Source organism: Pseudomonas sp. GW821-FHT07G10 (assembly GCF_059418545.1).
The window spans coordinates 394,916-451,351 of the sequence record NZ_JBWKQB010000002.1; the positions used below are offsets into that span (position 1 = coordinate 394,916).

Consider the following 56,436-nt stretch of genomic DNA (forward strand, 5'->3'; position numbering starts at 1 on the left):
AGTTACGCGCATGGAGCCGCTTGAGGATGGCTATCGCCTGACCCTCAACGATGAAACTGCCCTTGAGTGCGACTTGGCGGTGCTGGCCGATGGCGGTCGCTCCGGTTTGCGTGAGCAGTTGGGCATCGGCGTCAAAAAACGTCCGTACAATCAGAGCGCGTTGATCGCCAATATCACCCCGAGCGAAGCCCATAACGGCATGGCGTTCGAGCGTTTTACCGATGATGGCCCGATGGCCTTGCTGCCGCTGCCGGAAAACCGTTGCGCGCTGGTCTGGACCCGCATCGGCATGGACGCCCAGCGTCTGGCGAACCTTGATGAGCGCAGCTTCCTGAGCGAGTTGCAGGGCGTGTTTGGTTATCGGCTGGGCGCCCTCAAACAAGTCGGTGTACGGCATCTCTATCCGCTGACGCTGGTGGAGGCCGAAGAACAGGTTCGTCCCCATCTGACCGTGCTGGGTAACGCGGCCCACAGCCTGCATCCGATTGCCGGTCAGGGTTTCAACCTGTCCCTGCGAGATGCACAGGCACTGGCCGATACGTTGCTGGCCAGCGAGAGCATGCCGGGCGACTTCGCCACCTTGCAGGCCTATCGCGAGCGGCAACGGCTGGATCAGCAACTGACCGTCGGCTTCTCCGATCAGGTCACCCGGTTGTTTGGCAGCACGCAGCCGTTGGTTTCGCTGGGTCGCAACATTGGCCTGCTTGGCCTCGACCTGCTGCCGCCGGCCAAGCGCTGGTTCGCCCGGCAGGCGATGGGCCTGGGCACGCGTCCCGATGCTTAATTGGCTGACCCGGCGTTTCAAGATTCATCACGGCGGCACGCTGGTGGCGCGGGTCGATAAAACCCTTTACGTGCGGCTCAAGCCGCAAGCGAGACAGGCTTAAAGCATGGAAATGCGCGCAGATCTGCTGATTGTCGGGGCCGGAATGGTCGGGAGCGCTTTGGCGCTGGCGTTGCAGGGCAGCGGGCTGGAGGTTCTGCTGCTCGACGGCAGCCCGTTGAGCGTCAAACCCTTCGATCCTCGGGCGCCGTTCGAGCCCCGGGTGAGCGCCTTGTCGGCAGCCAGCCAGCGGATCCTCGAACGTCTGGGGGTCTGGGAGGGTATCGTCAAACGCCGTACCAGCCCTTACGCCGAAATGCAGGTCTGGGACGGCAGTGGCACCGGGCAGATCCACTTCTCGGCGGCCAGTGTGCACGCCGAAGTGCTGGGGCATATCGTCGAGAACCGGGTGGTGCAGGATGCCTTGCTCGAACGTTTGCACGACTGTGATATGGGCCTTCTGGCCAATGCGCGGCTGGAGCAGATGCGCCGCTCAGGCGACGACTGGCTGCTGACCCTGGCCGACGGTCGCATGCTGCGTGCGCCCTTGGTGATCGCGGCGGACGGCGCCAACTCGGCGGTTCGCCGTTTGACCGGTTGCGCCACCCGTGAGTGGGATTATCTGCATCACGCCATCGTCACCAGCGTGCGCAGTGCCAAACCCCATCAGATGACCGCCCGGCAGTGTTTTACCGACAACGGTCCGCTGGCCTTTTTACCGCTGGAGCGCGACGGTCAGCACGACTGGTGCTCGATCGTCTGGTCGACCACTCCGAGCGAGGCCGAACGCCTGATGGCGCTGGACGATGAAAACTTCTGCCGCGAGCTGGAGCGAGCCTTTGAAGGTTGTCTGGGCACGGTATTGAGCGCTGACCCGCGCCTCTGTGTACCGCTGCGTCAGCGGCACGCCAAGCGCTATGTGGCTGAAGGCCTGGCGCTGATCGGTGACGCTGCCCATACCATTCACCCGCTGGCCGGGCAGGGTGTCAATCTCGGCTTCCTCGACGCCGCTGTGCTGGCTGAAGTGCTGCTGCAAGCGGCCAGCCGTGGTGAGCGCCTGGCAGATCTCAAAGTGCTCAGCCGTTACGAGCGCCGGCGCATGCCGCACAACCTGGGGCTGATGGCGGCAATGGAAGGCTTCGAACGATTGTTCCAGGCCGATCCCTTGCCGCTGCGCTGGTTGCGTAATACCGGGTTGAAGATGGTCGATCAAATGCCTGAAGCCAAGGCGCTGTTTGTGCGTCAGGCGTTGGGGTTGACCGGGGATTTGCCTGAGTTGGCCAAGGCCTGAGTTATTTGGCGTGGCTGCAGGCCGCTATCGCTTGCTCGCGATAGCGGCAGAACATTCACCTCCCATTTCTGCTCGTGCAACATCTCGTAACTCCTCGATGGAGTGTTCGGTTGAGATGCCAAATGTGAGTCCTTATCATTTGGCCTCTTTTCTGATTTCGAGAGACCGCTTCCATGTTGGCACCCAAGCGCCTACTGACTGCTCTGGCACTCACACTGATCGGCAGCACCGCCCACGCGGCTGATGAAGTAGTGGTCTACTCCTCACGAATCGACGAGCTGATCAAGCCGGTGTTCGATGCCTACACCAAAAAGACCGGCGTGCAGGTGAAGTTCATCACCGACAAGGAAGCGCCGCTGATGCAGCGGATCAAGGCCGAGGGCGAGAACGCCACCGCCGACCTGCTGCTCACCGTCGATGCCGGAAACCTCTGGCAGGCCGAGCAGATGGGTATTTTGCAGCCGTTTACTTCCAATGTAATCGACGCCAATATTCCGCTTCAATACCGTTCGTCCAGCCATCAATGGACCGGTTTGAGCCTGCGCGCGCGGACCCTGGCCTACTCCACTGAGCGGGTAAAACCGTCGGATTTGACCACTTACGAAGCCCTGGCCGGCAAACAGTGGGAAGGTCGTCTGTGCCTGCGTACGGCCAAGAAGGTTTATAACCAGTCGCTGACCGCTACGCTGATCGAAACCCACGGTGCAGAGAAGACCGAAGCAATCATCAAAGGCTGGGTCAACAACCTGTCCACCGACGTGTTCTCCGATGACATCGCAGTGCTTGAGGCGATCAATGCCGGGCAGTGCGACGTTGGCATCGTCAACACCTACTACTACGGACGTTTGCACAAGCAAAAGCCAAATCTGGCGGTGAAACTGTTCTGGCCGAATCAGGGCGACCGTGGTGTGCACGTCAACCTGTCGGGCATCGGCCTGACCAGGTACGCACCGCACCCTCAGGCGGCCAAGGCGCTGGTGGAGTGGATGACCACGCCTGAAGCGCAGAAGATCTTTGCCGATATCAATCAGGAATTCCCGGCCAACCCGAGCGTACTGCCGTCCGCTGAAGTGGCTAGCTGGGGCACGTTCGTACCCGATACGTTGCCAGTGGAAGTGGCCGGCAAGCGCCAGGCCGAAGCCATTCGCTTGATGGACCGTGCCGGCTGGAACTGAGCAGCCGGTTTGCAGAGCCCTGCATTTGCGGGGCGTTGATCGTTCCCACGCTCTGCGTGGGAATGCAGCCATGGACGCTCTGCGTCCGCTCTAAAGGTGACGCGGAGCGTCACAGGCCGTGTGCCCACGCAGAGCGTGGGCACAATCATTTGATAGAGAGCTTTTCGTGGCCCATCCCACCCAACGTCGTTGGTATCCGCTGGTCTTTGCCGTTGCAGCGCTGGTTCTGTTGCCGCTGAGCGTGTTGCTGTTGTCATGGCAGTCGATCGACCAGCAGATCTGGACGCACCTGTGGGAAACGCAGATGCCGCGCTTGCTCGGCAACACACTGACGCTGGTGCTGGGCGTCGGAGCCGGCGTAACGCTGCTGGGCGTCAGCCTGGCCTGGTTAACCAGCCTCTGTGAGTTCCCCGGGCGTCGATGGCTGGATTGGGCACTGATGCTGCCGTTTGCGATCCCGGCCTATGTACTGGCGTTCGTCTTCGTGGGTCTGCTGGATTTTGCCGGCCCGGTGCAAACCCTGTTGCGTGAATGGTTCGGCACGGGGCTGCGCCTGCCTCGGGTGCGCTCCACCGGTGGCGTGATTCTGGTTCTGGTGCTGGTGTTCTATCCCTACGTCTACCTGCTGGCGCGCACAGCCTTTCTCGCTCAGGGCAAAGGTCTGATGGAAGCTGCGCGGGTGCTCGGTCAATCGCCGTGGCAGGCCTTCTGGCGTGTGGCGCTGCCCATGGCACGACCGGCCATCGGTGCCGGCGTGGCTTTGGCATTGATGGAGACCCTGGCCGACTTTGGCGCGGTGGCGGTGTTCAACTTCGATACCTTCACCACGGCCATCTACAAGACCTGGTACGGTTTCTTCAGTCTTTCCAGCGCCGCGCAACTGGCAAGCCTGCTGCTGCTTGCTGTAACGCTGGTGTTGTACGGCGAACGCCGGGCTCGCGGTGCTAGTCGGGCGAGCAACGAGCGGCCCCGAGGCAAGGCGCTGTATCACCTGCACGGGTTCAAGGCTCTTGCCGCCAGTGGCTGGTGCGGCCTGGTGTTTGCCTGTGCCTTTGTCATTCCGATGCTGCAGTTGGTGGTCTGGTTCTGGCAACGTGGCCGTTTCGACCTCGATGAGCGTTATGCCGGGCTGATTGCGCACACATTGTATCTGGGCGCCATGGCGGCGTTGATCACGGTGAGCGTGGCTTTGCTGCTGGCATTTTCCCGACGACTGGCACCGACCCGGGCCATTCGCTCCGGAGTCAGTCTGGCCAATCTGGGTTACGCCTTGCCGGGCTCGGTGCTCGCGGTATCGATCATGTTGGCCTTCAGCTATCTGGACCGTGAACTGGTGATCCCGCTATCGTCCTGGCTCGGTGGCGCGGGCAAGCCGTTACTGTTGGGTAGCCTTTCGGCGTTATTGCTGGCGTATCTGGTGCGTTTCATTGCAGTGGCCTACGGGCCACTGGAAAACGGCCTGGCGCGGATCCGGCCTTCGTTGCCCGAAGCAGCACGAAGTTTGGGCGTCAGTGGGCCGCGACTGTTTTTCAACGTGTATCTGCCGCTTTTGCTTCCAGGCACCTTGAGTGCCGCGTTGCTGGTGTTCGTCGATGTGCTCAAGGAAATGCCCGCCACCTTGCTGATGCGCCCGTTCGGTTGGGACACGCTGGCCGTCCGCATCTTCGAAATGACCAGTGAAGGCGAGTGGTCGCGGGCATCCCTGCCGGCACTGACGCTGGTTTTGGTCGGGCTATTACCGGTCGTCGGATTGATCCGACGTTCCGCTCATCGCATAGGCTAGGTGCCAGTCCTACACCTTGCGGCTACAATGCGCGGCATTCGGTGCGGTCCGCCTTTCAGGTCGGGTCACTGAGAGCTGCTGCAAGCCGCATTTTTAAAGGCTTTCAGCCAGCGCAGTGCCTGTCCGCACCTTCGCCACGCCCGGAAGGAGAAACCCATGGGACAGCGTACGCCTCTGTATGACCTGCATCTCGCCCTAGGCGCGAAGATGGTCGATTTTGGCGGTTGGGATATGCCTCTGCATTACGGCTCGCAAGTCGAAGAGCACCATCAGGTGCGACGTGATTGCGGGGTTTTCGATGTATCCCACATGACCGTGATTGACGTCAGTGGCTCCCAGGCCAAGGCCTGGCTTCAGCATTTGCTGGCCAATGATGTCGAACGTCTGCACAGCCCCGGCCGTGCGTTGTACAGCGCCATGCTCAATGAGCGCGGCGGGGTGGTCGACGACATGATCGTCTATCGCACCGAGGCGGGTTACCGGTTGGTGGTCAACGCCGCTACCCGTGATCAGGACATGGTCTGGATGCAAGCGCAGCTCGGTGAGTTCCAGGTGCAGTTGCACGAGCGCCCCGAGTTGGCGATGCTGGCGATTCAAGGCCCACAGGCCCGGAACAAGATTGCAGAACTGGTCACTCAGGCCCGTGGCACGCTGATCCAGCACCTCAAACCCTTTGAAGCTCAGACCGACGGCGACTGGTTCATCGCGCGCACCGGTTATACCGGCGAAGATGGACTGGAAATCGTCCTGCCTGCCGATCAGGCGCCAGCGTTCTTCAATGATCTGGTCGGTGCGGGTATTTCCCCGATCGGTCTCGGTGCCCGCGATACCCTGCGCCTTGAAGCGGGTATGAATCTCTACGGTCAGGACATGCACCAGGATGTCTCACCGCTGGCCGCCAATATGGCCTGGAGCATTGCCTGGGCGCCTGCGACTCGCGATTTCATCGGTCGAGCCGCTTTAGAAACCGAGCGCGCAGGCGGAGTGAAGCAAAAACTGGTCGGTCTGGTGCTGGAAGAGCGTGGTGTTTTGCGCGCTCACCAGGTGGTTCGCATCGGCGATGTTGGCGAAGGGGAGATCACCAGTGGTAGTTTCTCTCCTACGCTTAGCAAGTCGATCGCGCTGGCGCGCGTGCCCATGGCTACCGCCGACCGTGCAGAAGTGGAAATCCGTGGCAAGTGGTACCCGGTTCGGGTGGTAAAACCGACCTTTGTGCGTCATGGCAAAGCCTTGATCTAACTTTTTCTGGCGGGCAATCAACCGCTGACATTTCTTCTTGAGGACACAGAATATGAGTGAAATCCCTGTCGACCTGCGTTTTGCCGAAAGTCACGAATGGGCCCGTCTGGATGAGGATGGTGGCGTGAAAGTGGGTATTTCAGACCATGCTCAGGAAGCCTTGGGTGATGTCGTGTTCGTCGAGTTGCCGGAAATCGGCACAGTGTTCGATGCCGGTGATGCGGCGGGTGTAGTCGAGTCGGTCAAGGCCGCTTCGGATATCTACTCGCCGGTTTCCGGTAAAGTCATCGCCATAAACGAAGAGTTGGCCAACAGCCCGGAGCTGGTTAACAGCGCGCCATACGACAGCTGGTTTTTCAAACTCGCGCCAAGCGATACCGCTGAACTGGACACGTTGCTCGACGCCACTGGCTACAAGAACGCCATCGGCGAGTAACGCTTCGGTATTTATCGCGAGCAAGCTCGCTCCTGCAGGGTTGGCGTGAACCTGTAGGAGCGAGCTTGCTCGCGATTGCGTTTAAGCCTTCAACACCGCCTTCACTGCTTCCACCGAACGCTCCACGTCGCTTTTGCTCATCGAGGTGAACATCGGCAACGAAACGATCAAACGGCCAACCCGTTCCGAAACCGGGAACATGCCTTCCTTGAAACCGCGCTCGCGGTACAGGCTCAGCAGGTGGATAGGCGGGTAGTGATAGCCGATGCCGACGCCGCGCTCCTGCATTTGTTCCATGAATGTGGCGCGAGCCGGTTTTCCGTCCTTGCGCTCCGGCAGCACCAGTTGGAACAAGTGCCAGTTGCTGTTCGTGAAATCGGCAGGCGGTAGTTGAGCGCCGTATTGCGCTTCGAAGTCGCTGCCAAAGCAGGCAAAGTAATGCTTGGCCAATTCACGGCGATGGGCGGTGATCGCGTCGATGTGAGCAAACTGGCCCAGGCCGATAGCGGCAGCCACGTCGGTCATGTTGAACTTACCGCCCAACACGTCGACATCCAGCCCATCGAAACCGCTGCGGGTAACGCCTTGCAGGCGGTACTTCTCGGCCAGACGAACCTCTTCGGCATTGTTCAGCACCAGACAGCCACCTTCGGAGGACGTGACGTTCTTGTTTGCCTGGAAGCTGAACGAGACGAAGTCGCCGGTCGAACCGATACGCTGGCCATTCCAGCTCGAGCCCAGCGCTTGCGCGGCATCTTCCAGCACTCGCAGGCCGTGTTTCCTGGCCAGCGCGTACAAGCGCTCCATGTCCACTGGCAGACCTGCCAGGTACACCGGGAGGATCGCCTTGGTGCGCGGCGTGATTGCGGCTTCGACCTGCGCCAGATCGATATTGCGGGTGATCGGGTCGATGTCGGCGAACACCGGTGTGGCGCCGACCTCGAGGATTACGTTGGCCGTGGCCACCCAGGAGATCGGGGTGGTGATGACTTCATCGCCGGCGCCAATCCCGGCGATGCGCAAGGCGATCTCCATGGTGCAGGTGCCGGAGTTGAACGTACGTACCGGCCGACCGCCAAAGTACTCCGAAAGCTGGGCTTCGAAGGCTTGCACCTTGGGGCCGCTGGTGATCCAGCCCGAGCGCAATACGTCGCCGACAGCGGCAATCGTGGCTTCATCGATGGTGGGTTTTGAAAACGGCAGAAACGGCAGTTGGCTCATGATGATTGAAGTATCCGATAGGCATACGGTTGAGGCGTTGATTGGAACTCGCCAAGGTTAGCGCGATAACGTCGGGCATGATGATCCGGATTGACCGAAGGCGCCATACCGTCAGCGCTCAGGATCGACTGCTATGCTGCTTTGACCGTGTTGCATAGACGCCGAGCGCCACTTAAGAGAGAGCCCGTCATGTCCCAGTTGCCGTCTTTGAGCCAGTTGCGAGACCCTAATACCTTTCTGCGGCGCCATCTGGGAGCTGATGCTGCCGAGCAGCAGGCCATGCTCGACAGCCTCGGGCTCGGCAGTCGAGTCGAGTTGATCGAGCAGACGGTGCCGCCAGGCATTCGTTTCAACCGCGTTCTGGACTTGCCGCCAGCACTCGATGAAGAGGCTGCACTGGCCAGACTCAAAGGTTATGCCGAGCAGAATCAGGTCTGGACCAGCCTGATCGGCATGGGCTATCACGGTACTCTGACGCCAACGGTGATCCTGCGTAACGTGCTGGAAAATCCCGGTTGGTACACCGCTTACACGCCGTATCAGCCCGAGATTGCCCAAGGTCGGCTCGAAGCGCTGCTGAATTTCCAGCAAATGACCATCGACCTCACGGGCCTGGAGCTGGCCAACGCTTCACTGCTGGATGAAGCCACAGCAGCAGCCGAAGCCATGGCCTTGGCTAAACGCGTGGCCAAATCCAGAAGCAATTTATTCTTCGTCGACAAAAACTGCCACCCGCAGACCATCTCGGTGGTGCAGACCCGGGCCGAAGGATTCGGCTTCGAGCTGGTGATCGATACGGTGGAAAACCTCACTCGCCATCAAGTTTTTGGCGCGCTGCTGCAGTACCCGGACACCCACGGTGAAATCCGCAATCTGCGCCCGCTGATCGACCATCTGCACGCGCAGCAGGCGCTGGCCTGCGTGTCTGCCGATCTGCTCAGCCTGTTGCTGTTGACCCCGCCAGGGGAGTTGGGTGCCGACGTGGTGTTCGGTTCGTCCCAGCGTTTCGGCGTGCCCATGGGGTATGGCGGTCCCCATGCAGCGTTTTTTGCCAGTCGCGATGAATACAAGCGAGCGATTCCCGGGCGCATCATCGGCGTTTCGAAAGATGCGCGCGGCAATGTTGCCCTGCGCATGGCCCTGCAAACCCGCGAGCAGCATATCCGCCGGGAGAAAGCCAACTCGAACATCTGTACTGCGCAGGTGCTGTTGGCCAACATCGCCAGCTTCTATGCGGTTTATCACGGCCCCGAGGGGCTCAAGCGCATCGCTCAGCGAGTCCACCGGTTGACCTGTATTCTGGCGGCGGGCCTGCAGAGAAATGGCATTAAACGACTCAACGAGCAATTCTTCGACACCCTGACGCTGGATGTCGGCGGCAGTCAGACGGCGATCATCGAAAGCGCCAGGGATGCGCAAATCAATCTGCGCATCCTCGGGCGTGGTCAGTTGGGTCTGAGTCTCGACGAAACCTGTGATGAAACCACCGTGGCGCGGCTGTTCGATGTCTTTCTCGGTGCCGGTCACGGTCTGGATGTCGCTGAGCTGGATGCCGAGGCATTGGCCTCGGGCATCCCCAATGAACTGCTGCGCAGCTCTCCTTATCTGAGCCATCCGGTATTCAGTGCCCATCACAGTGAAACCGAGATGCTGCGCTACCTCAAACAGCTGGAGAACAAGGACCTGGCGCTCAACCAGTCGATGATCCCGCTGGGCTCCTGCACGATGAAACTCAATGCCAGCAGCGAGATGATCCCGATCACCTGGCCAGGTTTCGCCAATCTGCACCCGTTCGCGCCGAAAGAGCAGGCGCTTGGCTATTCACTGATGATCAGTGAGTTGCAGAGCTGGCTCTGTGCGATCACCGGTTTCGATGCCATCTGCATGCAACCCAACTCCGGAGCTCAGGGTGAATACGCCGGGTTGCTGGCAATCCGCAAATACCACGAAAGCCGCCAACAGGACGCCCGCAACATCTGTCTGATTCCTGCTTCCGCCCACGGCACCAACCCGGCTTCGGCGCAGATGGCCGGGATGCAAGTGGTGATCGTCGAGTGCGACGATGCCGGTAACGTCGATCTGGATGACCTGAAAGCCAAGGCCCAGGATGCGGGCGACAATTTGTCGTGCCTGATGGCGACCTATCCGTCGACCCATGGCGTATATGAAGAAGGCATCAGCGAGATCTGTGAAGTTATCCACAGCCACGGCGGCCAGGTCTATATGGACGGCGCTAACCTCAATGCTCAGGTTGGGCTGGCGCGGCCGGCGGATATCGGCGCCGACGTTTCCCACATGAATCTGCACAAGACTTTCTGCATTCCCCATGGCGGTGGTGGTCCCGGTATGGGACCGATTGGCGTGCGTGCGCATCTGGCACCGTTCGTTGCCAATCACCCGGTGGTGCAGATCGAAGGTCCGCAGCCGCAGAACGGGGCGGTCAGCGCCGCGCCCTGGGGCAGCGCGAGCATCTTGCCGATCAGTTGGATGTACATCGCGCTGATGGGACCGCAATTGGCCGATGCCAGCGAAGTGGCGATTCTCGCTGCGAACTATCTGGCCGAGCACTTGAGCGGTGCCTTCCCGGTGCTCTACACCGGGCGAAATGGCCGGGTGGCCCACGAATGCATCCTCGACTTGCGGCCGCTCAAGGCGCAAACCGGGATCAGTGAAGAGGATGTCGCCAAGCGTTTGATGGACTATGGCTTCCATGCACCGACCATGTCGTTCCCGGTGCCGGGTACGCTGATGGTCGAGCCGACCGAAAGCGAGTCCAAGGCTGAACTGGATCGCTTCATCGAAGCGATGCTGAGCATTCGCGCAGAAATATCCGAAGTGCAGAACGGCAACTGGCCCGCCGAAGACAACCCGTTGAAACGTTCACCCCACACACTGGCGGATATCACAGGGGTCTGGGAGCGGCCTTACACCATAGAACAGGCGGTGACGCCCAGCGCGCACACCAAGGCCCATAAGTACTGGCCGACGGTGAATCGCGTCGACAATGTCTACGGTGACCGCAATCTGTTCTGTGCTTGCGTGCCGGTGGATGCCTATCGCTGAAAAAAACCGCGATCTTCCTCTGTAGTAGCAGCCGGTCGACGCTCGATTGGTCCGGGCGGCGTTCCGACGATGGCGATCTCAAGGACGCCATCGCCGGCAAGCTGTGCTCCTACAGGGTTTCGGGCAAAAAAATGCCGCTCCAGGGAGCGGCATTTTTTACTCAGCGCAGCAGTGGATCACTCTTGGGCAACCGCATTCTTCGCCAGAATCGCGTTGGCCAGTTCCATATCGGAGGCCTGCAAGCCTGGGTTGTCGGCGCGGACCTTGCGCATCGCGGCTTCCAGATACGGGCCGCGAATACCTCCGTCACTGGCGACGAAGCTGCCGGCGTCATCCTGGGCGGCGACGATCAGCTTGTGGTCCTTGAACGTCAGGTAGGTGGAAGCGGTGGTCGCACCTGAGGAAATGACATCCCGCCAGAAGTCGTCGGCCATTGCCGAACAGACAGGAAGGGACAGCAGGGCCAAGGTGGCGACGGCTAATTTGAAACGCATGGTGGGTGACTCCGACTGGGTTATCTGAGGCGTTTGATACTCGATAGCCCAACGGAGTTCCGTGACCCATCAATCGATGCGTTCCACCTCAATGATGACCCCTTCCTGCCCGATCACCCGAACACGGGTGCCGACTGGCGCGTCCGGTCCTTTGGCCATCCAGAAGCCGTCGGCGACCTTGATCTTGCCTCGCCCCCCGACAATCGCTTCATGCACCACGAAGGTTTTACCTATCAGCTCTTGAGCACGAAGATTGAGGGTTGGCTGATCACTGGCTCTGACGGCACTGCGCTGGCGTCTCCACCAATACAACACCGTCAGCACTGATAGCAGGCCGAACAACAGCAATTGCACTTCCCACGACAGGTCTGGAATCAAGAAGGTCAACACGCCGACTGCGGCAGCAGCCATGCCAACCCAGAGTAAATAACCGCCAGCGCCGAACACTTCGAAAATCAACAGAACGGTGCCCAACGCCAGCCAGTCCCAGAACGACACGTACTGCAGGAATGCCCACATAGGTCGCGCCTCAGGCTTTTTTACTGTCGAACGTGGCTTTGACGATTTCGCCGATGCCGCCGACCGCACCGATCACCTGGCTGGCTTCCAGCGGCATCAGAACGACTTTGCTGTTGTTGGCCGACGCCAGTTTGCCCAGCGCATCGATATACTTTTGCGCGACGAAGTAGTTGATCGCCTGCACGTTACCGGTAGCGATTGCTTCGGAAACCACCTGAGTGGCACGGGCTTCGGCTTCGGCTTGCCGCTCGCGGGCTTCGGATTCGAGGAACGCTGCCTGACGGGCACCTTCGGCTTCGAGGATCTGTGCCTGCTTTTTACCTTCCGCCGTCAGAATCGCCGACGCCCGCAGACCTTCGGCTTCGAGGATTTGGGCGCGCTTGATCCGCTCGGCTTTCATCTGCCCGGACATGGCCGCCATCAGGTCCGCGGGCGGGCTGATGTCCTTGATCTCGATCCGGGTGATCTTGATGCCCCACGGCGCCGTGGCTTCGTCGACGGTACGCAGCAGTTTCTCGTTGATGGCGTCTCGCTGGCTGAGCATCGCGTCCAGCTCCATCGAGCCGAGGACGGTACGGATGTTGGTCTGCAACAGGTTGCGGATGGCATGCTCGAGATTGTTCACCTCGTAGGCGGCCTGGGCCGTGTTGACCACCTGGAAGAAGCACACGGCATCGATTTGCACGGTAGCGTTGTCGGAGGTGATGACTTCCTGCGGCGGGATGTCCAGCACGCTTTCCATCACGTTCATCTTGCGGCCAATGCGGTCCATGATCGGAATGATGATGTTCAGTCCCGGTTTCAAGGTATTGGTGTAGCGGCCGAAGCGCTCGACCGTCCACTGATAGCCCTGCGGAACCACCTTGACGCCCATGAACACAATGGCGATGGCCAGGCCGACGAAGAGTAAAAGCACGTTACCAATCTGCATACCATCTCCCTGTTCACATTTTAATCAATGAGGTCGCAATGAGCAGAGTGTAGCGGCGTGGGGCGAGCATAAGAGTCGATCAGGGCTGCTTGCATCATCAGGAGACATAAAAGGGTTCATTTCGGTTTGGCGATGCGTCGGTTATTTCTGCTCACTCTGCGGTGTCACCCGCAAGACTTCCTCCATCGTGGTCAACCCGGCGGCAACTTTCTGCGCACCGGACAGGCGCAGGCTGCGCATCCCTTCCTTGAACGCTTGGTGACGCACGGCCAGCAGATCGGTGTCAGGGCTGATCAGTGCTTTGACGTTGTCGCTCAGTAACATGATTTCGTAGACCCCGGCGCGCCCCCGGTAACCGGTGTCGCGGCATTCCAGGCATCCGATGGCCTGTTGGGCATTGGTCGGCAATGGCGCTTGCCAGGGTTTGGTCAGGGTTTGCCAATCGTCCTCACCCAGGCTCAGCGGCGCTTTGCAGTGCGGGCAAAGGGTGCGAACCAGACGCTGGGCCATGACCCCGAGCACGGTGGCTTTGATCAGGTAATGCGGCACACCGAGCTCCAATAAGCGGCTGATGGCGCTGGGTGCGTCGTTGGTATGCAGCGTCGACAGAACCAAATGCCCGGTGAGTGCCGCCTGGATCGCCATTTCGGCGGTCTCCAGATCGCGGATTTCGCCGATCATGATGATGTCCGGGTCTTGCCGCATCAGTGCCCGCACGCCGCTGGCAAAGGTCAGGTCGATGTTGTGCTGAACCTGCATCTGGTTGAACGCCGGTTCGACCATCTCGATCGGGTCTTCGATGGTGCAGAGGTTGACCTCGGGCGTCGCCAGTTTTTTCAGCGTGGTGTAGAGCGTGGTGGTTTTACCCGAACCGGTCGGGCCGGTGACCAGGATGATGCCGTTGGGCTGGCGGGTCATGTCTTGCCAGCGGCGCAGGTCTTCGGTGGAGAATCCCAGCTGGTCGAAGTCCTTGAGCAGTACTTCGGGATCGAAAATCCGCATGACCATCTTTTCGCCAAAGGCCGTGGGAAGCGTCGACAGCCGCAACTCGACTTCACCGCCCTCAGGGGTCTTGGTCTTGACTCGACCGTCCTGGGGTTTACGTTTTTCTGCAACATTCATTCGGCCCAGGCTTTTCAGGCGGCTGACGATGGCCATGGTCACTTGCGGTGGGAATTGATAGACGTTGTGCAGCACGCCGTCGATGCGAAAGCGTACGGTGCCTTGCTCGCGACGGGGTTCGATGTGGATATCACTGGCGCGCTGCTGGAAGGCGTACTGGAACAGCCAGTCGACGATGTTGACGATGTGCGCGTCGTTGGCATCGGGCTCCTGATCACTGGCGCCGAGGTTGAGCAACTGTTCGAAGTTGCCCAGGGTGTTCATTTTTTGATCAGAATTGTTGGCGCCGCTGACTGACTTGGCCAACCGATAAAACTCCACGGTAAAGCGCTGGATGTCCGCCGGGTTGGCCACCACGCGTTTGATCGGCAGCTTCAAGACGTGGGTCAGATCGGCCTCCCAGGCGTTGACGTAGGGCTGCGCGCTGGCCACGGTTACTGCATCGCGATCGATCGAAACAGCAAGAATCCTGTGGCGTTGGGCGAAGGCATAGGACATCAGCGGGGTAATGCTCGCGACGTTGATCTTCAGCGGGTCGATGCGCAAATAAGGCTGATCGGCCTGCTGTGCAAGCCACAAGGTGAGGCTTTCCAGGTCAAGCCGTTTACCTGGTCGGCTGAAGTCGCCCAGGTGTTGGCTGGCGAGGAACTCCAGCGGGTGGAGCTGGTTGTGGGCGGTATTGCGTCGGGTGGTCAATGCGTGTTCGGCCGAGTCCTGGCTGATAAAGCCCTGAGCGACCAGATCACGCAGCAGATCGTTGAGATCCAGCCAGCGGTCCTGAGCTAGGAGGGGAACGGACATGCGGGCTCCTTTTGAACGATCTTGCAATTAGCGGTTTAGAGGTGTGCGCCTCTGATCACAGATCGCCAAGAATAGTCCCCGGATGAGCCGTCCGTTTGGCCGTTGCCTAACCAAGCATTGCGAGCTTTTGCTGACTGCTCCTAGCTGGCCGCCTGTGCGGGATGAACCCATGAAGAATCAGCGGGTTGCAGATCCACCGAGCAAACGCTGATCAAGTTACGCAATTTTTCTGCGATCACTTGGGCGCGGTGCCAGCTCAACCCGTCGAGCACCACATCAATCGATAGCAAGTCGTTCTGTTGCAATACGTTGACCTGCTGCGGAACCAGAAACTGCAAGGCGAAATGATTGAGCACCCGGCACAGCAGATCCGGTTCGGCTTCAGCGAGCAGCTGATAGTGCACGCGGCAATGGGCGTTACTGACGTTCCAGACATCGGCGCGGCTTGGGGCGGTGCTGACAGCTTCGAGAGGGGGCATGGTCGTTCTCCAAAATAACCGGAGAAATTTTTACATGCGGTTCGGGGTATTTCTTATCTATGATTGGGTTGATTGGTCATAAATTGAATTAAGTATTTCGCTTTTATTTACTTTGAGGGTTTTTTTATGCATAGCGAACTGGACGCTTATGACCGACGGATTTTGGCATTGCTCCAGGAGGACGCTTCGCTTTCAAGTGCACAGATTGCCGAACGGGTCGGGCTGTCGCAGTCGCCGTGCTGGCGACGGATTCAGCGACTCAAGGAGGAGGGCGTGATTCGAGGGCAAGTGACTTTGCTTGATCGCAAGAAGATCGGTCTCAACACGCAGATTTTTGCCGAGGTCAAGCTCAACGCCCACGGTCGTTCCAACTTCACCGAATTTACCGAGGCGATTCGTGGCTTTCCGGAAGTATTGGAGTGCTATGTGTTGATGGGGGCAGTGGACTTTTTGCTGCGCATCGTGACGGCGGATATCGAGGCGTACGAGCGCTTCTTTTTCGAGAAACTGTCGATGGTGCCGGGTATTCAGGAGGTCAACTCGATCGTGGCCTTGTCCGAAATCAAGTCCACGACGAGTTTGCCGGTATAGGGGGCGAGATCGTTCCCACGCTCCCGCGTGGGAATGCCGCACCGGACGCTCCGCGTCCGCTTTTTGATGTGACGCAGAGCGTCACGGGTGCATTCCTTTGCTGCGCGTGGGAACGATCATCACATACGCAGAAGAGTCTTCCAGGCACGGTTCTGGAACACGGCAATCGCCTGCTGCTTGCGGGCATCGAGCGCTTCATCGGTGATGGGCTCATTGGCCAGTTGCTGCAACTGTTTCAGCTCACCGTAGAGGCGATCCGTTTCCGGGATCTCCAGCACGCCACGAGCCAGGTGCAGCCAGGCCTGGATGCGTTCGATACGCGGCAATTGCTCGGCCAGGTCTTCCGGCTGTTGCTGATAACGCGGCAGCTGCAGGGCGACGGCTTCTTCGGCCAGCAGGCGCGGTAACCAGTTGCCCAGTTGCGCAGCACCCTGGCGATTGCCCCGGGTGTTGCGGTCGGCAGCCCAGGTGCGGGCCAGCAACCAGCGCGAGGCGTTCAGCGAGAACAGGCCCCAGCGAACGTCTTCCAGTTCTTCAGCGAATTGCTCCGGTGCGGCTTTGCGCACGTCTTCGTCCTCCTGACCGGCTTGCACCAGCGGGCGCCAGTCTTCCAGCAACGCATCGAGCGAGGCCCGCAGGTCGTGGGTCGATTGACGCGGTGCGGCCTGGCCGAGGCTACCTATCAGCGCGCGCAATTCGGCGAGGTTTTCTACCCAATCCTGCAGCAGACGCCAGTGGCCATTGAAACGGTATTGCTCGGCCAGGCGCTGGCTGCTGCTCAGCAAGTGCCAGCTCAATGCAGCGAACGCGTCGTCCAGCGGCAGTTCAGCGGACAGTTGCGCAGGGGGCAGGCTCAACGAATAGCTGTTGGCGTCGAACAGGCGATAGCCACGCTCGGCCTTGCTGATATCGCACGGCATCAGGGCCAGAGTGGCGGCCAGTTCGGCAGCCAGTTCCAGCAGGGCAGCCGGTTCGCCTTCGCGCAGTTCCAGTTCCAGTTCGCAGATTTCTTCTTTCTGCTTGCCAGCGATGACGTGGCCCAGGTCCAGCGCGGCTTCGATGACCACTTTGGTCTTGCCACGGCCCCAGGCGATTTCGGCGCGTTCGCGGACGAAATCGGTGGTGAAGATTGGCTTGAGGGTCTTTTTGTCCAGCTCGGCCAGTTGTTCCGGCCAGCATTCGCCGTCGAGTTTTTTCACGTCGAGCTTGGCTTTTGGCAGGTGCCAGTCGTACTCGTTACGCTCGGACAGGCCGGCGATGCTTTGACCACGGGTCTTGAGGGTCTGGATCACTTCTTCGCCATCACGACGCAGGCGCAGGGCAACCTTGGCACGGGCCAGGTCACGCTCCGGCGTGTCGAAGTACTGGTTCATCAGTTCACGGCGTTCCCAGCCACTTTTGTTGCGTTTTTTCAGTAACGGATGCTCGCGCAGGGCAGCGAGGGTTTCGCGGCTGACGCGGAGTTTGATTTCGGTTTCTTTCTGCATGGCCGGAAAATCCAGGATCGGGAGCGCAGCCGGGGAATGTGTGGCTGCCAAGGCCGAGCAGTGTACAGGACTCGTCGACTCGACGTGCCGCGGCGGTTTATTCCATGACGCGGATGGTTCTATGATGAGGTTCTTCTAGGGAGTCAGGAGTCAGCGCATGTCTTTGCCATCCATGAAAGATCAGTTTGCTGCGCTGATCGCCGCGCCGTCGGTCAGTTGTACCCAACCGAGTCTGGATCAATCCAATCGCGCGGTGATCGACCTGTTGGCGACCTGGCTCGGCGATCTGGGTTTTGCCTGCGACATTCAACAGGTCAGCCCCGGCAAGTTCAATCTGCTCGCCAGTTTTGGCAGCGGCCCCGGCGGCCTGGTGCTGGCCGGGCACAGCGACACGGTGCCGTTCGACGGCGCGTTTTGGCAGACCGATCCGCTGAAACTGACCGAAGTCGACGGTCGCTGGGTTGGCCTGGGCAGTTGCGACATGAAGGGCTTTTTTGCGCTGGCCATCGAAGCAGTGCTGCCGCTGCTGGACAAGCCGTTCAAGCAACCATTGCTGATCCTCGCCACCTGCGACGAAGAAAGCTCCATGGCTGGCGCCCGTGCGCTGGCTGCAGCCGGTCGACCGCTTGGGCGAGCAGCCGTGATCGGCGAGCCGACCGGGCTCAAACCGATTCGTCTGCACAAAGGCGTGATGATGGAGCGCATCGATATTCTCGGACAAAGTGGCCATTCATCAGACCCGAGCCTGGGCCACAGCGCCCTCGAAGCCATGCACGACGCCATCGGCGAATTGAGAGGGCTGCGACTGCTTTGGCAGCGCGAGTACCGCAATCCGCAGTTCAGCGTGCCGCAGCCGACCCTGAATTTTGGTTGCATCCACGGCGGTGACAACCCGAACCGGATTTGCGGCCAGTGCTCGCTGGAGTTCGACCTGCGGCCCTTGCCAGGCATGGACCCGAGTGTCTTGCGCGCAGCGATCCGGCAGAAGCTTGAGCCGATAGCCGAGTGGCATAAGGTGAAGATTGATTACGCGCCGTTATTCCCCGAAGTGCCGCCTTTCGAGCAGGCTGAAGATTGCGAATTGGTCCGGGTCGCGGAAAGACTCACGGGCCATCTCGCCGAAGCAGTAGCGTTTGGCACCGAAGCACCTTATCTTCAGCGCCTTGGCTGCGAGACGCTGGTGCTCGGCCCGGGCGACATTGCCTGCGCTCACCAACCTGGGGAATACCTCGAAATGTCACGCTTGCAGCCTACCGTGCATCTACTACGTCAATTGATCGAACATTATTGCCTGATCCCGGCTTAGTGGTCCGCACCGGCCACTCAGTAAATCGCCGATGATCAAGGCCGTATCTATAAGGAGAGCTCGCGTGTCGCCAAGCCTGTTCCGACGATAACCAACAGCCCGCTGTGCGTTTTCTGTTTCGTCCCTTTTTCGGCTGCTTTTTATTACAGGCGCTGGTTTTATGCCCGAATACGTCAATTGGCTTCGTCACGCTTCTCCGTACATCAACGCCCACCGCGATTGCACCTTTGTCGTCATGCTGCCCGGCGATGGGGTCGAGCATCCGAACTTCGGCAATATCGTCCACGACCTGGTGTTGTTACACAGCCTGGGGGTACGGCTGGTACTGGTTCATGGTTCGCGTCCGCAAATTGAAACCCGTCTCGCTGCCCGAGGCCTGACCCCGCATTACCACCATGGCCTGCGCATCACCGATGCGGCGACTCTGGAGTGCGTCATCGATGCGGTCGGCCAGCTGCGGATCGCCATTGAAGCGCGCCTGTCCATGGACTTGGCCGCTTCGCCGATGCAGGGCTCGCGCCTGCGGGTGGCGGGCGGCAATCTGGTGACTGCCCGGCCGATCGGCGTGCTTGAAGGTGTCGACTATCACCACACTGGCGAAGTGCGTCGGGTAGACCGCAAGGGCATCAACCGTCTGCTGGATGAGCGTTCGATCGTTCTGCTTTCGCCGTTGGGTTATTCGCCGACCGGGGAAATCTTCAACCTGGCCTGCGAAGACGTCGCTACCCGCGCCGCCATCGACCTGGGCGCCGATAAACTGCTGCTGTTCGGCGCCGATCCTGGCCTGATCGATGAAAACGGCAGGCTGGTGCGCGAGCTGCGTCCGCAGCAGGTGCCGGCGCATTTGCAACGCCTGGGCGGCAACTATCAGGCTGAATTACTGGATGCGGCGGCTGAAGCCTGTCGTGGCGGCGTGGGCCGTAGCCATATTGTCAGCTACGCTGAAGACGGCGCGTTGCTGACCGAACTCTTCACCCGTGACGGTGGCGGTACGCTGGTCGCGCAAGAGCAATTCGAGTTGGTGCGTGAAGCGGCCATTGAAGACGTCGGCGGTCTGCTGGATCTGATCAGCCCGCTGGAAGAGCAGGGCATTCTGGTTCGCCGTTCCCGTGAAGTGCTGGAACGCGAGATCGAGCAGTTCAGCGTGGTCGAGCGCGAAGGGATGATTATCGCGTGTGCGGCGCTGTATCAGATTGCCGATTCGGATGCGGGGGAACTGGCTTGCCTGGCGGTGAACCCGGAATACCGCCATGGTGGTCGTGGTGATGAGTTACTGGAACGGATCGAAACCCGCGCTCGGGCTCAGGGGCTGAAAACCTTGTTCGTGCTGACTACACGTACCGCCCACTGGTTCCGCGAGCGCGGCTTTGTGCCAAGCAGTGTCGAGCGCCTGCCCTCGGCACGGGCCTCGCTGTACAACTATCAGCGTAATTCCAAGATTTTCGAAAAGACTCTGTAATCTGATGAGCTTAGACTTCGCTCCGGGCACTGACAGATCGCCGGTTGCGTCTGTTCTTACAGGGGAATACGCCGATCAGTTCCGCCGTTTTTGCTGCCCGTTGCAGTGTTTACCGGACGGGCGGTAAAAAATAACATCGATATACAAACTGTAACAATTTGACGGGAAGATGCACGTTTGGCCATGATAGCGTCGCCTATTTGATCGTGATTGACGTATGAAGAATACGCGAGCCCGAATTGGTCTAAATAAGCGGTTGAAAATACCATTTAGGAATTAGCTCGTAGGCCGATACCTCTGCATCCGGTTCGGTTGAGGCGGGTTGAGCTATATTCCCGAATCGTATGAAAAATGAATAAACAATTCTTTTTGGGCTTATGAGAAATTCATTAACCTGAACGGATCAAAGACTGCGATTAGACCAGGGTCGTAGACGCGACTGCTTACGATTGACTTATCAGTCACGGTCTTGCACTAGTTGGGCATTTGTGGGAAACGGGGCGCTAGACCCTGGACCAAAGTGCACAAAAAATTAGAAACGTAGAGGAGCGAAACATGAATAAGTCCACCTTAGCCCTGGCTGTGGCCGTAGGGGTTTTGGCGCAGCAGGCAGGCGCCGCGGGTTTCATCGAAGACAGCAAGGCGAGCCTCAGTTCCCGGACCATGTATTTCGACAATGACAATCGCGCCGGTAAAGCTGACCAGCGCGAGGCGGCTCAGGGTTTCAAATTCGATTATCTGTCCGGATTCACCCAAGGGACTGTTGGCTTTGGTTTTGATGCCCAAGCGCTGGTTGGCATCCATCTGGATGGCGGTAGAGGTCATCACCCGGACAGCAATACGTTCGTGCCAAGCGATAGCGATGGCTCAGCAGTGCACGAATGGAGCCGTCTGGCCGGGAACGTCAAAGCGCGTTACTCCAAGACCGAGGCTCACCTGGGTGGTGCTCTGGCACCGAACCTGCCGATCCTGATAGCAAACGACAGTCGTCTGCTGCCCCAGACCTTTGAAGGTGGCACCATCACCTCCAAGGAAATCGACGGTGTGACCTTTAACGCAGGTCAGCTCGAACACGCAACGGGTCGTGCTTCGAGTAACGCCACTGGCCTGGCGGTTGCGGGCGGTACCGAGGCCAGCAACAAGTTCCTTTATGGCGGCGCTGACTGGAAAGTCACCAAAGACCTTACCCTGCAGTACTACTACGCGAACCTGGAAGACTACTACAAGCAGAACTTCCTGGGCCTGGTGCACGTCCTGCCGATCGGTACCGACCAGTCCTTCAAGTCGGATGTTCGCTATTTCGACAGCAGGTCCGACGGCAAGAACGGCGATCCGGGCTTTCAGTTCAACAACAACGGTGGTTTCGCCAAGACCCCGGGCCAGGTCGATAACAAGACCTGGAGCGCCATGTTCACCTACACCTTGGGCGGTAACGCCTTCCTGTTGGGTCATCAGCGCGTCAACGATAGCGGCGGCTTCGTCTGGTTGAACCAGGGTAACGTGGTCAATGGCAACGGTGTTAATGAAGGTGCCGGTGGCGCGAGCTTCTACCTGTTCACTGACGCCACGGTCGGCAATTTTGCCCGTGCCGGTGAAAACACTACCTTCGGTCAGTACTCCTATGACTTCGCCAAGCTGGGTGTTCCGGGCTTGAAAACCTCGGTTGCCTACTTGCATGGCGACAACATCAAAGCCAAGAACGGCACTGGCAGTGACCAGTCCGAGTGGGAAACCGACCTGCGTGTGGATTACACCATCCAGGAGGGCGCTCTCAAAGGCTTCGGCACGACCTTGCGACATGGCACTTACCGTGGCAACGCCGAGGGTATCGACGCCCAGGACCAGACCCGTCTGATCTTCAACTACACCTACAGCTTCATGTAATCGGCTTCAGAAAAGGTCTCGCCTAATGGCGAGACCTTTTTTTTGTATTTTTTTTAATATTCCCAATAGATATAAGTTTAATTATTTTTATTCTTTTTAATTTTCGTCGCAGGCAAGCAAAGTAGGCTCATCACGCACGCAATGGAGCAGCATCATGAGCCTCAGACTTGGCGACATCGCCCCCGATTTTGAACAGGACTCCAGCGCCGGCACGATTCGTTTTCACCAGTGGCTGGGTGACAGCTGGGGCGTGCTGTTTTCCCATCCGGCGGACTTCACCCCGGTGTGCACCACGGAGCTCGGTTTCACCGCCAGGCTCAACGACGAATTCGCAAAGCGCGGCGTCAAGGCGATTGCCCTGTCAGTCGACCCGGTGGACTCGCACCACAGGTGGATCGAAGACATCAACGAAACCCAGAACACCCTTGTCAACTTCCCGATCCTCGCCGACGCTGACCGCAAGGTCTGCGACCTCTACGACCTGATCCACCCCAATGCCAACGACACCCTGACCGTGCGTTCGCTGTTCGTCATCGACCCGAACAAAAAGGTGCGCCTGACCATTACCTATCCGGCCAGTACCGGGCGTAACTTCCATGAAATTTTGCGGGTGATCGATTCGCTGCAGCTCACCGACAACTACAAAGTGGCCACGCCGGCCAATTGGCAGGACGGTGATGAAGTGGTGATCGTGCCATCGCTCAAGGATGAGGACGAGATCAAAAAACGCTTCCCGAAAGGCTACCGCGCGGTGAAACCGTATCTGCGACTGACGGCGCAGCCTAATCGATAAGGCTCACCACTTTCTGCGCGGCTGAAATCGCATCGCGAGCAAGCCCGCTCCCACACTTGATCGGGGTCAGACGCACTTTCCATATTCACCACAGATTTAATGTGGGAGCGGGCTTGCTCGCGATGGCGGACTGACAGTCGCGGCAAATCTCAAGGTTCACAAGCAAGGGCTTCAGGCCGTTTCGACCGCCTGTTTTTTTGTCTGGAGGAATGTTTTTCGCATATGCGTTTGTGGAATAAACAAATGAATAAATAAGATTTATAGATATATAAATCACCTGTTATGGTCTGTTCATCTTAGCGAAATCGCAGAGAGCGAATCGCCAACAAACCCCTGAGGAATTATCTGCATGCTGGTCGTCTCACTCGGTGGAAGTCCCAGCCAGCGCTCCCGTTCCGCAGTGTTGCTGGACCACTCCAAACGCTGGTTACAGCAGCAAGGCGTGGAGGTGGTGAGTTATCAGGTACGGGACTTCCCGGCCGAAGACTTGCTCCACGCACGCTTCGATAGCCCGAAGGTGATCGACCTGCTGCAACAGATTGAAAACGCCGATGGTCTGCTGATCGCCACGCCGGTTTACAAAGCGTCGTTCTCCGGGGCACTGAAGACTGTGCTCGATCTGTTGCCGGAGCGCGCACTGAGCCACAAGGTCGTGTTGCCCATGGCCACTGGCGGCAGCATCGCTCACATGCTGGCAGTGGATTACGCGCTTAAACCGGTGCTGTCGGCACTGAAGGCTGAGGAAATGCTTCACGGGATTTTCGCCGAAGACAGCCAGATCGCTTATGGCGAAGGCAGCGCTCGGGCGCAATTGGTGCCGGTACTGGAACAACGCCTGAGCGAAGCACTGGAACAGTTTTATAGCGCCATGGCACGGCGGCCAAAACCGCTGGACCCGAGTCTGTTGAACGAACGTTTATTGAGTGCTCGCTGGAGCATTTAAGCCCCTCCGGAATTTGAAGTACCCACCTTACTCAGCCGCTAACGGCCAAGCAGGTGCAGCCAAAAACCAACAGCAAAAAGGAGAGCGCTATGCGCACTGTCATTTTGCGTCGTGGTCTGGTCGCTCTGTTTGCTGCGGCTGTGTCCTTCGGCGTTATCACTCAAGCTCAAGCAGCCGAGACCTTGCGTATCGGCTATCAGAAATACGGCACCCTGGTGCTGCTCAAGGCCAAAGGCACGCTGGAGAAACGCCTCGCCGCTCAAGGTGTCGACGTGCAATGGACTGAATTCCCGGGTGGTCCGCAACTGCTCGAAGGGTTGAACGTCGGCTCCATCGATTTCGGCGTGACCGGCGAAACGCCTCCGGTGTTCGCTCAGGCGGCCGGTGCCGATCTGCTTTACGTGGCTTATGAGCCGCCAGCGCCGACCAGCGAAGCGATCCTCGTCCCGAAAGACTCGCCGATCAAATCGGTGAAAGACCTCAAAGGCAAAAAGGTCGTCCTCAATAAAGGCTCCAACGTTCATTACCTATTGGTCCGCGCCCTCGAAGACGCCGGTCTGAAGTACACCGACATTCAGACTGTATTCCTGCCGCCGGCCGATGCCCGCGCCGCGTTCGAGCGTGGCAGTGTCGATGCCTGGGTGATCTGGGACCCGTACCAGGCCGCCGCCGAACAGCAACTGCAAGCACGCACCCTGCGTGACGGCAGCGGCATCGTCGATAACCATCAGTTCTATCTGGCAACCAGGCCCTACGCCGAAAGACAACCGCAAGTGATCAAGGCGCTGGTGGAAGAGGTACGCGCAGTCGGTGAGTGGTCCAAGGCCAATCCTGAAGACGTGACCCAACAGGTTTCGCCACTGCTCGGCCTGCCTGCGGACATCACCCTGACAGCGGTGAAACGCCAGGGCTACGGCGCGTTGTTCCTCACCCCCGAGGTGGTCGCGGCTCAGCAAAAAATTGCCGACAGCTTTTACCAGCTCAAGCTGATACCGAAACCGCTGAGCATCAAAGACGTGATCTGGACGCCACCGACGACCGTTGCCAAAGCACCGTAACTCGAATTCCTTGGGAGACAACTCCATGAGCCTCACTATTTTGCGCTCTATCTTCCCTAAAGCTGCGTCCCAGAGCTGAGGCGTGGCCATGAAGAACAACAATATTATTCACAGCCTCGCGCCGTGGGCCTTGCCGGTGTTGTTGCTGGCGGTGTGGCAGTTGTCGGTATCGGCGGGTTGGTTGTCGACACGAATTCTGCCGGCACCGAGCGCGGTGATCGAGGCCGGTGTGAGCCTGGTCCGTAGCGGCGAAATCTGGACCCACCTGGCCATCAGCGGCTGGCGCGCGGCGGTCGGTTTCCTGATCGGTGGCGGCATCGGTCTGACCCTGGGCTTTATCACCGGTCTGTCGAAATGGGGCGAGCGCCTGCTCGACAGTTCGGTGCAGATGCTTCGCAACGTGCCGCATCTGGCGCTGATTCCGCTGGTGATTCTGTGGTTCGGCATCGATGAGTCGGCGAAGATTTTTCTGGTGGCGTTGGGCACCTTGTTCCCGATCTATCTCAACACCTATCACGGCATTCGCAACGTCGACCCGGCACTGGTGGAAATGGCCCGCAGTTATGGCTTGTCCGGTTTCGGCCTGTTCAGTCAGGTGATTGTACCGGGAGCGCTGCCTTCGATTCTGGTGGGTGTGCGCTTCGCGCTGGGCTTTATGTGGCTGACGTTGATCGTCGCCGAGACTATCTCCGCCAGCTCCGGAGTCGGCTATCTGGCGATGAATGCCCGGGAGTTTTTGCAGACTGACGTGGTGGTGTTGGCGATCCTGTTGTACGCGGTGCTCGGCAAATTGGCCGACCTCGCGGCCCGCGGGCTGGAGCGTGTCTGGTTGCGCTGGCATCCGGCCTATCAAGTGGTCAAGGGCGGTGCTGCATGACGGCTCAACAACCACCTCGTTTGCTGCGCGGAATTCCGTTGGCGGTGCGCAAGCTGCAAAAAACCTTCGGTCAGCGGCAAGTGCTGCGTGAGATCGATCTGCATATCCCGGCCGGTCAGTTCGTCGCCGTGGTGGGTCGCAGCGGTTGCGGGAAAAGTACCTTGCTGCGCTTGCTCGCCGGTCTCGACACTCCTACAGGCGGTGAATTGCTCGCAGGCTCGGCACCGTTGAGCGATGCGATCGAGGATACCCGTTTGATGTTCCAGGAAGCGCGTTTGCTGCCCTGGAAAAAAGTCATCGACAACGTTGGCCTCGGGCTCAAGGGCAACTGGCGGCCAAACGCACTGCAAGCGCTGGAAGCGGTCGGTCTGGCGGATCGCGCCAACGAGTGGCCGGCGGCATTGTCTGGCGGGCAGAAGCAGCGTGTTGCACTGGCCCGCGCATTGATTCATCAACCTCGGCTGCTGTTGCTCGACGAGCCGCTGGGCGCATTGGATGCCCTGACCCGTATCGAGATGCAGCAACTGATCGAACGCCTGTGGCAGAAACACGGATTCACGGTGCTGCTGGTGACCCACGACGTCAGTGAAGCCGTGGCGATTGCCGATCGGGTGATTCTGATCGAGGAGGGCGAAATCGGCCTCGACCTGCAAGTGGAGCTTACGCGCCCTCGGGTTCGCGGCTCCCATCGGCTGGCGGCGCTGGAAACCGAAGTCCTCAACCGCGTGTTGTCGCTCCCCGGTTCGCCACCTGAACCGGAACCCGTTTCACCGTTGCCCACGCAATTGCGTTGGGCCCAGTAACCCGGTTTCAAAAAACCTCTTACCCAAACAGGAATACCGCTCATGACTATTAAAGCCATCAACGTCCGTAACCAGTTCAAAGGCACCATCAAGGAAATCGTAGAGGGTGATGTACTGTCGGAAATCGACGTGCAGACCGCCTCCGGCGTGGTCACCTCGGTGATTACCACGCGCTCGGTCAAAGAGTTGGAACTGGTGGTTGGCAGTGAAGTGATTGCCTTCGTGAAATCTACAGAGGTATCGATCGCCAAGTTGTAAGCCGTGCGTATAGGCCACCCCCGAATGGCTTGAGCCCTTCGGGGTTTTTTATGCTGATTGATGACGGTAGGGGTGTTACGGATCAGGCGCACAGCGCCAACCGCCAGAGGGAATCAAGGTGCCGAGTGAAGACATGACGGCTTCATTGGCGAAAATATCCGGGGCGCCAGGATAACGTTGCGTAACCTGATGCATTGATATTTCCTGTGTTACGCGTCGCGTTTGGGCAGATAGGGTGGCAGGTACAGTCCCAGATAAGCGTCGAACACCCGCATGCCTTCCTCGGCCATGCGCGCAGTGATCTGCCCGTGCTGTTGCACTGAACGGGCGTAGACGCGGTCACCCAGTTCCATGGCCAGGGCAAAGACGTCGACATCTTTGGGCAGTACCGGCAGTTCGAAATGGTGATCGAACAGTTTGTGCATCAGATCGCCCAGCTCGATGTCGTGCTGACGGTCAGCCTGGGTGACTTCGGTCAGGCCGTGCTGGGCGAGGATCAGTTGGCGGGCGGCAGCGTCTTCGCTGTAGATGCTCAACATGCGCTGTTCCACCAGTCGCGACAGGTCGCGCCAGCCGCTGAGCGATGCGTGTTCGATCGGCGCTTGCAGGCAAGCGCGAAAAGCGGCGTGGACATCGGCGGTCAGGGCTTCGAGCAGGGCAGGGACGCTGGCGAAGAAGTGATAAACCGACGACGGCGGGATCTGCACTCGTTCCGCCACGCTGTAGATCGACAGGCTGGCCACGCCCTCGGCGGCAAGCAGCGTACGGGCGGCGTCGAGTATCGAATCGATCCGGGCCTGGCTGCGTGCGCGGGGTTTGCGGATAGTGGCGGGGCGCGTCATTGAACTCTCCTACAAGGCAGCGAGCATTGTACGAGTCGGGTTCGATGTTGTCTGTATAGCGCCGTTGCCCCCAGGAGCGTACTCGCTATGGGCTAGCCACCCATTTGCACGGTCCGGCCGTTCAAGGGTTGAACGGGTCGCGCATTCATTGGGTAAAGCTCCCGAAACGCATCCAACTGGGTTCGGGACAGCGCAACGGGAGTCGTCAGGACATGCCAGCGCACATTTTCGCTGCAAGGCGGAGTCGTCAAGGAGCCCATGTAGGCATAGTAATCACGTTTTTCGGGTAGCAAGTCTGCAATGCTCTGATTGTCCAGGGTCTTCGTTGCGCCCACTACGTCTGGCATTGCTGCAAGGATGGGCGCCAGGGCCGGGTTATGCGCACCTTCCTCGAAAAGAATGGCAACGACGGCGAGTTCGCCTGATTGATTGCGGTGAACCAGGTGCGCGACCATGGGAAAGGCACGGCCCTGTATTTTTTCTTCACTGGGACTGTGGAAGTGGAACTGTACTAATGAGTAGTTTCCGGAGGCCAGTGTGATCCCGCCCGCATTCGATGGCGTGACCTGAACGGTGTGTCCATTGTTCAAAACCGCTATCGGACTGGATCGATAATCAAAAACCAGCGGTGCCAGATCCGCTTTGGCAGCATCGCGAATATCGATGGGCGATTGCACTTTTCCGAGCTTGCAGAGTTTGTAATCGGGTCGCAGCTCGCCCCAATTATCCGGGCCTGAAGGGTTGGCGTAGCTCCATTGGGGGTGCTGCTGGGACTGAGCCCACGCGGCAGAGCATAAGCTGATCCCGACAAGAGAAAAGGCCGCGCCAAGGATGTGGGTTTTCATGATTGATACTCTCGAGGGGGGACGTAAAGGCAGGCTGGCGGATGATCCTTTCCGGGTTTCATCCAGGCGGTAAATCCGGCGGCCTGCATTTTGGGTTTGATATGAGAGTTTTTATGTAGGTTTATGTCCTGTTCTCTTGCAGGAATAGATCTACAACTTGTGTCCTACAATCCTGCCAATAATTGCAGTCCAAAAAAACGCCGCAGGCTTTTCGGCCGGCGGCGTTTTTTTTACTACGATCGCTTACACGGTATGCAGGTACCAGTTGTACTCGAGGTCGGAGATCGAGTGTTCGAACTCCTCCAGCTCGCTCTCTTTACAGGCGACGAAGATATCGATGTATTTCGGGTCGATATAACGGGCCATGACTTCGCTGTCGTCCAGCTCGCGCAACGCGTCGCGCAGGTTGTTCGGCAGGCTCTGCTCGTTTTGCTCGTAGCTGTTGCCTTCGACCGGAGCGCCAGGTTCGATCTTGTTGGTCAGGCCGTGGTGCACACCCGCCAGAACCGAAGCCATCAACAGATACGGGTTAGCGTCGGCGCCGGCAACGCGGTGCTCCAGACGTACCGCATCGGCCGAACCTGTCGGTACGCGCAAGGCTACCGTACGGTTATCCAGGCCCCAGCACGGCGAGTTCGGCACGTAGAACTGTGCACCGAAACGACGGTACGAGTTGACGTTCGGGCAGAGGAACGCCATCTGCGCTGGTAGGGTCTCGAGCACACCGCCGATCGCGTGACGCAGTGCGGCGTTCTGCTCGGGATCCTCACTGGCAAAGATGTTCTTGCCTTCTTTATCAAGGATCGAGATGTGTACGTGCAGACCATTACCTGCCTGGCCCGGGTAAGGCTTGGCCATGAAGGTGGTGTCCATCTCATGGTCGTAGGCGATGTTCTTGATCAGACGTTTGAGCAGTACCGCGTAATCGCACGCTTTGATCGGGTCGGCAACGTGGTGCAGGTTCACTTCGAACTGCGCCGGAGCACTTTCCTTGACGATGGCGTCGGCAGGAATGCCTTGCTCTTTGGCACCTTCCAGAATGTCCTGGAGGCAGTCGACGTATTCGTCCAGATCGTCGATCAGGTAGACCTGGGTCGAGTGCGGACGTTTGCCGGAAATCGGCGAGCGTGGAGGTTGTGGCCGGCCATTCACGTTCTCCTGGTCGATCAGGTAGAACTCAAGTTCGAATGCGGCGCAGATGGTCAGACCCAGTTCATCGAACTTGGTCACGACTTGACGCAGGACTTCGCGTGGGTCGGCGAAGAAAGGTTCACCTTCAAGTTCGTGCATGGTCATTAACAGTTGCGCGGTAGGGCGCTTCTGCCAGGGTTCATTGCACAGGGTATCGGGGATTGGATAGCAGATTCGGTCAGCATCACCGATATCCAGACCCAGACCGGTGCTTTCCACCGTCGAGCCATTGATATCCAGGGCAAATAGAGAGGCCGGCAGGTTGATGCCTTTCTCGTAAACCTTGTGGAGACTGGTGCGTTCAATGCGCTTGCCGCGCACCACACCATTCATATCCGCAATCAGAAGGTCAACGTACAGAACCTCAGGATGTTCCTTAAGGAACGCGTTCGCTTCGTTAAGCTGAACGGCACGCGGGGGTACCGACATGATGCAACACCTTTGTTGTTAAAAATATCAATCATTGATCTTTTCAGATTCCAGTCAACCCGAACGGCATGCCGAAGTCAAGCGAGGCCTTTTTTGCCCTCAAAAAGCGCTTGAGGAGCAGTTTTGGAGCAATTTAGGGCATTTTTTTGTCTTCGGCGTCTGTGGCGACCGCAGGCTTGAGCGGGCCGTGTTGTATTTTTTACGGGGGTGTTGTGTAAAAAAATGAACAAGGCTAAGCTCGATTTAAACCCATAACAGCAATAATACCGGGGTGCTTCATGTCTCGCCTGCCGTTAATCGGCGTCACCGCCTGCTCCAGGCAGATCGGTTTGCATGCTTATCACATTAGTGGCGATAAGTACGTCCGTGCAGTCGCAGTCGCTGCCAAGGGCTTGCCGTTGATACTTCCATCCCTGGCGGAATTGCTCGATCCGACCGATATTCTTGACGGTCTGGACGGCATCCTCCTGACCGGCTCTCCTTCCAACGTTGAACCTATTCACTATAGCGGACCTGCCAGCGCACCGGGGACTGCTCATGATCCTGAACGCGATCGCACCACCCTCCCGTTGATTCGCGCCGCTGTTGCGGCGGGTGTTCCGGTGCTCGGGATTTGTCGCGGCTTCCAGGAGATGAACGTGGCGTTCGGCGGCAGTCTGCATCAGAAGGTTCATGAGGTTGGCACATTCATGGACCATCGTGAGGACGACAACGAGCCGCTTGAAATGCAATACGCGCCCAGCCATCCGATGCACATTGAACCCGGCGGCGTACTGGCGGGCCTGGGCCTGCCGAGCGAAATTGCCGTCAACTCGATTCATGGTCAGGGCGTTGATCGTCTGGCGCCGGGCCTGCGCGTCGAGGCCAGGGCGCCGGATGGTTTGATCGAAGCACTATCTGTTGAAAGTGGCGGGGTCAGGGGAGGCAAGGCTTTTGCTTTAGGTGTGCAATGGCACCCTGAATGGCAAGTGAGCTCCAATCCCCATTACCTTGCCATCTTCCAGGCATTTGGTGATGCCTGCCGGACGCGGGCAATTCAACGCGACGCGGATGCGTCAACTAACGCCTGACTTATAAAAGTCAGGAAACTCAGCCCAGAGGCATTTATGAGTAACAACCTCGACCAGCTCACCGATTGGTTGAAAGACCATAAGATCACAGAAGTCGAATGCATGATTGGCGACCTTACCGGGATTACTCGCGGCAAGATCTCGCCGACCAACAAGTTCATCGCCGAGAAAGGCATGCGCCTGCCCGAGAGTGTGCTGTTGCAAACAGTGACGGGCGACTATGTCGAAGACGACATCTATTACGAACTCCTCGATCCGGCAGACATCGACATGATCTGCCGTCCCGATCAGAACGCGGTATTTCTCGTGCCTTGGGCCATCGAGCCAACGGCCCAAGTGATTCACGACACCTACGACAAGCAAGGCAACCCGATCGAGTTGTCGCCGCGCAACGTGCTCAAGAAGGTGCTCAAGCTCTACTCCGATAGAGGCTGGCAGCCGATCGTGGCGCCAGAAATGGAGTTCTACCTGACCAAGCGCTGTGAAGACCCGGACTTCCCGTTGCAGCCGCCAATTGGCCGCTCCGGTCGCCCGGAAACCGGTCGCCAGTCCTTCTCTATAGAAGCAGCCAACGAATTCGACCCGTTGTTCGAAGACGTCTACGACTGGTGCGAACTGCAGGAACTGGATCTCGACACATTGATCCACGAAGACGGCACGGCGCAGATGGAAATCAACTTCCGTCACGGCGATGCGCTGTCCCTGGCCGACCAGATTCTGGTGTTCAAGCGGACCATGCGTGAAGCGGCGCTCAAGCACAACGTTGCCGCGACCTTCATGGCCAAGCCGATGACCGGTGAGCCGGGCAGTGCCATGCACTTGCACCAGAGCATCATCGACATCGAGACAGGTAAAAACGTCTTCTCTAATGAAGATGGTTCGATGAGCGAGCTGTTCTTGCACCACATCGGCGGCTTGCAGAAGTTCATCCCCGAGTTGTTGCCGCTGTTCGCGCCGAACGTCAACTCGTTCCGCCGCTTCCTGCCAGACACCTCGGCACCGGTGAACGTGGAGTGGGGCGAAGAGAACCGTACCGTCGGCTTGCGCGTGCCGGATGCCGGTCCGCAGAACCGCCGGGTGGAAAACCGCCTGCCAGGGGCTGATGCCAACCCGTACCTGGCGATCGCAGCGAGCCTGCTGTGCGGTTTCATCGGCATGGTCGAGGCCATCAATCCAAGTGCGCCAGTGGTCGGGCGTGGTTACGAGCGACGCAATTTGCGTCTGCCATTGACCATCGAAGATGCGCTCGAGCGCATGGAGCACAGCACCACCATCGAGAAGTACCTGGGCAAGAAATTCATTACTGGCTACGTCGCGGTCAAGCGGGCCGAGCATGAAAACTTCAAGCGCGTGATCAGTTCGTGGGAGCGGGAATTCCTGCTCTTCGCCGTCTGATGCGCCGGGTGCGGTCGAGAAAGACCGCACTCTAACCTGAACTTAGGAGACTCGTATGACCAGCAAGAACCCGCAAACCCGTGAATGGCAAATCCTGAGCAATGATCACCACCTGGCCCCCTTCAGCGACTTCAAACAGCTGAAAGAGAAGGGCCCGCGGATCATCACTAATGCCAAAGGCGTTTACCTCTGGGACAGCGAAGGCAACAAGATCCTCGACGGCATGGCCGGCCTCTGGTGCGTGGCCATCGGTTATGGCCGCGATGAACTGGCCGATGTCGCCAGCAAACAGATGCGCGAGCTTCCTTATTACAACCTGTTCTTCCAGACCGCTCACCCGCCGGTGCTGGAATTGGCCAAGGCCATCGCCGACATCGCGCCTGAAGGCATGAATCATGTGTTTTTCACCGGTTCCGGCTCCGAAGGCAACGACACCATGCTGCGTATGGTCCGCCACTACTGGGCGATCAAAGGTCAGCCGAACAAGAAAGTCATCATCAGCCGCATCAACGGCTACCACGGTTCGACCGTGGCTGGCGCGAGCCTGGGCGGCATGACGTATATGCACGAACAGGGCGACTTGCCGATCCCCGGGATTGTGCACATCCCGCAGCCGTACTGGTTTGGCGAAGGCGGCGACATGAGCCCCGAAGAGTTCGGTATCTGGGCGGCCGATCAGCTTGAGAAAAAGATTCTCGAGCTGGGCGTCGACAATGTCGGTGCTTTCATTGCCGAGCCGATCCAGGGCGCGGGAGGCGTGATTGTGCCGCCAGAAAGCTACTGGCCGCGCATCAAGGAAATCCTCGCCAAGTACGACATTCTGTTCGTCGCCGATGAAGTGATTTGTGGTTTCGGCCGTACCGGTGAGTGGTTCGGTACCGATTTCTACGACCTCAAGCCGGACATGATGACCATCGCCAAGGGCCTGACCTCCGGTTACATCCCTATGGGTGGCCTGATCGTGCGTGACGAAGTGGTCGAGGTGCTCAACGAAGGTGGCGATTTCAACCACGGTTTCACCTACTCCGGGCACCCGGTAGCGGCGGCGGTCGCACTGGAAAACATCCGCATCCTGCGCGACGAGAAAATTATTGAGCGCGTTCATGCCGAAACGGCACCTTATTTGCAAAAGCGTCTACGGGAACTGAACGATCACCCGCTGGTGGGAGAGGTTCGTGGTGTCGGTCTGTTGGGGGCCATTGAGTTGGTTCAGGACAAGGCCACCCGTGCGCGGTATGTCGGGAAGGGTGTTGGCATGATTTGCCGGCAATTCTGCTTCGACAACGGGCTGATCATGCGCGCCGTGGGCGACACCATGATCATTGCTCCGCCACTGGTGATCAGCCTTACCGAAATCGACGAGCTGGTTGCCAAGGCACGCAAGTGTCTGGACCTGACCTTGAGTGCATTGCAAGGCTAAGTGCTAGGCTCTGAGCGGGGTGCCAGGTTTGGTACTTCGCTCGGTGTAAACAAAGGATGGGTCTTTCCTTGAAAGCCCGTGTTGGATCTTGCCAGACTACCCACTGTTCCAGTTGCCTGGGAATCGGCCACTGAACATGTGATCAAAAAGAATAATTGGAGCATTACGCATGAAGGCATCAGGTTTAAATAAAGCCGGCAAGACCCTCCTCGCCTTGTCTCTGATGGGTGTGATAGCTGGCGCAGCCCAAGCCGATAACAAGGTGCTGCACGTGTACAACTGGTCCGATTACATCGCACCGGACACCATCGCGAACTTCGAGAAAGAGTCCGGAATCAAGGTGGTGTATGACGTTTTTGACAGCAACGAAACCCTGGAAGCCAAGTTGCTGGCAGGCAAGTCCGGTTATGACATTGTCGTACCGTCTAACAACTTCCTGGCCAAGCAGATCAAGGCCGGCGTTTACCAGGAGTTGGACAAGTCCAAACTGTCCAACTACAAGAATCTCAACCCGTCGCTGCTCAAAGCGGTTTCCGTCAGCGACCCGGATAACAAACACGCCTTCCCTTACATGTGGGGTTCGATCGGTATCGGTTACAACCCCGAGAAGGTCAAAGCCGCGCTGGGCGTCGACAAGATCGACTCCTGGGATGTCGTGCTCAAGCCGGAGAACATCGCCAAACTCAAGGGATGCGGCGTGAGCTTCCTCGATTCGCCGACCGAAATGCTGCCGGTTGCCCTGCATTACCTGGGGCTGCCGACCGACAGCCAGAAAAAGGACGATGTGAAGAAAGCTGAAGATCTGTTCCTGAAGATCCGTCCTTCGATCACCTATTTCCACTCCTCCAAGTACATCTCCGACCTGGCCAACGGCAACATTTGCGTAGCCGTCGGTTATTCGGGTGACGTCCAGCAGGCCAAATCCCGCGCCGCCGAAGCCGGTGACAAGGTGAAAATCAGCTATGCCATTCCGAAAGAAGGTGCCGGCAGCTTCTACGACATGGTTGCTATCCCTAAAGATGCGGAGAACGTCGAGGGTGCCTACAAGTTCATGAACTACCTGTTGCAGCCGAAAGTGATGGCTGAAATCACCAACAGCGTACGTTTCCCTAACGGTAATGCTGAAGCAACTCAGTACGTGAACAAGGAAATCACCTCGGATCCGGGCATCTACCCGCCAGCCGACGTGCAGGCCAAGCTTTATGCGATCGCCGATTTGCCAGCCGCTACCCAGCGTGAGCTGACCCGCAGCTGGACCAAGATCAAATCCGGTAAATAAGCCGGTTTGAGGCAACAGGCTGTTGCCGTCGTCAACGCAAAGACGGCAACAGCAATAATTAAATGACAGAAAGTTTTGCTGGAAAGGTTTATCGAGGGTAAGTTGCGCGCCGGTTTTGTTGCCAGGCAGCCATGGCTGTCACGTAACGCTGGGCAACTTGGGCCCAACTATTTTAGAGGACCTCCACTTGCCTATTTCTTTGTTTCGCAACGCCATGCTGATCGGCGCCGGCCTGACGCTCGCCGTCAGTGTTCAAGCTGCGCCTACCGTGCATGTTTATAACTGGTCGGACTACATCGGGCAGACCACCCTGGCAGATTTCGATAAAGCCACTGGCATCAAGCCGGTGTACGACGTGTTCGATTCCAATGAAACTCTGGAAGGCAAGTTGCTGGCCGGGCACACCGGTTATGACGTGGTCGTGCCATCCAACCACTTCCTGGGCAAGCAGATCAAGGCCGGGGCATTCCAGAAGCTCGACAAGTCGCAGTTGCCGAATTACGCCAACCTCGATCCGTTGCTGCTCAAGCGTCTGGAGAAAAACGATCCGGGTAACCAGTACGCCGTGCCTTACCTGTGGGGCACCAACGGTATTGGTTACAACGTAGAGAAAGTCAAAGCGGCACTGGGCGTCGACAAGATCGACTCGTGGGCCATGCTGTTCGAGCCGGAGAACATCAAGAAGCTGTCTGGCTGCGGTGTCGCCTTCCTCGACTCGGCGGATGAAATGCTCCCCGCCATGCTGAATTACATGGGCCTGTCGCCTAACAGCCAGAACCCCGAAGACTACAAAAAGGCTGAAGCCAAACTGTTGGCGGTGCGGCCTTACGTGACGTATTTCAACTCATCCAAGTACATCTCCGATCTGGCCAACGGCGAGATCTGTGTCGCGGCCGGTTTCTCCGGCGATGTATTCCAGTCCAGGGCGCGTGCCGCTGAGGCTGGCAAAGGTATCGACATTGCCTACGTGATCCCCAAAGAAGGCGGCAACCTGTGGTTCGACATGTTGGCGATTCCTCGGGATGCGGGCAACGTCAAAGAGGCTCATGCTTTCATCAACTATTTGCTCAAGCCTGAAGTGATCGCTCAGGTCAGTGATGCCGTTGGTTATGCCAACCCGAACCCTGAAGCGGGTGAGCTGATGAATCAGGCAGTACGTACAGACGAGGCGGTTTATCCATCGCAAGCCATCGTCGACAAGCTTTACGTCAACGCTGAGTTGCCACCCAGGATTCAACGTTTGATGACCCGCAGCTGGACCAAGGTCAAGTCGGGTAAGTAGTGACAAAGGCTCAGACTATCCAAGGTTTGCCTGTATTGGGTGAACTGCAAATTTTGTTGGGAGTTTCGTAAATGGCTGTTGCCTCCGGCGCCTATAAGAAAGCCCTCGAGGGCGACCAATTACCTAAACAGGTGTTGGTCAAAATCGACCGGGTCACGAAGAAGTTCGACGAGACGATTGCGGTGGACGATGTGTCCCTGGAAATCAAGAAAGGCGAAATTTTCGCTTTGCTCGGCGGCTCGGGATCGGGCAAATCCACCCTGCTGCGGATGCTTGCAGGTTTCGAGCGGCCAACGGAGGGGCGCATTTTTCTCGATGGTGTGGATATCACCGACATGCCGCCATACGAGCGGCCGATCAACATGATGTTTCAGTCCTATGCCTTGTTCCCGCACATGACAGTGGCGCAGAACATCGCCTTCGGTCTCAAGCAGGACAAGATTCCGACGGCTGAAGTCGACGCCCGCGTGGCCGAAATGCTCAAGCTGGTACAGATGAGCCAGTATGCCAAGCGCAAGCCGCATCAGCTGTCCGGTGGCCAGCGTCAGCGAGTGGCGTTGGCGCGCTCTCTGGCCAAGCGGCCGAAGCTGTTGCTGCTCGATGAACCGATGGGTGCGCTGGACAAGAAGCTGCGCTCGCAAATGCAACTGGAACTGGTCGAGATCATCGAGCGGGTCGGCGTGACCTGCATAATGGTGACCCACGACCAGGAAGAAGCCATGACCATGGCTGAACGCATTGCGATCATGCACCTGGGCTGGATCGCCCAGATCGGCAGCCCGATCGACATCTACGAAACCCCGACCAGCCGTCTGGTCTGCGAATTCATCGGTAACGTCAACATCTTCGAAGGTGAGGTGGTGGACGACGCCGAGGGCCATGCACTCATTACCTGCAAGGACCTGGATCGCAATATCTACGTGGGTCACGGCGTCAGCACCTCGGTTCAGGACAAGTCCATCACTTACGCGATTCGCCCGGAGAAACTGCTGGTCACCTCCGAGATGCCGACCTGCGAATACAACTGGTCGAGCGGCAAAGTGCATGACATCGCCTACCTGGGTGGTCACTCGGTGTTCTACGTCGAATTGCCAAACGGAAAACTGGTCCAGTCGTTCGTGGCCAACGCCGAACGCCGTGGCGCACGGCCAACCTGGGGTGACCAGGTCTACGTCTGGTGGGAAGACGACAGCGGCGTGGTACTGCGCTCATGAACATGAAAAGACTCAAGCGCCAGCTACAACGAATAACCCCCGGTGGCCGTCAATTGGTCATCGGGATACCGTTCCTCTGGCTGTTCATGTTCTTCATGTTGCCGTTCTTCATCGTCATGAAGATCAGCTTCGCAGAAGCCGACGTGGCCATTCCGCCGTACACCGAGATCTACAGCTACGTCGAACACAAGGTGCAACTGCTGCTCAACCTCGGTAACTACGCGCTGCTGGGCGACGACGAGTTATACATCGCCGCGTACCTCGGCTCGCTGAAGATGGCATTTTTCAGCACCATCCTCTGCCTGCTGATCGGTTATCCGATGGCCTATGCCATCGCCAGCGCCCGCAAGGAAATGCAGACCGTGCTGATCCTGCTGATCATGATGCCGACCTGGACGGCGATTCTGATCCGCGTTTACGCGTGGATGGGCATCCTCAGCAACAACGGCCTGCTCAATGGTTTCCTGATGTCGATGGGCTGGATCAACGAACCGCTGCAGATCCTCAACACTAACCTGGCGGTCTATATCGGCGTGGTTTATTCCTACCTGCCGTTCATGATCCTGCCGCTCTACGCCAACCTGGTGAAGCACGACAACAGTCTGCTGGAGGCCGCGTCGGACCTGGGCTCGAGCACCTTCAACAGTTTCTGGAAAATCACCGTGCCGCTGTCGAAAAACGGCATCATCGCCGGCTGCATGCTGGTGTTCATCCCGGTGGTGGGTGAATTCGTGATCCCGGAACTGCTCGGTGGGCCGGAAACCCTGATGATCGGTAAAGTGCTCTGGCAGGAGTTCTTCAACAACCGTGACTGGCCGGTAGCGTCCGCCCTGGCCGTGGTGATGCTGGCGATCCTGATTGTGCCGATCATCCTCTTCAACCGTAGTCAGGCTAAAGAAATGGAGGGCAAAGAATGAAGCGCTTCGGTTTTTCAAGCCTGATGCTGATATTGGGGCTGGTGTTCATCTACGCGCCGATGCTGATTCTGGTGATCTACTCGTTCAACGCCTCCAAGCTGGTGACCGTGTGGGGCGGATGGTCGGTGAAGTGGTATGTCGGCCTGCTGGACAACACCCAGCTGATGGGCTCGGTGGTGCGCTCGCTGGAAATCGCCTGCTACACGGCCATTGCGGCGGTGGTGCTGGGTACCCTGGCGGCCTTCGTGCTGACCCGCGTGACCCGCTTCAAGGGACGCACGCTGTTCGGTGGCCTGGTGACCGCGCCCCTGGTGATGCCCGAAGTGATCACCGGTCTGTCGCTGTTGCTGCTGTTCGTGGCCATGGCGCAGATGATCGGCTGGCCGCAAGAGCGTGGCCTTGTCACCATCTGGATCGCCCACACGACGTTCTGTGCGGCCTATGTCGCGGTGGTGGTCTCGGCACGCTTGCGTGAGCTGGACCTGTCCATCGAAGAAGCGGCCATGGACCTTGGTGCGCGGCCGTGGAAGGTGTTCTTCCTGATCACCATCCCGATGATCGCGCCATCGCTGGGGGCAGGTGGCATGATGTCCTTCGCCCTGTCGCTGGACGACCTGGTGCTGGCCAGCTTCGTGTCGGGTCCGGGTTCGACGACCTTGCCGATGGAAGTCTTCTCGGCAGTGCGTCTGGGCGTGAAACCCGAGATCAACGCCGTGGCCAGCCTGATCCTGCTGGTGGTGTCGCTGGCGACCTTCCTGGTCTGGTTCTTCAGCCGCCGCGCTGAAGAAATCCGCAAACGTGCCATTCAGCTAGCGATCGATGAAAGCGCTGCCGACTCGTGGAAACAACCGGACATTCGCCGCGCCCAGACGCCGGAAGCGGCTTAAGCCGGCAACAGAAAAACCTCGCCCCTGTACGGAGCGAGGTTTTTTTTCGCCTCAGTTTCTTCTGGCGTACGCGATCCCCTGTGGCGCGGTCATCTGATCATCACGTGCGCAGCGTGTCATACGCCTCAAGCGCTCGCAGGGAGTAGATGTATGCCGCGCCGGCATTCAGCGAAATAGCGGTGGCCAGAGTCGCGGCCACTTCTTCGCGGGTAGCGCCAGCCTTGATCGCAGCGTCGGTATGCACGCCGATGCAGCCGTCACAGCGGGTGGTTATGGCGACCGCAATGGAAATAAGCTCGCGTGTCCTGGCATCGAGCACATTGTTCTCGGCTGCCGCTTCGCCAAGCGCCATATAGGCTTTGACCATTTTCGGGTTGCTCTTGCCCAGTGAACCGAAAGCGTTTTTGATGGTGGGCAGCAGTTCGGACCAGTTATTGAACATAGCGTTAACTCCAGCGAGGGTTGGGGTGTACTGTTGCGACATCCACAGTCTTGACCATCCGGGCGCATTGGGTTTGTTCGATCCGCTCACTTATTTATCCGATGCTCGCAAATGAACTCGATCGATAAACTCATCGCGTTGGCCGGCCTTCGTGGCAGTCTGGATTTACGTTGTCAGTTCCAGGGTGACTGGGCGCTGGACCATCAGCTTCAAGCGCTCGGCGTTGCGCCGTATCACATCGTGCTGGCGGGCGAGTGCCGGGCCGAGTTGTCCGGCGGGCAGCGGGTGCGGCTGTCCGAGGGCGACATTCTGCTGCTGCCTGGCGGCGCGGCGCATCTGCTGCGCAGCCCTGGAGCGCCTGTCGGCGCGATGACACCGCGGGTGGTTGAGGGTGGCTTGCTGCCGGTGCATCGAATGGGTGGCGACACGCCGGACCTGGACATGCTCTGTGGGCGCTTTCACTACAACCGTGAGTCGATGCTGTTTTCGGCGCTACCCGATTACCTGGTGATCTCCAGCCGCGAAGGTCAGCTGGACGGGCAATTGGCGGCGTTGATCGGTTTGCTGCGTGGGGAAGCGGACGGAAACCGTATCGGCGCGCAGTTTTTTGTCGATGCCTTGTCGTCTGCGCTGTTCACGCTGATTCTGCGCGCCCACCTTGCGCAGCAGACGCCGCTCAGCGGCACGCTTGCGTTACTCGCCGACAAACGTCTGAGCCGCGCCTGGCAAGCGATGCTTGCCGATCCTGGTCGTGACTGGAACATCGATAGCCTGGCCAGCACGGCGTCCATGTCCCGGGCGACGTTCATGCGTGCGTTTGTCCGCGTGGCCGGCGTATCACCGTGGGTGCTGCTGACGCAGGCAAGGATGGAGCTGGCCTTTAATCTGCTGAGCCAGTCACGTTTGGGCCTGAGCGATATCGCCGCCCAGTCGGGTTACCAATCCCAGGCGGCATTCAGCAAGAAGTTCAAAGAGACCTATGGCGAAGCGCCTGGGCGGTTGCGTAAGGAGATTTAGATCTCGGCCGAATACCTGGATTTCCCCAACTACTGAGCCACCCGAGCCGGCAACAGCTTCAAGGTACTGCGAGTATTGGCCGTCACCTCCTCGTCGTTGAAATATGCCTGCTGGTATATCCCTTCGATATACGCCTCGGCCTGGTCGTCATAGTGCTTGTCGAACAGTACGCCGCTTTGCCCCACCGGGTTGATGGTCAGGCTGTGTGCCGGGTCGGCGAAGTCGATGATGCGTCGGGTCGAGGGTCCGTAGGTCACCGGCCACGGCGCAGGGCCGATCCTGGCCGAGAGGTTGTTCGGCACTTCGTGAGTACCGGGAGCTTCGAACGGGCCGACGTTGAAGATTCGATCCAACGGCTTTTGCATGCCTAGCGGATGTCCGTGAGTCAGGGTGTGGGCCGTGCCCCACTGCCATTGCGCCGGATCTTCGCCGAGGGTGGCTTTGAGATGGGCAATGCTGGCCTGCCATGCAGCTTTGACGATGTCGGCGCGGGTTTCCTTGCCGATGGTGTTGCGGTTGTCCCACCACGGCGAATCGGGCGACGCCGCCAGACGCGGCAACGCGGCATCGATTACCCGGGTGGAGAGCAATGTGTCAAAGAACCCATCGCCGAGTTCATCGTGGAACACGGCGTCGGTCAGGTTGAATAGAAACTGGTTGAACAGCGTGGCGCTGGTGGAGTTCAGCGGGTAGTCGCCTTTCCACTGCGCCAATTGCGCCACCAGTTTGAGTTCCGTGGAGTCTTTCACCACCTCACGCAGCACTGGCAACAGCGGAGCCAACAGGCGAGGGCCATAGCCGGTGGTGGTGCCCAGTTGCAGCTTCTGGCTGGTATCCAGGTCCCATTTGACGTTCGCATCGCTCAGCTGCTTGTTCAGCTGCTGGCCGCGATCCGCCAGGTTGTAATAGCCGGGGATTTCCATTCCGGTTGGCGAGAGTGGCTGGAAGTTGGCCGAAACAATGTAACCGCGCGCCGGGTTCTCCTCCTGAGGGTTGGCACTGAATGGATAGAAACCATCCTTATCTGCCTGATTGGTGCTGCCGTCGAGGATAAAAAGCGGTTTGACCCCGGCCGGGCGTTTGGGCAGTTGCGCTGCGGCCCACCAGCCGATATCGCCCTTGGCATTGGCCCACACCAGATTCAAGCCAGGAGCGTGCACCTTGGCTGCGGCGTTGCGGGCCTTGGCCAGGGTGTCCGCGCGGTTAAGCTGGTAGAAACCTTCGAGAATCGGGTTTTGGGTTTCGAGGAACCCCCACCACATGGCAATCGGCGCCTTGCCGGCGCCAGCGCCGAGCACATCATTGATGATCGGCCCGTGGGGCGACTGGCGCAGAACCAGCGTGACCGGCGCCTGGCCCTTCACTGCAATCTGCTGCTGCGTGCTGACCAGATCCACCCATTTGTCGCGGTACCAGACCTGATTAGGGTTATCCGGGTTGACCTTCTCGGCGATCAGATCGAGATCGTCGTTCTGGAACATGGTCAGGCTCCAGCCGAAGTCGAGGTTGTGGCCGAGGAAGGCGAAGGGCACCAGTGCCTGGTGATGACCGTACAACTCAAAACCCGGCATCGACAATTGTGCTTCGTACCACACCGAAGGCACGGAGAAGCGAATGTGCGGATCGCCGGCCAGCAGCGGTTTGCCGCTCTTGGTCCGGTTGCCGGAAACCACCCAGGCGTTGCTCCCTTCGAACTGCGGCAGGCCGTTGTCGGCCAGCGCCTCTTCGCTCAGTCGGGCGATCGCGTTAAGGTCTTTCCAGTCAATGGCGGCGAGGGCCGGCGAGGTACGCGCCGGGCCTTTGGCCAACACGCCTTTAGGCTGCCAGTCGAGATCGAAGATTTTCAGGTAATTGCTACCCAGTTCATCGCGTATATAGGTCAGCAGGGGCTCGGTGCGAAAGGCTGCAGCAAAGCTATAGGCCATGTAACCGGCGACACTGATGGTGTCTTCAGCGGTGAACGCGCGCTTGTGGATGCCCAGTACGTCGAACTCCATCGGTTGGGCGTGGGTGTTCTGATATTGGTTGATCCCGTCCAGATAGGCTTGCAGGGCTTTCCAGGTCGGTGATTGGCGGTCAAGGCTGGCCGCGTAAGTCTCGGAGCGCTCGCGAATGCGCAGGCTGCGGAACAGTTTGTCGGTATCGATCAGCTTGGGACCGAGCACTTCGGCGAGCTCGCCTCGAGCCAGGCGGCGCATTATTTCCATCTGGAACAACCGGTCTTGAGCGTGCACATAACCGAGGGCGCGATAGAGGTCGGCTTCGTTCCCGGCGCGAATATGCGGTACACCGCGTTCGTCATAACGCACCGTGACCGAGTCTTGCAGACCCTCCAGCTCCACCATTCCCTGGCGCGATGGTTGTTTGCTGTACACGTACCAGCCCCCACCGACGGCGAGTGCGACGATCAGCAAGGCAAGTACGGTCAGGCTTCGTTTCATAAAAAATCCGTTCCAGGTCGTTTGATTTATTGGGGAGCGAGTTTATGGGTTTGATCTTATTGAAAGTAGTACTTCGAGAATTCATAGCACAGTATTTTATAAATAGGAAATTTCCTTCAGGTTTCTAGGGGTTGCACTACAACGGTGATGTTGCAAGGTTTTATGGCGATAGCCTATAAAGATACCTCAGGGTATCAGTAATGGCGGCGTGACTAATTTCAGCTCGTAGAATGTTCAGATAATTATTTGGCGGTAAATATATATCGTATTCATCGTAAAAAATTACGTCAAATTGATGCCTTGCAAATAAATGCGCTGGCTGTATTAGCAATCAAGCAACCTCCTCGCTTGACATGGCACTGCCATTTTTAATCGGGGAATCCTGAAGCGATAAGGGGGCAGAATATTGCCCTGCTGGACCGGCCTATAAATCTGCCAAAGACCACCAAGTAACTGTAAAAAACATACTCAAGACACTATTGAAAATATGAATTAACTGACATGGAAGAGTCATATGAATGATACTGAAAAATATTTAGGGCCTCATAGACAAACAGGACCAGGCTCATACGAACTGGCCCCTATGCCAATCAGGGGAAAGGAACCGGCCAGACTGAGCCAAGGCGGATTCTTCTCAGGAAGTTGGGGCTTGACTGAAGGCCCCCATAGAGGCACCAGTAATGGGTCAGGGAAGCTTAGCCCACTTACCCCTTTCATATGGGATGATCTGATGCATGAGCATCAAGTCAATCAGGGATACATCGACAGTGAATACAGCGAAATTTTCAATAGACTTACAGAGACGACCATCGGAGAAATAGAACAGGCAAAACAAGCAGCCAAGGGCGGTCGTGCTCTCTCGCAAACGGAAACAACCGAAATAGATCAAAAAACAACGCTCAATGCTATCCATTCAAAAGCGTCAGAGTATCGGGCTAACACCGAAATTGCTTATTCACTTTACGGTCATAATCCGTTTTTTTTGATGAAGGAGTTATCCTTCAAGAAACTCAATGAAAGCTTGAATTTGAATCCGCCAAATGTCTTGGTTGCTTATGAAGCAACAGACAGGGCATATCGTTCAGCGTTAGAACTCAAGCGTCTTTCATTGGGGATGAGTGTTCTGGCCAATCAGCTCCCAGAGCTGTCTATAAGAAAAAGCCAGGCGGATGCCGGAGTCTCGACCAGTAGGGAAGGTCAGAGGCTTCTCGCGGCTGAAAGACTTTCAGTTGTTAACCTGGAAACAAATATTCGTTTCCAGCTGTTACCTTCTTTTCTCGTTGAGAGAATTGCCGCAGTAGCGGGTTCGACAGGAGGGCGTAGCCTATCTCAATCGCTCATACATTATAAAATAGCGACAGACCATATTTTCAATGCTGAATGGGCAGCTATCCGCCCTTATGCAATGGCAAATCCACATATTAATTCGCCATTGAGCAAGCCTGAACTCGAAGCACTCAAGAATCTGGTGGACTTACAGGCTAATAATAGTCTGGGTGAACTCTGGCAAGATTACCATGTAGCACTTCTTCACTCAGAATCCGTTCGATATTTGTGGGAAACAACGAACGCCTTTTCGGGGCTGATCGTTCGCGCTCAGGAAGCGGAACGCCTGGAAGAGCAATTACGTATAGCAGCGGAGCAGGAAGTTCGACATCTGCAAGAACAAGCCCGTATTGCGGCAGAAGCTGAGGCCAGACGTGTGGCAGCTGAACAAACCCGTATTGCGGCAGAAGCCAGACGCGTAGCAGAAGAACAAGCTCGTATTGCGGCAGAAGCTGAAGCCGTGCGTGTTGCTGATGAGCAGGCGCGTGCAGCGGCAGAGGCTATTCGAACCGCCAATACGTTCCGTGCACCGGGTTCTGCGTCAGCGGCAGGGCCGCTGTTTATGACCTCGGCAGGAACCGTCGCGGTTATTGACGCAGCTTCGGTCACTCTGCAAGCGGCTATTCGTGCTGCAATTTCGGCTTTGGGAGGTCTTGTTGCAAGTGTTGGGTCTGGGGTTGTTGTAGGTGTTTCAGCACTGTTCTACTCATCGAAGCTGGCCAATGGTGAATTGCCAGAACGTTATGCTTTCAGTACACCGCTCTCGGACCTTGCTTCTGACATTGGGCAAGATTTAAACGCCGTCGCTGCGGTTGGCGGAACTGTTGATTTACCTTATCGCATCAGCTCAAAGACTGCTGCGGATGGACAGTCAGAGATTTTTGTTGTCAAGACGGATGGTCTGGATGTCCCTTCTAAAGTTGGCGTAGTTGCTGCTACTTATAACGCCGAACAGAACGTCTATACCGCGACCACGGCGGATGTGCCACCACGGACCTTGACGTGGACCCCTATCGTCAATCCGGGAAATAGTTCGACGACGTCGCCTGCCGAACAGCTCGCGCCAGCAGTCTACACTGGGGCAACGGTGATACCGGTTGAGGGACGGATCGATACATTCCCTTCGGTTTCCGAAGCCAGCTTTGATGATTTTATTACCGTCTTCCCGGTGGACTCTGGCCTGCCACCGGTCTACACGATGTTTCGGGACCGGCGAGACGATCCGGGTGTTGCAACAGGTTTTGGTCAACCTGTATCGGGGATCTGGCTGGGGGCTACATCGCAGGGGGAAGGGGCACCCGTTCCGTCGCGAATTGCCGACCAGTTGAGGGGCCGGGAATTTAAAAGCTTCAGGGCGTTCCGAGAAACCTTTTGGAAGGCAGTTGCTAATGACCCTGAATTAGCCAAACAATTTGATGCTGGTATTTTAGCTACAATGAAAAAGGGTCGAGCACCTGTTGCCAAAGAGAGTGAGCAGGTGGGGAGGCGAGTAAAGTTTGAGCTGCACCATAAAAAATATATCTCCGAAGGTGGTGAGGTATACGATATTGACAATATCAATGCGATCACCCCGAAAAATCACATTGAAACTCATAAAGGAGCCGGGAATGAGTAAGCTAATAAGTGAGATGTCAGAGGCCGACTTTTTAAGCTTTGTTACAAAAGTCTATAATGATGAATATGCTACTGAAGAAGAACATATTGACGCCATTTTAGAGTTTAAGGCTTTGACCGAGCATCCATCTGGTTCCGATCTGTTATTTTATCCGGAAACAGGGAAAAGTGGGCCGGAGGCGGTAGTCGCAGAGGTGAAAGCGTGGCGGGCTGCTAACGGCAAGCCCGGATTTAAAACGGTTTAAAATCGGTAATGCTCTTGCCGCTAACTGACGGTAAGAGCATTTTTTGGGAGTGAGAAGAACAATAGGAAAAAATAAATTGATTTCGGATTATACAGAGAAAGAGTTTTTGGATTTTGTAGCTGCAATTTGCGACCCCAGTAATCGAACAGAAGAGGAAGGCGAGAAGTTGGTTTTAGAGTTTGAGCGCTTAACATAGCATCCGGATGGGGCGGATTTGATCTACTACCCAAGAGACGACAGAGAGGATAGTCCCGAGGGGATTGTAAAGGAAGTCAATGAATGGCGAGCTGCTAATGGCAAGCCTGGATTTAAGACAGTTTAAATTCTGTCATTTGCAATGATGCTCTTGCCGTTAACTGGCGGCAAGAGAATTTTTTGGAGTGAGAAGAACAATAAGATGAAGAATAAGCTGATTTCTGATTATACAGAGAAGGAATTTTTGGATTTTGTGGCTGCAATTTTCGACGCCAGTACTCGAACAGAAGAGGAAGACGATAAGTTGGTTTTTGAGTTTGAGCGGTTAACAGAACATCCGGATGGGGCGGATCTGCTCCATTATCCACGAGGCGATAGAGAAGATAGTCCCGAGGGGGTTGTAAAGGAAGTTAAGGAGTGGCGAGCGGCTAACGGTAGACCAGGATTTAAAGCGGTGTGATTTTGTGATTTACAAAAATGCTCTTGCCGATAACTGACGGCAAGACCATTTATTTTATCGGCTGGCCAGCGATTGACTTATTCATTGCTGATCCACGGGCAATAACACCCCACCGCCAATGTATGCGTGGCATTCACCGCTCGCCCTTCGTTCAGCGCTTGGAGGATCGGTTCGATAAAACTGTTGCTGGAGTTGCAGGTCAGGCCTTCGCTGTACGGCCCGAAATACGCCAGTTTGCCGCTGCGATCCCAGATCGCGACCGCCGGGCTGGCGGGGATCTGTTCCGAGCCTGGCAGGGCGTCGAGGGGTTTCAGGCGGCTCAAGGTGCTGGGTAACTGCCCGTGACTGCCGGGCTTTTGTACCACGTAGAATTCAACGCCTTGCGGCGCATAGTGCTCAAGCAGTTCGGTCAGGTGCTGTTGATTGCCGACGTTGCACGGGCAGGCCGGGTCCCAGAAATGCACGACTCGAATAGCGCCGGGGCCCGCAAGACTGGAGGGAAGGCTCAGCGGATCTCCGGAAAACACCGCCGTGTGTGAGCTGAACGCTCGCAGGTAGCGTCCTTGAAACCAGTCATACGCGGCCCACAGCCCGCCGGCGCACACAAGGGCGAGCAGACTGGCAAGCAGTGTCGTGCGGTAGTGCGGGCGCATACGCAAGCATCCTCGAAGGCCGCGTAGCTTGCCATGCTTGCCGCGACAGATGAATATCGCAGGCTCATAAAGTCTGTTTCGCGCTCCGCGCTTTACCTGGAAATTCGTCATGCCTGCCGCCTTCAACCCCGATCATCTGCGTGCCAGCCTGCGGCCCTTGGCCGAGGCGCAGCCGCTGTCGGAGGAGGCGCAGGCCTATCAGCATTTTTATGGGCTGGATTTCCCGCAGCGCAGCGGGCCAGTCAAATGCGGTCTCGGCAGTTTCAACGTCGGTGGCTATCAGTTGGTCAGTCAGGTCTGGTGGCCACCACGGGCGGTGGCGACGATGTTCGTGTTCCACGGCTTCTACGATCACATGGGCCTTTATCGGCACGTGATCGACTGGGCGCTGGATCAGGGGTTCGTGGTGATTGCCTGTGATTTGCCGGGGCATGGACTGTCCAGCGGTGAGCGCGCCAACATCAAGGATTTCGCCGAGTATCAGGCGGCGCTGCAAGGGTTGTTCGATGAGGCACGCTCTCTGGACCTGCCGCAACCGTGGCACCTGTGCGGGCAGAGTACGGGCGGCGCGATTGTGATCGACCATGTGCTGAACGAAGGCGCAGACAGCCCGGCGCAAGGGCAGGTGGTGCTGCTTTCGCCGCTGGTTCGGCCGCGCTCCTGGGGCAGGTCGCACTTGAGTTATTACCTGATGAAGCCTTTCGTCAAAGGCATCGCCCGGCGTTTCAGCGAGAACACCAATGACCCGGCGTTCTTGCCCTTCCTGCAAGCCGATCCGCTACAACCGCTGCGCTTGCCGACCGCCTGGGTCGGGGCACTGGCGCGCTGGATCAAGCGTATCGAAGCGGCACCGCGCAGCAGTCGTCGGCCACTGATCATCCAGGGGCAAGCGGACATGACGGTGGATTGGGAACACAACCTTGAAGTGCTGGGGGGCAAATTCGACCGGCCACAGGTGTTGAAACTGCCCGAGGCCCGCCATCACCTGGCGAATGAAACCCAGGCGTTGCGCCAGGAGTATTTCGGGTTTTTGACCAAGCGAATGAAGGGGAGAAATCTCTAGCGACCGTTATGCCGCCATCGCGAGCAGGCTCGCGATGGCGATCTTCCAGGCACCGAAGCTTACTGGCTAAGGCTCGAGGTGCTTTGCCCCACCGCCAATCCCGCCCGAATCGCCGCCAACGCCGCCTGGTAATAAGCCTTGCCTTCAGAGGACTCGGCAAACGTGGCGAACTCCTCCAGTTCGTCATCCGACAGGTCGCGATAAACGTAGAGCAGCGTGTTGTTCAGGTCGGAGCCGATCTGCTCCATCAAGCGCTGGCGCTGACCGTTCAACATCCCTTGCGCCTGACCACCACCGAGCAGACCGGGAATCATCTGGCTCAGGCTGTCGGCGGCAACCCCGGCGATCGCCAGACTGACTTCGGCACCGGCCTCGCGGGCAGGCAGTGCTTGCGCCAAATGGCCGATGATCAATTGACGGGTGTCGCTGGCCTGGATCTTCGGCAAGCCCTGGGCATTTTTTGCCAGCTGATCGCGGCGGGTCGCCTGCAGTTCAGCGGCGACAATCTTGCGCCCCAGCGGTGACTGGAAAAATGCCAGAGCAGGTTTCGGGTCGGCGAGTTTCTGCCGCAACTGCGCCTGGGCTCGATGATCCATCGCCTGTGGCGCAAAGCGCTGATTGCTGTTGTTAACCAGCGCCTGGAACACCGCAGGCGGCAGGCTGTTTTTGTAGCGTTGCTGGGCGGCGGTGAGGGCGTCATTAAAATGCGCGCGTTGTTCTGGCCAACCGGCGACCTTGTACAACTGGTCGAGGCCGTCTGCCCAAGCGGGCAAAATGCAGAGCATTAGCAGGGGAAAAAGCAAGCGACGCATAAGGGCTCCTGTCAGCAGGCCACTATTCTCCGTGTGAGGTCTCGTCTTGTCGAGAATTCGTATCAGTGCGCTCTGCGGCTCTGTCGGATTTACATGCGTATGGATACTATGCTCGGCATGCAAATACCCTCCGATCACCCGCTGCTGTTACGTATCGTCGACGACCTGGCTGCACGCGGCTGGTCGCAGCAAAATATTTTCCTGCCCGAGGGGCTGACCCTGGAACTGGCAGCTGAGTGTCGCAAACGCGCCGCCGAGGGTGGATTGGCTCCGGCCGCAGTGGGCCGGGGCTCCTTCCAGGAAATTCGCGAGGGTATTCGAGGTGACCATATTCAATGGCTCGAACCCGGCCAGGTTGAGTCTTGCGACAGCTACCTGGGGTTGATGGAGAGCCTTCGGGTCGCCATGAACCGTGGGTTGTTCCTGGGGCTGGAAGATTTCGAAAGCCATTTCGCGCTGTACCCGCCGGGTGCGTTTTACCTCAAGCATGTCGACCGCTTTCGCGACGATGACCGGCGCATGGTGTCCACCGTGATTTATCTCAATCAGGCCTGGTTGCCCGAGCATGGCGGACAGCTGCGGATGTATCTGGGCGAGGGGGTTGAATATGACGTGGTGCCCACGGGTGGTTGCCTGGTGGTATTCCTCTCCGGCGAAGTACCCCATGAAGTCCTGCCCGCCACTCGAGATCGCCTGTCGTTGACGGGGTGGTTTCGTCGTCGCGGCAATGAGCCGTTTTGATCATGCAAAAAATTCTGGTGAGCCGCTGTCTGCTGGGACACCCTGTGCGTTACGACGGCGGGGCTGGCGGGCCGTTCGATCAATTGGCGAGCTGGATGGCCGAAGGTCGGGTGGTGGCGCTGTGCCCGGAAGTGGCCGGTGGTTTACCGACGCCGCGGCCTGCAGCCGAGATTCCCGGTGGGCAAGGTGTCGAAGTGCTGGATGGCAGCGCGCGGGTGCTGACCGCTGAGGGAGAGGACGTCAGTACCGAGTTTCTATCCGGTGCGCGACAGGCCCTGGCGTTGGTCGAACAATACGGCATCCGGATTGCGGTGCTCAAGGCCAACAGCCCGTCCTGCGGCAACCTGCAGACCTATGACGGCACTTTCAGTGGGGTCAAAGTCAGCGGGGAAGGTGTTACCGCGGCGTTGTTGAAACGCAATGGGGTCCAGGTTTTCAGTGAGCTGGAGTTGCCGGAAGCGTTGGCGGCGTTGGCGGCACTGGACTGAACTTGCCTGGATTTACAAAACTACGCAGATCTAGTGTGGGAAGGGCCGGGCGACGTTCGCTTGCTCGCGATAGCAGATTGGCAGTCGACATCACTTTTGAATGTGATGGCCTTATCGCGAGCAAGCGAACGTCGCCCGGCCCTTCCCACATTAGATCTTCGGTGTAACAAATTCCTCATTCCAACTATCAAGGCTTCGGTGGCTTGCTCGCATCCGTTCCAAACCATTTTTCCGAGAGTGCCATCAACCGACCATCGGCTTTGATGCGTTGCAGCGCGTTGTCGATGCTGGCCTGAAACGCCGGATTGCCTTTCTGAAACGGGATCACCAGGCTCAATGTCGGGCCAGCATTGGCGCCTTCCTGAGCGGGCAAGTGGCTGTCACGAACGGCGTAAGGGACCGGCAAGCGGTCACTGATGGCCGCATCGATTTGCTTGTCCGCTACGTCTTTGAGCTGTTGCTGCGTATTGGGGGTGCTGCGCAGATCGATGCCTTCGACCGTGCGTGTCGGCTCGGCGAACTGGCTGCTTTGCGCCAGCCCCAGCGCCTGACCGTTGAGTGCTTGCAGCGTGCGCAGCGGTCGGGGCTCTTCCTGACGCACGATCAACTGCGCATTGGAATAACTATAGGGTTCACTGAAGTCGAAGCGCCCCTTGAGTTCGGGGGTCACTGCTATGTGGTTGATGGCCACATCGTACTTGCCGCTCTCGACGCCTTGTAGCAAGTCAGCCGAGTTCGTGATGACGAAGTCCGTCCGCACGTCCAGCTCACTGGCGAGCATTTGGCCCAACTCGACCTCGAAGCCGGTGAGTTTGCCGTCATCCTTGAAGTTAAACGGTGGTGTATTGGCTTCCAGGGCGATGCGCAGCTCGCCACGGTCATTTACATCGTCGATCAATTCGGCTTGAGCGTAAGTGCTCACAAGGGGCAGCAAAAGTAACAGGCCAGGCAAAAAACGCATGGTCACTCCTTTGAATTCTAATGTGCTGTACGCGGGTTCTGGCGCGCTTTGCTATGGTGATGAGTGCCTTCGACAACGAATTACGACGAAGTTGTCTTAACCGTACAGATTTCGCAGAAAAACTGGAGAACAGAATGAAAACGTTTATGTCTCGTGCTGCTTTGGCCAGCCTGTTGCTGGGTGCTTCGATGCTGGCGAGCGCTGCGGATAGCATTGCACGCACTCCGGCTCCCAAGGGCGCGACGGTGAGCATCGTCTCTCCGGCGGACGGCGCCACGGTGGGTGAGAGCTTCAAGGTCAGATTTGGCGTCGAGGGCGTGGCGCTGGCGCCAGCGGGTGACCAGACCAAAAACACCGGTCACCACCATCTGCTGATCGACGTCGACAAGCTGCCGGCCGAAACTGCGCCGATCCCGAAGGACGCCAACCACATGCACTTCGGCATGGCGCAAACCGAAACTGACATCAAACTGGCCCCGGGCAAGCACACCTTGCAGATGGAGCTGGGCGACAAGAATCACGTGCCGTTCGATCCGCCAATTCTCTCGAAGAAAATCACCGTCACTGTGAAATAAGCGTATCGCAGGCATAAAAAAGGAGACCCGAGGGTCTCCTTTTTTCGTTGGTGCTCCAGGCTTAGAACAACACGCGGCAACGGATGGTGCCTTTGATGTGTTGCAGCTTCTCTTGCGCCAGGTCCGAGTACTCGGCGTCGACGTCGATGACGACGTAGCCGACTTTCTCGTTGGTCTGCAGGAACTGACCGGAGATGTTGATACCGTTTTCGGCGAAGACCTTGTTGATCTCGCTCATCACACCCGGAATGTTCTCGTGGATGTGCAGCAAACGGTGTTTGCCAGGGTGAGCCGGCAGCGCCACTTCCGGGAAGTTGACCGAGGACACCGACGTACCGTTGTCGCTGTACTTGACCAGCTTCTCAGCCACTTCCAGGCCAATGTTGGCTTGCGCTTCAGCGGTGGAGCCGCCGATGTGCGGGGTCAGGATCACGTTGTCCAGGCCACGCAGCGGGCTTTCGAACTCTTCGTCGTTGGAGCGAGGCTCCACCGGGAATACGTCGATAGCCGCGCCGATCAGGTGCTTGTCCTTGATCGCGTCCGCCAGGGCTTGTAGCTCGACCACGGTGCCGCGAGCAGCGTTGATCAGAATGCCGCCCTTCTTGATCGCGCGAATTTCTTTCTCGCCGATCATCCACTGGGTGGAAGCAGTTTCCGGAACGTGCAGGGTGACGATGTCGGACATGCCCAGCAGCTCGGTCAGGCTGGCGACCTGAGTCGCGTTGCCCAATGGCAGCTTGGTGATGGTGTCGTAGAAATACACCTGCATGCCCAGGCCTTCAGCCAGGACCGACAGCTGAGTGCCGATCGAGCCGTAACCGACGATACCCAGCTTTTTACCGCGGATTTCGAAGGAATTGGCCGCGCTTTTGATCCAGCCGCCACGGTGGCAGGAAGCGTTTTTCTCAGGAATACCGCGCAGCAACAGGATCGCTTCAGCCAGCACCAGCTCAGCCACCGAGCGGGTGTTGGAGTACGGTGCGTTGAAGACCGCGATACCGCGTTCGCGAGCAGCGTTCAGGTCGACCTGGTTGGTGCCGATGCAGAAGCAGCCAACAGCGACCAGTTTCTTCGCGTGATCGAAAATCTCTTCGGTCAGTTGAGTACGGGAGCGAATGCCGATGAAATGAGCATCAGCGATCTTTTCCTTGAGCTGGGCTTCCGGCAGAGAACCTGTGAGGTACTCAATGCTGGTGTACCCGGCGGCCTTGAGGACGTCGACAGCCGATTGGTGGACGCCTTCGAGAAGAAGGAACTTGATCTTGCTCTTATCGAGGGAAGTCTTGCTCATCTGCGTAAACCTGTGTCCCGGAGAAAAATGGCAGGGAAGTGGACAGCCTGAGCTGACCTGGGCGGCATTATAGCCGTCACCGCAGAACGCCTTGGGCACTATCCTGCGGGGGCGGTATGCTAGCATATGCGCCCCGCTAAACACTCATTCCTGCGACGTGAAGCGTTCTCAGGATGACCATGAATTGTTCGAGAGTTCTGCCGATGACCAATCCTGCCCTGATTGATGAGCTGAAGACCCTGGTTGAGCCTGGCAAGGTGCTGACCGATGCCGACTCCCTGAATGCTTACGGTAAGGATTGGACCAAGCATTTCGCCCCGGCACCGACGGCCATTGTGTTCCCGAAAACCACTGAGCAAGTCCAGGCCATCGTGCGCTGGGCCAATCAGCACAAGATCGCGCTGGTGCCTTCCGGCGGGCGTACCGGGCTTTCTGCTGCTGCGGTAGCGGCCAATGGCGAAGTGGTGGTGTCGTTCGACTATATGAACCAGGTGCTGGAATTCAACAGCACCGACCGCACTGTGGTCTGCCAGCCGGGCGTGGTCACCGAGCAGTTGCAGAACCTGGCCGAAGAAAAAGGCCTGTACTACCCAGTGGATTTCGCTTCGGCCGGTTCCAGTCAGATTGGCGGCAACATCGGCACCAATGCCGGCGGGATCAAAGTGATTCGCTACGGCATGACCCGTAACTGGGTCGCCGGCATGAAAGTCGTGACCGGCAAGGGCGACCTGCTGGAGCTGAACCGCGACCTGATCAAGAACGCCACCGGCTACGACATGCGTCAGCTGTTCATTGGCGCTGAAGGGACCCTCGGTTTCGTGGTTGAAGCCACCATGCGTCTGGATCGTGCGCCGAAAAACCTCACCGCAATGGTCCTCGGCACTACCGATTTCGACTCGATCATGCCGGTGCTGCATGCATTCCAGAGCAAGCTCGATCTGACTGCCTTCGAGTTTTTCTCCGACAAGGCTCTGGCCAAAGTCCTGGCGCGCGGCGACGTGCCAGCGCCGTTCGAATCCGATTGCCCGTTCTACGCGCTGCTGGAATTCGAAGCGACCACCGAAGAAGTGGCCAACCACGCCCTGGAAACCTTCGAGCATTGCGTCGAAGAGGGCTGGGTGCTCGACGGCGTGATGAGCCAGAGCGAGTCGCAGTTGCAGAACCTCTGGAAGCTGCGCGAATACATCTCCGAAACCATTTCCCACTGGACGCCGTACAAAAACGACATTTCGGTCACTGTGTCGAAAGTCCCGGCTTTTTTGAAGGAAATTGATGCAATCGTCGGTGAACACTACCCGGACTTCGAAATCGTCTGGTTCGGCCATATCGGTGATGGCAACCTGCACTTGAACATCCTGAAGCCTGAAAACCTGAGCAAGGACGAGTTTTTCACCAAGTGCGCGACCGTCAACAAGTGGGTGTTCGAAACCGTCGAGAAGTACAACGGCTCGATTTCCGCCGAACATGGCGTCGGCATGACCAAGCGCGACTACCTGACCTACAGCCGCTCGCCGGTTGAGATCGAATACATGAAAGCGGTCAAAGCGGTGTTCGACCCGAACGGCATCATGAATCCGGGCAAGATTTTCGCCCTGTGACTTTCCAGGGCCGGGACTTTCTGTCTTTGAAACAGCAGTACCAGATGAATCAATGAAGCAGGAGTCGGTAATGAGCTATCAGCACCAGTATGTCGACGGTACTCGTATTCACTTCCCGGTCGGGAAAGTGGTGTGCATTGGCCGTAACTACGCCGAACACGCCAAGGAACTGGACAACCCGGTGCCTACCGAGCCGTTGCTGTTCATCAAACCGGGCAGTTGCGTAGTCGAGCTGGAAGGCGGTTTTGCGATTCCCACCGAACGTGGCTCGGTGCACTACGAGGCCGAAATTGCCGTGTTGATCGGCAAGCCACTGTCGACCAGGCCGAGCCGCGAAGAAGTACTCGACGCGATTTCCGGTTTTGCCCCGGCGCTGGACCTGACCCTGCGCGACAAGCAGGCGGAACTGAAAGCCAAAGGTCTGCCGTGGGAAGTCGCCAAATCCTTCGACGGCGCTTGCGTGCTGGCTCCGTTCGTCGTCAGCAGCACCTTTGCTGACCTGACCGACATCGGTATTCGCCTGACCATCAATGGCGAAGTCCGTCAGGACGGCAACAGTCGCGACATGCTCAACCCGATCGTGCCGATGATCCAGTACATGGCCGGCTGCTTCTCGCTGCAAGCCGGTGACGTGATCCTGACCGGCACCCCGGTTGGCGTCGGCCCGCTGAATGTCGGTGATGAACTGGTGCTGGAATTGCCAGGCGTCAGTAGCTTCAACAGTAGCGTTCGCTGAAGTCTGAGCCTGGGTGCAAAAAGATCGCAGGCGATAGCTTCTACGGCTTTGCGTACGCCTGATAACTCATGGGTGTACGCGGTAGGTGCAGGCGCCGCCTGCGGTCATTAAGTTTGAATTCATGCAGTCGTGGTATTTCATCCGCCCGTCCTGTTTTTGAGCTTGCCGAAT

General features: G+C 57.9%; 52 protein-coding genes and 2 pseudogenes (2 of these 54 only partly in view). 38 read left to right on the top strand and 16 right to left on the bottom strand.

The annotated features are described in order from the left end of the window. The 7 genes and pseudogenes from ubiH to gcvH form a co-directional block, all read left to right on the top strand. Positions 1-784: the 3' portion of a 2-octaprenyl-6-methoxyphenyl hydroxylase gene (ubiH, locus tag AC07O1_RS05135; RefSeq protein WP_495088099.1), read on the top strand. It extends 404 nt beyond the left edge of the window; 784 of the gene's 1,188 nt are visible here — the last part of the coding sequence; the start codon falls outside the window, past its left edge; it ends in the stop codon at positions 782-784. Positions 785-806: 22 nt separating this feature from the next. Beyond that, a pseudogene (locus AC07O1_RS05140) lies at positions 807-887 on the top strand (tetrameric acyl-CoA thioesterase); the annotation flags it as partial. A 9-nt stretch (positions 888-896) separates the two neighbouring features. Continuing rightward, positions 897-2,114 carry a 2-octaprenyl-3-methyl-6-methoxy-1,4-benzoquinol hydroxylase gene (locus AC07O1_RS05145; protein WP_495088190.1) on the top strand — a complete coding sequence of 406 codons (1,218 nt, stop codon included), beginning with the start codon at positions 897-899 and terminating at the stop codon, positions 2,112-2,114. A gap of 173 nt (positions 2,115-2,287) precedes the next feature. Beyond that, positions 2,288-3,289, top strand: coding sequence for an extracellular solute-binding protein (locus tag AC07O1_RS05150; protein WP_495088100.1), 1,002 nt, complete (start codon positions 2,288-2,290; stop codon positions 3,287-3,289). 166 nt (positions 3,290-3,455) lie between these two features. Beyond that, positions 3,456-5,072 carry an ABC transporter permease gene (locus AC07O1_RS05155; protein WP_495088101.1) on the top strand — a complete coding sequence of 539 codons (1,617 nt, stop codon included), beginning with the start codon at positions 3,456-3,458 and terminating at the stop codon, positions 5,070-5,072. 156 nt (positions 5,073-5,228) lie between these two features. Next, entirely contained in the window at positions 5,229-6,311 is a 1,083-nt protein-coding gene (gene gcvT / locus AC07O1_RS05160) for a glycine cleavage system aminomethyltransferase GcvT (protein ID WP_495088102.1), read from the top strand. Positions 6,312-6,363: 52 nt separating this feature from the next. Further along, positions 6,364-6,747: a glycine cleavage system protein GcvH gene (gene gcvH / locus AC07O1_RS05165; RefSeq protein WP_495088103.1), complete on the top strand. Its 384-nt coding sequence runs from the start codon at positions 6,364-6,366 to the stop codon at positions 6,745-6,747. 81 nt (positions 6,748-6,828) lie between these two features. On the opposite strand, the gene AC07O1_RS05170 is transcribed toward gcvH, so the two are convergent. Further along, positions 6,829-7,968: a DegT/DnrJ/EryC1/StrS family aminotransferase gene (locus tag AC07O1_RS05170; protein ID WP_495088104.1), complete on the bottom strand. Its 1,140-nt coding sequence runs from the start codon at positions 7,966-7,968 to the stop codon at positions 6,829-6,831. A gap of 189 nt (positions 7,969-8,157) precedes the next feature. Between AC07O1_RS05170 and gcvP the strand changes: the two genes are divergently transcribed. Then, complete coding sequence (gene gcvP, locus AC07O1_RS05175; protein WP_495088105.1) at positions 8,158-11,031, top strand: aminomethyl-transferring glycine dehydrogenase; 2,874 nt, start codon at positions 8,158-8,160, stop codon at positions 11,029-11,031. Positions 11,032-11,207: 176 nt separating this feature from the next. Here the strand turns inward: gcvP and AC07O1_RS05180 are convergent, their stop codons facing one another. The 5 genes from AC07O1_RS05180 to AC07O1_RS05200 form a co-directional block, all read right to left on the bottom strand. Beyond that, positions 11,208-11,525, bottom strand: coding sequence for a DUF2388 domain-containing protein (locus AC07O1_RS05180; protein ID WP_495088106.1), 318 nt, complete (start codon positions 11,523-11,525; stop codon positions 11,208-11,210). A gap of 69 nt (positions 11,526-11,594) precedes the next feature. Further along, entirely contained in the window at positions 11,595-12,044 is a 450-nt protein-coding gene (locus AC07O1_RS05185) for an NfeD family protein (RefSeq protein WP_495088107.1), read from the bottom strand. A 10-nt stretch (positions 12,045-12,054) separates the two neighbouring features. Continuing rightward, the gene (locus AC07O1_RS05190; RefSeq protein ID WP_494990803.1) at positions 12,055-12,975 is read right to left on the bottom strand and encodes an SPFH domain-containing protein; all 921 of its coding nucleotides are present in this window, start codon (positions 12,973-12,975) and stop codon (positions 12,055-12,057) included. A gap of 141 nt (positions 12,976-13,116) precedes the next feature. Further along, positions 13,117-14,898, bottom strand: a complete 1,782-nt coding sequence (gene tfpB / locus AC07O1_RS05195) for a type IV pilus assembly ATPase TfpB (protein ID WP_495088108.1) — start codon at positions 14,896-14,898, stop codon at positions 13,117-13,119. 140 nt (positions 14,899-15,038) lie between these two features. Then, on the bottom strand, positions 15,039-15,377 hold the full coding sequence (locus AC07O1_RS05200; RefSeq protein WP_494990801.1) for an ACT-like domain-containing protein: 339 nt from the start codon (positions 15,375-15,377) through the stop codon (positions 15,039-15,041). 126 nt (positions 15,378-15,503) lie between these two features. Between AC07O1_RS05200 and AC07O1_RS05205 the strand changes: the two genes are divergently transcribed. Then, positions 15,504-15,968 (top strand): Lrp/AsnC family transcriptional regulator, encoded by a 465-nt coding sequence (locus tag AC07O1_RS05205; RefSeq protein ID WP_494990800.1) that lies wholly within the window; start codon positions 15,504-15,506, stop codon positions 15,966-15,968. Positions 15,969-16,087: 119 nt separating this feature from the next. Here the strand turns inward: AC07O1_RS05205 and AC07O1_RS05210 are convergent, their stop codons facing one another. After that, positions 16,088-17,455, bottom strand: a complete 1,368-nt coding sequence (locus AC07O1_RS05210) for a CYTH domain-containing protein (protein WP_494990799.1) — start codon at positions 17,453-17,455, stop codon at positions 16,088-16,090. A 157-nt stretch (positions 17,456-17,612) separates the two neighbouring features. Here AC07O1_RS05210 and argE point away from each other — a divergent pair, with 157 nt between their 5' ends. The 9 genes from argE (at position 17,613) to AC07O1_RS05255 (ending at position 26,836) form a co-directional block, all read left to right on the top strand. Continuing rightward, positions 17,613-18,761, top strand: a complete 1,149-nt coding sequence (argE, locus tag AC07O1_RS05215) for an acetylornithine deacetylase (protein ID WP_495088109.1) — start codon at positions 17,613-17,615, stop codon at positions 18,759-18,761. 160 nt (positions 18,762-18,921) lie between these two features. Beyond that, entirely contained in the window at positions 18,922-20,220 is a 1,299-nt protein-coding gene (argA, locus tag AC07O1_RS05220) for an amino-acid N-acetyltransferase (RefSeq protein ID WP_495088110.1), read from the top strand. A 555-nt stretch (positions 20,221-20,775) separates the two neighbouring features. Further along, a complete protein-coding gene (locus tag AC07O1_RS05225) occupies positions 20,776-22,104 on the top strand; it encodes an OprD family porin (protein ID WP_495088111.1) in 1,329 nt (442 codons plus the stop codon). A gap of 154 nt (positions 22,105-22,258) precedes the next feature. Beyond that, on the top strand, positions 22,259-22,897 hold the full coding sequence (locus tag AC07O1_RS05230; protein WP_495088112.1) for a peroxiredoxin: 639 nt from the start codon (positions 22,259-22,261) through the stop codon (positions 22,895-22,897). Positions 22,898-23,246: 349 nt separating this feature from the next. After that, on the top strand, positions 23,247-23,840 hold the full coding sequence (gene ssuE / locus AC07O1_RS05235) for an NADPH-dependent FMN reductase (RefSeq protein WP_495088113.1): 594 nt from the start codon (positions 23,247-23,249) through the stop codon (positions 23,838-23,840). An 89-nt stretch (positions 23,841-23,929) separates the two neighbouring features. Then, positions 23,930-24,898 (top strand): sulfonate ABC transporter substrate-binding protein, encoded by a 969-nt coding sequence (locus tag AC07O1_RS05240; protein ID WP_495088114.1) that lies wholly within the window; start codon positions 23,930-23,932, stop codon positions 24,896-24,898. 88 nt (positions 24,899-24,986) lie between these two features. Beyond that, positions 24,987-25,775 (top strand): aliphatic sulfonate ABC transporter permease SsuC, encoded by a 789-nt coding sequence (gene ssuC / locus AC07O1_RS05245; protein WP_495088115.1) that lies wholly within the window; start codon positions 24,987-24,989, stop codon positions 25,773-25,775. Beyond that, positions 25,772-26,578 carry an aliphatic sulfonates ABC transporter ATP-binding protein gene (ssuB, locus tag AC07O1_RS05250; RefSeq protein WP_494990791.1) on the top strand — a complete coding sequence of 269 codons (807 nt, stop codon included), beginning with the start codon at positions 25,772-25,774 and terminating at the stop codon, positions 26,576-26,578. Before ssuC ends, ssuB begins: the two co-directional genes overlap by 4 nt. 42 nt (positions 26,579-26,620) lie before the next feature. Beyond that, positions 26,621-26,836: a TOBE domain-containing protein gene (locus tag AC07O1_RS05255; protein WP_419113863.1), complete on the top strand. Its 216-nt coding sequence runs from the start codon at positions 26,621-26,623 to the stop codon at positions 26,834-26,836. 209 nt (positions 26,837-27,045) lie between these two features. Here the strand turns inward: AC07O1_RS05255 and AC07O1_RS05260 are convergent, their stop codons facing one another. From AC07O1_RS05260 to AC07O1_RS05270, 3 genes are all read right to left on the bottom strand, one after another. Further along, positions 27,046-27,678: a TetR/AcrR family transcriptional regulator gene (locus tag AC07O1_RS05260; protein WP_495010388.1), complete on the bottom strand. Its 633-nt coding sequence runs from the start codon at positions 27,676-27,678 to the stop codon at positions 27,046-27,048. Positions 27,679-27,770: 92 nt separating this feature from the next. Further along, on the bottom strand, positions 27,771-28,523 hold the full coding sequence (locus tag AC07O1_RS05265; protein WP_494990788.1) for a carbonic anhydrase: 753 nt from the start codon (positions 28,521-28,523) through the stop codon (positions 27,771-27,773). Positions 28,524-28,766: 243 nt separating this feature from the next. After that, a complete protein-coding gene (locus AC07O1_RS05270; protein ID WP_495010387.1) occupies positions 28,767-30,143 on the bottom strand; it encodes a glutamine synthetase family protein in 1,377 nt (458 codons plus the stop codon). 278 nt (positions 30,144-30,421) lie between these two features. Here AC07O1_RS05270 and AC07O1_RS05275 point away from each other — a divergent pair, with 278 nt between their 5' ends. The 8 genes from AC07O1_RS05275 (at position 30,422) to AC07O1_RS05310 (ending at position 39,607) form a co-directional block, all read left to right on the top strand. After that, the gene (locus tag AC07O1_RS05275; RefSeq protein WP_495088116.1) at positions 30,422-31,213 is read left to right on the top strand and encodes a gamma-glutamyl-gamma-aminobutyrate hydrolase family protein; all 792 of its coding nucleotides are present in this window, start codon (positions 30,422-30,424) and stop codon (positions 31,211-31,213) included. Positions 31,214-31,249: 36 nt separating this feature from the next. Further along, a complete protein-coding gene (locus AC07O1_RS05280; RefSeq protein WP_495088117.1) occupies positions 31,250-32,608 on the top strand; it encodes a glutamine synthetase family protein in 1,359 nt (452 codons plus the stop codon). 55 nt (positions 32,609-32,663) lie between these two features. Further along, a complete protein-coding gene (locus tag AC07O1_RS05285; RefSeq protein WP_495088118.1) occupies positions 32,664-34,028 on the top strand; it encodes an aspartate aminotransferase family protein in 1,365 nt (454 codons plus the stop codon). Positions 34,029-34,197: 169 nt separating this feature from the next. Beyond that, positions 34,198-35,307 carry a polyamine ABC transporter substrate-binding protein gene (locus tag AC07O1_RS05290; protein ID WP_495088119.1) on the top strand — a complete coding sequence of 370 codons (1,110 nt, stop codon included), beginning with the start codon at positions 34,198-34,200 and terminating at the stop codon, positions 35,305-35,307. A gap of 187 nt (positions 35,308-35,494) precedes the next feature. Continuing rightward, positions 35,495-36,589 (top strand): polyamine ABC transporter substrate-binding protein, encoded by a 1,095-nt coding sequence (locus tag AC07O1_RS05295; RefSeq protein ID WP_495088120.1) that lies wholly within the window; start codon positions 35,495-35,497, stop codon positions 36,587-36,589. Between the two features lie 71 nt (positions 36,590-36,660). After that, a complete protein-coding gene (locus AC07O1_RS05300; RefSeq protein ID WP_494990781.1) occupies positions 36,661-37,803 on the top strand; it encodes an ABC transporter ATP-binding protein in 1,143 nt (380 codons plus the stop codon). Continuing rightward, entirely contained in the window at positions 37,800-38,720 is a 921-nt protein-coding gene (locus AC07O1_RS05305) for an ABC transporter permease subunit (RefSeq protein WP_494990780.1), read from the top strand. The genes AC07O1_RS05300 and AC07O1_RS05305 overlap by 4 nt, the downstream gene beginning before the upstream one ends. Continuing rightward, on the top strand, positions 38,717-39,607 hold the full coding sequence (locus tag AC07O1_RS05310) for an ABC transporter permease subunit (protein WP_495088121.1): 891 nt from the start codon (positions 38,717-38,719) through the stop codon (positions 39,605-39,607). Before AC07O1_RS05305 ends, AC07O1_RS05310 begins: the two co-directional genes overlap by 4 nt. A 100-nt stretch (positions 39,608-39,707) precedes the next feature. Here the strand turns inward: AC07O1_RS05310 and AC07O1_RS05315 are convergent, their stop codons facing one another. Further along, on the bottom strand, positions 39,708-40,049 hold the full coding sequence (locus tag AC07O1_RS05315) for a carboxymuconolactone decarboxylase family protein (RefSeq protein WP_495088122.1): 342 nt from the start codon (positions 40,047-40,049) through the stop codon (positions 39,708-39,710). A 111-nt stretch (positions 40,050-40,160) separates the two neighbouring features. Here AC07O1_RS05315 and AC07O1_RS05320 point away from each other — a divergent pair, with 111 nt between their 5' ends. After that, positions 40,161-41,066, top strand: coding sequence for an AraC family transcriptional regulator (locus AC07O1_RS05320; protein WP_495088123.1), 906 nt, complete (start codon positions 40,161-40,163; stop codon positions 41,064-41,066). 29 nt (positions 41,067-41,095) lie between these two features. On the opposite strand, the gene AC07O1_RS05325 is transcribed toward AC07O1_RS05320, so the two are convergent. Then, positions 41,096-43,507, bottom strand: coding sequence for a penicillin acylase family protein (locus tag AC07O1_RS05325; RefSeq protein WP_495088124.1), 2,412 nt, complete (start codon positions 43,505-43,507; stop codon positions 41,096-41,098). A gap of 514 nt (positions 43,508-44,021) precedes the next feature. Between AC07O1_RS05325 and AC07O1_RS05330 the strand changes: the two genes are divergently transcribed. The 4 genes and pseudogenes from AC07O1_RS05330 to AC07O1_RS05345 all read left to right on the top strand — a co-directional run bounded on the left by AC07O1_RS05330 (position 44,022) and on the right by AC07O1_RS05345 (position 47,347). Continuing rightward, a complete protein-coding gene (locus tag AC07O1_RS05330; protein ID WP_495088125.1) occupies positions 44,022-46,448 on the top strand; it encodes an S-type pyocin domain-containing protein in 2,427 nt (808 codons plus the stop codon). Beyond that, a complete protein-coding gene (locus tag AC07O1_RS05335) occupies positions 46,441-46,692 on the top strand; it encodes a bacteriocin immunity protein (protein ID WP_495088126.1) in 252 nt (83 codons plus the stop codon). The genes AC07O1_RS05330 and AC07O1_RS05335 overlap by 8 nt, the downstream gene beginning before the upstream one ends. Before the next feature lie 61 nt (positions 46,693-46,753). Next, positions 46,754-47,014, top strand: a pseudogene (locus tag AC07O1_RS05340) (bacteriocin immunity protein). A 75-nt stretch (positions 47,015-47,089) separates the two neighbouring features. Further along, positions 47,090-47,347 (top strand): bacteriocin immunity protein, encoded by a 258-nt coding sequence (locus AC07O1_RS05345; protein ID WP_495088127.1) that lies wholly within the window; start codon positions 47,090-47,092, stop codon positions 47,345-47,347. A 77-nt stretch (positions 47,348-47,424) separates the two neighbouring features. Here the strand turns inward: AC07O1_RS05345 and AC07O1_RS05350 are convergent, their stop codons facing one another. Then, entirely contained in the window at positions 47,425-48,000 is a 576-nt protein-coding gene (locus AC07O1_RS05350; RefSeq protein WP_495088128.1) for a DUF6436 domain-containing protein, read from the bottom strand. 109 nt (positions 48,001-48,109) lie between these two features. Here AC07O1_RS05350 and bipL point away from each other — a divergent pair, with 109 nt between their 5' ends. Then, the gene (gene bipL, locus AC07O1_RS05355; protein WP_495088129.1) at positions 48,110-49,063 is read left to right on the top strand and encodes a phospholipase BipL; all 954 of its coding nucleotides are present in this window, start codon (positions 48,110-48,112) and stop codon (positions 49,061-49,063) included. Positions 49,064-49,122: 59 nt separating this feature from the next. On the opposite strand, the gene AC07O1_RS05360 is transcribed toward bipL, so the two are convergent. After that, positions 49,123-49,875, bottom strand: coding sequence for a DUF2059 domain-containing protein (locus AC07O1_RS05360; protein ID WP_494990773.1), 753 nt, complete (start codon positions 49,873-49,875; stop codon positions 49,123-49,125). A gap of 108 nt (positions 49,876-49,983) precedes the next feature. Between AC07O1_RS05360 and AC07O1_RS05365 the strand changes: the two genes are divergently transcribed. Both AC07O1_RS05365 and AC07O1_RS05370 read left to right on the top strand, forming a co-directional pair. Beyond that, positions 49,984-50,616, top strand: coding sequence for a 2OG-Fe(II) oxygenase (locus AC07O1_RS05365; RefSeq protein WP_494991176.1), 633 nt, complete (start codon positions 49,984-49,986; stop codon positions 50,614-50,616). A gap of 2 nt (positions 50,617-50,618) precedes the next feature. Then, the gene (locus tag AC07O1_RS05370) at positions 50,619-51,104 is read left to right on the top strand and encodes a 2-thiouracil desulfurase family protein (protein WP_494990772.1); all 486 of its coding nucleotides are present in this window, start codon (positions 50,619-50,621) and stop codon (positions 51,102-51,104) included. 187 nt (positions 51,105-51,291) lie between these two features. Here AC07O1_RS05370 and AC07O1_RS05375 read toward each other — a convergent pair whose 3' ends face one another. Continuing rightward, entirely contained in the window at positions 51,292-52,065 is a 774-nt protein-coding gene (locus AC07O1_RS05375) for a transporter substrate-binding domain-containing protein (protein WP_495088130.1), read from the bottom strand. Positions 52,066-52,199: 134 nt separating this feature from the next. Here AC07O1_RS05375 and AC07O1_RS05380 point away from each other — a divergent pair, with 134 nt between their 5' ends. Continuing rightward, positions 52,200-52,640 (top strand): DUF4399 domain-containing protein, encoded by a 441-nt coding sequence (locus AC07O1_RS05380; protein ID WP_495088131.1) that lies wholly within the window; start codon positions 52,200-52,202, stop codon positions 52,638-52,640. A 61-nt stretch (positions 52,641-52,701) separates the two neighbouring features. Here AC07O1_RS05380 and serA read toward each other — a convergent pair whose 3' ends face one another. Next, the gene (gene serA / locus AC07O1_RS05385) at positions 52,702-53,931 is read right to left on the bottom strand and encodes a phosphoglycerate dehydrogenase (RefSeq protein WP_494990769.1); all 1,230 of its coding nucleotides are present in this window, start codon (positions 53,929-53,931) and stop codon (positions 52,702-52,704) included. A 203-nt stretch (positions 53,932-54,134) separates the two neighbouring features. On the opposite strand from serA, the gene AC07O1_RS05390 reads away from it, so the two are divergent. The 3 genes from AC07O1_RS05390 to AC07O1_RS05400 all read left to right on the top strand — a co-directional run. Further along, entirely contained in the window at positions 54,135-55,529 is a 1,395-nt protein-coding gene (locus tag AC07O1_RS05390; RefSeq protein WP_494990768.1) for an FAD-binding oxidoreductase, read from the top strand. Between the two features lie 70 nt (positions 55,530-55,599). Further along, on the top strand, positions 55,600-56,265 hold the full coding sequence (locus tag AC07O1_RS05395) for a fumarylacetoacetate hydrolase family protein (RefSeq protein ID WP_495088132.1): 666 nt from the start codon (positions 55,600-55,602) through the stop codon (positions 56,263-56,265). A gap of 169 nt (positions 56,266-56,434) precedes the next feature. Beyond that, positions 56,435-56,436 carry a 2-nt sliver of an SdiA-regulated domain-containing protein gene (locus tag AC07O1_RS05400; RefSeq protein WP_495088133.1) on the top strand. It continues 916 nt past the right edge of the window, so only 2 of the gene's 918 nt are visible here; the start codon is cut by the window's right edge — 2 of its three bases fall inside, at positions 56,435-56,436; its stop codon lies beyond the right edge, outside the window.

What these genes read in the sequence shown, in the direction of transcription:
- AC07O1_RS05145 (WP_495088190.1), top strand. Translation starts at nt 897, where the DNA reads ATGCGCGCAGATCTGCTGATTGTCGGGGCCGGAATGGTCGGGAGCGCT.
- AC07O1_RS05150 (WP_495088100.1), top strand. Translation starts at nt 2,288, where the DNA reads ATGTTGGCACCCAAGCGCCTACTGACTGCTCTGGCACTCACACTGATC.
- gcvT (WP_495088102.1), top strand. Translation starts at nt 5,229, where the DNA reads ATGGGACAGCGTACGCCTCTGTATGACCTGCATCTCGCCCTAGGCGCG.
- gcvH (WP_495088103.1), top strand. Translation starts at nt 6,364, where the DNA reads ATGAGTGAAATCCCTGTCGACCTGCGTTTTGCCGAAAGTCACGAATGG.
- AC07O1_RS05170 (WP_495088104.1), bottom strand. Translation starts at nt 7,968, where the DNA reads ATGAGCCAACTGCCGTTTCTGCCGTTTTCAAAACCCACCATCGATGAA.
- gcvP (WP_495088105.1), top strand. Translation starts at nt 8,158, where the DNA reads ATGTCCCAGTTGCCGTCTTTGAGCCAGTTGCGAGACCCTAATACCTTT.
- AC07O1_RS05180 (WP_495088106.1), bottom strand. Translation starts at nt 11,525, where the DNA reads ATGCGTTTCAAATTAGCCGTCGCCACCTTGGCCCTGCTGTCCCTTCCT.
- AC07O1_RS05185 (WP_495088107.1), bottom strand. Translation starts at nt 12,044, where the DNA reads ATGTGGGCATTCCTGCAGTACGTGTCGTTCTGGGACTGGCTGGCGTTG.
- AC07O1_RS05190 (WP_494990803.1), bottom strand. Translation starts at nt 12,975, where the DNA reads ATGCAGATTGGTAACGTGCTTTTACTCTTCGTCGGCCTGGCCATCGCC.
- tfpB (WP_495088108.1), bottom strand. Translation starts at nt 14,898, where the DNA reads ATGTCCGTTCCCCTCCTAGCTCAGGACCGCTGGCTGGATCTCAACGAT.
- AC07O1_RS05200 (WP_494990801.1), bottom strand. Translation starts at nt 15,377, where the DNA reads ATGCCCCCTCTCGAAGCTGTCAGCACCGCCCCAAGCCGCGCCGATGTC.
- AC07O1_RS05205 (WP_494990800.1), top strand. Translation starts at nt 15,504, where the DNA reads ATGCATAGCGAACTGGACGCTTATGACCGACGGATTTTGGCATTGCTC.
- AC07O1_RS05210 (WP_494990799.1), bottom strand. Translation starts at nt 17,455, where the DNA reads ATGCAGAAAGAAACCGAAATCAAACTCCGCGTCAGCCGCGAAACCCTC.
- argE (WP_495088109.1), top strand. Translation starts at nt 17,613, where the DNA reads ATGTCTTTGCCATCCATGAAAGATCAGTTTGCTGCGCTGATCGCCGCG.
- argA (WP_495088110.1), top strand. Translation starts at nt 18,922, where the DNA reads ATGCCCGAATACGTCAATTGGCTTCGTCACGCTTCTCCGTACATCAAC.
- AC07O1_RS05225 (WP_495088111.1), top strand. Translation starts at nt 20,776, where the DNA reads ATGAATAAGTCCACCTTAGCCCTGGCTGTGGCCGTAGGGGTTTTGGCG.
- AC07O1_RS05230 (WP_495088112.1), top strand. Translation starts at nt 22,259, where the DNA reads ATGAGCCTCAGACTTGGCGACATCGCCCCCGATTTTGAACAGGACTCC.
- ssuE (WP_495088113.1), top strand. Translation starts at nt 23,247, where the DNA reads ATGCTGGTCGTCTCACTCGGTGGAAGTCCCAGCCAGCGCTCCCGTTCC.
- AC07O1_RS05240 (WP_495088114.1), top strand. Translation starts at nt 23,930, where the DNA reads ATGCGCACTGTCATTTTGCGTCGTGGTCTGGTCGCTCTGTTTGCTGCG.
- ssuC (WP_495088115.1), top strand. Translation starts at nt 24,987, where the DNA reads ATGAAGAACAACAATATTATTCACAGCCTCGCGCCGTGGGCCTTGCCG.
- ssuB (WP_494990791.1), top strand. Translation starts at nt 25,772, where the DNA reads ATGACGGCTCAACAACCACCTCGTTTGCTGCGCGGAATTCCGTTGGCG.
- AC07O1_RS05255 (WP_419113863.1), top strand. Translation starts at nt 26,621, where the DNA reads ATGACTATTAAAGCCATCAACGTCCGTAACCAGTTCAAAGGCACCATC.
- AC07O1_RS05260 (WP_495010388.1), bottom strand. Translation starts at nt 27,678, where the DNA reads ATGACGCGCCCCGCCACTATCCGCAAACCCCGCGCACGCAGCCAGGCC.
- AC07O1_RS05265 (WP_494990788.1), bottom strand. Translation starts at nt 28,523, where the DNA reads ATGAAAACCCACATCCTTGGCGCGGCCTTTTCTCTTGTCGGGATCAGC.
- AC07O1_RS05270 (WP_495010387.1), bottom strand. Translation starts at nt 30,143, where the DNA reads ATGTCGGTACCCCCGCGTGCCGTTCAGCTTAACGAAGCGAACGCGTTC.
- AC07O1_RS05275 (WP_495088116.1), top strand. Translation starts at nt 30,422, where the DNA reads ATGTCTCGCCTGCCGTTAATCGGCGTCACCGCCTGCTCCAGGCAGATC.
- AC07O1_RS05280 (WP_495088117.1), top strand. Translation starts at nt 31,250, where the DNA reads ATGAGTAACAACCTCGACCAGCTCACCGATTGGTTGAAAGACCATAAG.
- AC07O1_RS05285 (WP_495088118.1), top strand. Translation starts at nt 32,664, where the DNA reads ATGACCAGCAAGAACCCGCAAACCCGTGAATGGCAAATCCTGAGCAAT.
- AC07O1_RS05290 (WP_495088119.1), top strand. Translation starts at nt 34,198, where the DNA reads ATGAAGGCATCAGGTTTAAATAAAGCCGGCAAGACCCTCCTCGCCTTG.
- AC07O1_RS05300 (WP_494990781.1), top strand. Translation starts at nt 36,661, where the DNA reads ATGGCTGTTGCCTCCGGCGCCTATAAGAAAGCCCTCGAGGGCGACCAA.
- AC07O1_RS05305 (WP_494990780.1), top strand. Translation starts at nt 37,800, where the DNA reads ATGAACATGAAAAGACTCAAGCGCCAGCTACAACGAATAACCCCCGGT.
- AC07O1_RS05310 (WP_495088121.1), top strand. Translation starts at nt 38,717, where the DNA reads ATGAAGCGCTTCGGTTTTTCAAGCCTGATGCTGATATTGGGGCTGGTG.
- AC07O1_RS05315 (WP_495088122.1), bottom strand. Translation starts at nt 40,049, where the DNA reads ATGTTCAATAACTGGTCCGAACTGCTGCCCACCATCAAAAACGCTTTC.
- AC07O1_RS05320 (WP_495088123.1), top strand. Translation starts at nt 40,161, where the DNA reads ATGAACTCGATCGATAAACTCATCGCGTTGGCCGGCCTTCGTGGCAGT.
- AC07O1_RS05325 (WP_495088124.1), bottom strand. Translation starts at nt 43,507, where the DNA reads ATGAAACGAAGCCTGACCGTACTTGCCTTGCTGATCGTCGCACTCGCC.
- AC07O1_RS05330 (WP_495088125.1), top strand. Translation starts at nt 44,022, where the DNA reads ATGAATGATACTGAAAAATATTTAGGGCCTCATAGACAAACAGGACCA.
- AC07O1_RS05335 (WP_495088126.1), top strand. Translation starts at nt 46,441, where the DNA reads ATGAGTAAGCTAATAAGTGAGATGTCAGAGGCCGACTTTTTAAGCTTT.
- AC07O1_RS05345 (WP_495088127.1), top strand. Translation starts at nt 47,090, where the DNA reads ATGAAGAATAAGCTGATTTCTGATTATACAGAGAAGGAATTTTTGGAT.
- AC07O1_RS05350 (WP_495088128.1), bottom strand. Translation starts at nt 48,000, where the DNA reads ATGCGCCCGCACTACCGCACGACACTGCTTGCCAGTCTGCTCGCCCTT.
- bipL (WP_495088129.1), top strand. Translation starts at nt 48,110, where the DNA reads ATGCCTGCCGCCTTCAACCCCGATCATCTGCGTGCCAGCCTGCGGCCC.
- AC07O1_RS05360 (WP_494990773.1), bottom strand. Translation starts at nt 49,875, where the DNA reads ATGCGTCGCTTGCTTTTTCCCCTGCTAATGCTCTGCATTTTGCCCGCT.
- AC07O1_RS05365 (WP_494991176.1), top strand. Translation starts at nt 49,984, where the DNA reads ATGCTCGGCATGCAAATACCCTCCGATCACCCGCTGCTGTTACGTATC.
- AC07O1_RS05370 (WP_494990772.1), top strand. Translation starts at nt 50,619, where the DNA reads ATGCAAAAAATTCTGGTGAGCCGCTGTCTGCTGGGACACCCTGTGCGT.
- AC07O1_RS05375 (WP_495088130.1), bottom strand. Translation starts at nt 52,065, where the DNA reads ATGCGTTTTTTGCCTGGCCTGTTACTTTTGCTGCCCCTTGTGAGCACT.
- AC07O1_RS05380 (WP_495088131.1), top strand. Translation starts at nt 52,200, where the DNA reads ATGAAAACGTTTATGTCTCGTGCTGCTTTGGCCAGCCTGTTGCTGGGT.
- serA (WP_494990769.1), bottom strand. Translation starts at nt 53,931, where the DNA reads ATGAGCAAGACTTCCCTCGATAAGAGCAAGATCAAGTTCCTTCTTCTC.
- AC07O1_RS05390 (WP_494990768.1), top strand. Translation starts at nt 54,135, where the DNA reads ATGACCAATCCTGCCCTGATTGATGAGCTGAAGACCCTGGTTGAGCCT.
- AC07O1_RS05395 (WP_495088132.1), top strand. Translation starts at nt 55,600, where the DNA reads ATGAGCTATCAGCACCAGTATGTCGACGGTACTCGTATTCACTTCCCG.